Raw genomic sequence first — 57,671 nt, forward strand, 5'->3', positions numbered from 1 at the left:
GACTTTAACGGAACGGATACGTTTAATTACACCGTAACGGTAACCAACCCTGATGGAAGTACAACCACAGAAACAGCAACAGTAACGGTAACGGTGAACCCAAGCGATGATGCAAATGACGACACAGCAACAACGGATGAGGATACAGCAGTTGCTATTGATGTCTTAGATAATGATACGTTCGATCCATCAAGTACAATAGAAGTAACAGATGCAACAGCTCCAGCAAACGGAACTGTAGTTATTAATCCTGACGGCACAGTAACGTACACACCAGACCCTGACTTTAACGGAACGGATACGTTTAATTACACCGTAACGGTAACCAACCCTGATGGAAGTACAACCACAGAAACAGCAACAGTAACGGTAACGGTGAACCCAAGCGATGATGCAAATGACGACACAGCAACAACGGATGAGGATACAGCAGTTGCTATTGATGTCTTAGATAATGATACGTTCGATCCATCAAGTACAATAGAAGTAACAGATGCAACAGCTCCAGCAAACGGAACTGTAGTTATTAATCCTGACGGCACAGTAACGTACACACCAGACCCTGACTTTAACGGAACGGATACGTTTAATTACACCGTAACGGTAACCAACCCTGATGGGAGTACAACCACAGAAACAGCGACGGTAACCGTTATGGTAACGCCAGTTGCGGATATTGTAGCCGATACAGATACCACGCCAGAAGACACGGCAGTGACTACGGATGTGTTAGCAAATGATACGTTTACAGGAGTCTATGGAACAGATTATACCGTTACCAATACAACGACTCCAGCGAATGGAGCTGTAGTAATCAACTCTGACGGAACAATTACATACACTCCAAATGCAGACTTTAATGGTACGGATAGTTACGAGTATACAGTTACAGTAAACAATCCCGATGGAACCACCACCACAGAAACAACTACGGTAACCATTACGGTAGCGCCAGAACCAGACACAGATGGCGACGGGGTACTTGATGGCACAGAAGTAGCAAACGGCACCGATCCAAACGATCCATGTGATTATAACATCGAAGATATTACCTTACCAATCACGGCAACGACGGATTGTGATAATGATGGCTTAATGGATGCTGAAGAAATCAACGGTCCCGATGGCGACCCAAATACACCAGACGGTACAGATCCAACAAATCCAGATACTGATGGTGATGGCGTTCTTGACGGCACAGAGGTAGCCAATGGCACCGATCCAAACGATGAATGTGATTTCAACTTTGAAGATATTACAGAACCTGTGAACTCAAATTACTTAGATGCAGACTGTGATAACGATGGGGTAACTAATGGAACAGAAATAGCGGACGGTACAGATCCTGTAGATCCTTGTGACTTAGTTATCGCAAATCAAGATGCGAATGCAGATTTAACATTTTGGAATAGTCTTGACTGTGATGGAGACGGTGTAATCAACGGTGATGAATTAAATCCTATTAATGGTGGTAACTCAACTAATGTATTTGATCCGTGTGATTTTTATCTTGAAGACGTTACGGTTGCACAATCTCAAGAATGGAGTAACGGCGATTGTGACCAAGATAATGTGCCTAACGGCGAAGAATTACCTAACGGTGATACAGATGGCGACGGCATACCTAACTATTTAGACTCGGACGATGATAATGATGGGGTAGATACGATCAATGAAGATTATACTAATGTAGATGTAACAGACGGTTCTGTAGATCCAAACGGTAATGGAAATCCTATAGATAATGATACAGACGGAGATAGTACACCAGATTATTTAGACCCAGATGATGATGGTGATGGTATCCCTACAATCTTAGAAGGAGCAGATCCTAATGGTGACGGTATTGGATTTGGTGGTGACGCAGTTGATAGTAATGGAAACGGATTACCTGATTATTTAGAAGTTAATAATGGAAATCCGACTGAAGAAGACGGTATCGAAGTATTTAATGTTATAACACCTAATGGAGATGGTGACAATGATGTGCTTGTTATTAGAAATTTAGAGTTATACCCAAACAATACGCTTGAAATATATAACAGATGGGGAGTTATTGTATATGAAACAAGTAGTTATGGTCAAAATGGAAATTATTTTACAGGAGAATCTAACGGAAGAGTAACTATTTCGAAAGAGAATCAACTACCAATTGGAACGTACTTCTACATCCTTAAATATACAAACGATGCCACGGGCGATAACAAGTCTAAAGCGGGATATCTATACATTCAACGATAATAAAAAACTAAAAAGGAGGTGATTTAATAGTGTCTCTTATAATTATAATTTTAGAATAATGAAAAACAGATTATTAATTTTTGTACTTCTTACAAGCCTTAGTTTTTTAACCGAAGCCAATGCACAGCAAGATGCTCAGTTTACACAATATATGTATAATACTATGAGTGTAAATCCAGCCTATGCAGGACAGAGAGAAACGTTAAGTGCTTTACTTTTACACAGATCGCAATGGGTTGGTCTAGATGGAGCTCCAAGCACTCAAACTTTTAATGTTCATTCACCTTTAGATTACGACGGCCGTTTAGGGTTGGGAGCCTCAATTGTAAATGATAAAATAGGACCAACTCAAGAAACGTATTTCGATATTGATTTTTCCTATACCGTTAATACATCATACGATGGTCGCTTATCTTTCGGAATAAAAGCGGGTGGCCATTTTTTAGATGTCGATTATACAAAACTTAATCAATACAACCCTAGTGATGTGCTGTTAAGATCTAATATCGAAAATAAATTTTCTCCTAATGTTGGTGTTGGTTTATATTATCGTGGAGGCGACAAATGGTATTTAGGGCTATCTGCTCCTAATTTATTAGAAACTGAACATTTTGGAAATAACGATGAACAAATTTATTCCACAGCAGCAGAGAGTATTCATTATTATTTAATTAGTGGCTATGTCTTTGATGTGAATCCGGATTTAAAATTAAAACCAGCCATTTTATTTAAAGGTGTAAAAGGTGCGCCATTACAAGCAGACTTATCTGTAAATGCACTATTAAGAGATAAGTTGTCTTTAGGTGTTGCTTACAGGTGGAGCGCCGCTTTTAGTGGTTTATTGGGATATCAATTAACTGAAGATTTAATGTTAGGTATTGCTTACGATAAAGAAGTAACAGATTTAGGTAAAACGAAATACGAAAAAGGATCGTTTGAATTCTTTTTAAGATTTGAATTATTTAAAAACTCTAGAATATTATCGCCAAGATTCTTCTAACAACAGAATTAAAATATTATGATGAAAAATAAAATACAACTACTTATACTAACGGTATTGCTTAGTTTCAACTCTGTAATAGCGCAAGAACAAGATGTCATTAATTCTAAAGTCGATAGAGATTACAATAATCTATCCTATAAAAAGGTCATTCAAAATCTAACTAAATATGTAGAAGACGGAGTAGAAAGTCCGCAAGTATTAGCAAAATTAGGTAATGCATACTATTTTAACGCAGATATGATTGAGGCATCAAAATGGTATGATTTATTACTTAAAACCGATGCTGATAGTGATACAGAGTACTATTATAGATACGCTATGAGCTTAAAGGCTATTGGTAAATACGAAATGGGAAATAAGTATATGAAAAAGTTTGCGGTGTTAAACCCTACTGATTCACGCGCCATTATGTTTTCAAATTCTCCAGATTATTTAACAACAATCGATAAATTATCAGGAAATTTTAGTGTCGAAAATCTGTCAACAAACACAAAGTATTCAGATTTTGGAACATCGTATTATAATAATGGGATTGTATTCGCTTCCTCTAGAGGCGAAGGGAAATTATACAAGTGGAATGAACAACCGTTCTTAGATTTATTTTATAAAGCCGATTCTTCATCTGTTGCAGCACCTTTTTCAAATAAAATAAATACGAAATATCACGAATCATCAACGTCTTTTACAAAAGATGGAAAGACGATATATTTCACGAGAAATAATTATTTCAAAGGAAAAACTAGTAAAAGTGATGATAAGGTTAACGGACTTAAAATTTTTAAAGCTACTTTTAAAGATGGTGAATGGGGAGATATTGTAAGTCTTCCTTTTAATAATGATAATTACAATGTCGCACATCCAGCGTTGAGTCTAGATGAGAACACACTATATTTTGCGTCCGATATGGCCGGGTCCTTGGGGAAATCAGATTTATATATGGTAGATGTTAATACCGATGGTACGTATGGAGAGCCGATAAATTTAGGCGATAGAATTAATACAGAAGGCCGTGAAAACTTTCCCTTTGTGAGTAATAATGGTACATTATATTTTTCATCAGATGGTCATTTAGGTTTAGGGGGGTTAGATCTATTTTATACCAATATTGAAAGTGAAAACCCGCAGGTTTTAAACTTAGGAAAAACCATTAATAGCTCTCGTGACGACTTTGAATTTATTATAGATGAGTTTAAAAACACAGGATATCTAACTTCAAATCGATTAAAAGGAAAAGGAGATGACGATATTTATAAATTCAGAAGAAATGAGTGTAACCAATTAATTTCAGGAATTCTTGTAGATAATAGAATTAATAAAGAAATTTCTGGGGCCAAAATTGTGGTCTATAATTTAGAAACAGATAAAGAGGTTTATAGATTTATAACAGATAAAAACGGAACGTTTAATTACAACTCTAATTGTAGAGAAGATAAGTACAAAGCGGTAGCAAGCAAAGAAGGTTACGCGTCGACGTCGTTAGTTTATATGATAGAACCAAATAATAGTAATGATATAACCTTAGCACTAAATCTAACTCCGAATTTTCCTTTAGTAAAAGAAGACGTTGCTCCAGTGGGAACCGATTTAACCCAATTATTAGATTTAGACCCCATTTATTTCGATTTCGATAAATCTAATATTCGTCCCGATGCCGAAAAAGAACTGCAGAAAGTCATTAGATATTTAAAAGCATTCCCAAATGTAAAATTAGACGTGCGATCGCACACCGATTCTCGAGGAAATAGAACCTATAATATGGCGCTATCTGATAGGAGAAACGAGGCGACAAAACAATGGATTATTAAAAATGGAGATATTTCTAATAAGCGAATTTCAGGAAAAGGTTACGGTGAAAACCAATTGGTCAATGCCTGCACGAGCACAGTTGAATGTGGAGAGGAAGAACATCAAAAAAACCGGAGAAGTATGTTTGTTATTTCGGGGAATTAATAACTGTTTTACCTATTTATATAACAAAAGAGCATCTTCGTAGTGGAGGTGCTTTTTTGTTATAAAGCGCAAAGCTTAAAAATTAATTAAAAAGGGCATTTAATAAAGGCTATTTTGTAAATTTGAAAAAAACCATTTAAAAATTGATATGCTAGAAGAAAAGGTGATTTTAGTTAATGAAAAAGACGAACAAATTGGTTTAATGCCAAAAATGGAAGCCCATGAAAAAGCACTATTACATCGCGCCTTTTCTGTTTTCGTTTTTAATGATAAGAACGAATTAATGATTCAACAACGGGCGCTATCAAAATACCATACACCAGGATTATGGACCAATACGTGTTGCAGTCACCAACGGGAAGGAGAAAGTAATTTAGAAGCAGGAAAACGGCGTTTGCAGGAAGAAATGGGGTTTGTAACAGAGCTCGAAGAACGAACGTCTTTTATTTACAAAGCACCGTTTGAAAATGGATTAACAGAGCACGAATACGATCATATTATGATAGGGCGTTTTAATGGCGAACCACTAATAAATCCAGAGGAAGTAGAGGCTTATAAATGGATGCTTTTAGAAGATGTTAAAATGGATATGAAAAATAATCCTGAGGTGTATACGGCTTGGTTTAAAATTATTTTTGATAAATTTTACGAATTTATAAATATTAATGATGAGAGTAACAGTAAGTAGAAAAGCGCACTTTAATGCGGCGCATAGATTATATAGAAAAGACTGGACAGACGAAAAAAATGACGCTGTTTTTGGTTTGTGTAATAATCCTAATTTCCACGGTCATAACTACGATTTAATAGCTAGCGTTACAGGAGATATTGATACGGAAACCGGCTATGTTATAGACATTAAAACGTTGAAAGATATCATTAAGGCGGAAGTTGAAGACGCTTTCGATCATAAAAATCTTAATTTAGATGTCCCAGAATTTAAAGAATTAATACCTACGGCAGAAAATATTGTGGTCGTAATTTACAATAAAATAAAAAACAAACTTAAAGAAGGCTTAGACTTAGAAGTCACACTTTACGAGACGCCCCGTAACTTTGTTAGTTACGCTGGTCAATAATCCTTATTATGGAGCAGACCCTTTATCCGCTTAAATTCACTCCTATTTTAAAAGAAAAAATTTGGGGTGGTACAAAATTAAAAACACTTCTTAATAGAGAAAGTGATCTTCCGAATATTGGAGAAAGCTGGGAGATTAGTGGTGTAAAAGACGATACTTCTATTGTAAGTAACGGGGCGTTCAAGGGGACTTCTTTAAACAGTCTTCAAGATTTGTTAAAAGAAGATTTAGTAGGAGCTAAGAACTATAAAGATTTTGGAGAGAAATTTCCGCTATTAATTAAGTTTATAGATGCCAAAACGGATTTATCCATTCAGCTTCATCCCAATGATGCTTTAGCTACCAAGCGCCATAATTCTTTCGGTAAAACAGAAATGTGGTATGTTTTACAAGCAAATAAAGGATCTAATCTAATCGTTGGCTTTAATCAACAGGTAGATAAAGCGGTGTATCAAAAACATGTAGAGGAAAAAACACTCACACAAATTCTTAATACTGAAAACGTAGAAGAAGGAGATGCCTACTTTATTGGAGTGGGACGTATTCACGCTATTGGAGCGGGAGTTATGGTCGCAGAAATACAACAAACTAGCGATATCACGTATCGTATTTACGATTGGGACAGAGTAGACGACCAAGGAAACAAAAGAGAATTACATACCCAGTGGGCCTTAGGAGCCATCGATTTTAGTATGAAAAATGATTTTAAATTATCGTATTCCAAAACAAAAAATGAGACACACAAGATTGTAAGTTGTAGCTATTTTACAACTAATTACATTCATTTGGAAGCTGAAACGATAAATAAAATAAATACGTTCGATTCATTTATAGTGTATATGTGTGTAGATGGTGAAGCCACCATTACTTATAACCAGGAAACAACCCAAATAATAAAAGGAGAAACCGTTTTATTACCAGCAGCACTTTTAGAATATGAAATTACCTCGAAAAAAGGTAAACTATTAGAAGTTTATGTGTAATTTTGCACTCAAATTAAATTAAAGAATATTATGGCAAACAAGAGAGACCTTAAAAAAGATATAAACTACGTATTAGGAGATATTATCGAAGCAGTTTATGTATGGCAATATACTAATACAGAAAAAGACCCAAAAGCTAGTGAAGCAGTTATTGATGAGGCAATCATAACTTTCGATGAATTAATTGAAAAAGTTAATGATAGAAAAGTTGAGGACAAAAAAGCTCATTTTAAGGCGATTAACACAGAACTTGAAGAAAAGGGTCGTGCTTTAATAGAAAAGATTAATAATTTAGGGTAAATTTCTACCTAAAAAGTTTGCAGGTATGAAATTCAATACTATATTTGCACTCGCTTTGCCGATGTAGCTCAGCTGGCTAGAGCAGCTGATTTGTAATCAGCAGGTCGTGGGTTCGAGTCCCTCCATCGGCTCAAAGTTAAACCACTCTTTTTTAGAGTGGTTTTTTTGGTTTTATACCTACCGTTAAAAGCCGTGTTAAATACCATTCTTTACCAATCCTCGTGTTAAACAAAGATCAAATGGATCAAATTTCAAGAAATCTGTTGTATCACTTCGTAATTGCTATTTCCAATACTACTAGTTTACACTTTATACATGATCATTCTTAAAAGAGGTGTGTAGAGATGTCCGAGATTTTCAAACATCCGGAATAGAGAATTCAATCTAATTCTTAATGCACGTAAAGCCTGCGAATGCACTCATTATAAAATCAAGCCTACGCTTGGGCATTAGCAACTCTTTTCTATTTAGAACTTTATAAGTAACCTCTGGACTGTGCTCGAGGGGACAATTTTAATACTTTTTAAATCTACTTTTTAGGTACAGTTTTACGCTTTAGGTTAATGTAGCCTGCAGCCAATAGAGTTGCCGAAAGACAATATAAAGTGACGGCCTTTTATATGCGCTATAGCATAGTTAAAATTTGAAATAGATATAGACTATCCAAACAATTTTCGGTTGCGTTAGGACGGTTAATTGTAAGATGATTTATGGTCGCCTATTTTAAAATATTGTAGAACAACACTAAATGCAATCCATAAAAAAAGCTTCACTATAATTAGTGAAGCTTTTTATGTTTTGGAAAGCGTTTAAAGCTATTATTCTTCCGTTTTAATTCTATCTATAAACTGTTGTAAGTTTTTACCATACAACGATGTTTTTACTGCTTTGTTTAATGCGTTATTAATGGTGTCTAGCAATTTAATATTAGCATCGTACAACTCAGTCAGCGCTAAATAAGGCGCTACTTCGCTGTTTTTATGGTTTAAGGCAAAGTTAGTGGTGTATAAATACTTTCGTCGCTTAAGGCTGTTAAAAGCCATCTCTTTTTCTGTAGCTAAAATAGTGTCGTTTACTCTTAGAGCATCAAAATTCTCTTTAATTAATTCTAAACTTTTATTATTAAACTTAGACATCATCACTAAATAATCATTTAAAATATCTTGTTGCTTAGAGCCTTTTATTTCCGCGTCGTAAGCAAAGTTTTTTAAGGTCGTTTGTATTTCAGAAACGCCTTTGTCTGCGAAAAATGAAATTCGGTCTTCCTTTGCATCGTTCTTATCTAGATATAAAAAGTGAATTTGTGGTTCATCAATATAGCTTTTTAATTCAAAAGGAGTTTCTCCGTGCACGGTTACAGAATCTAAGGTCACTAGCGTAGAATCGGTAGCTTTCTTTAAATATATTGTTCCTTTTTTCAAGCCTTTAATCTGGCCTTTTACAACAAGTGAATCGTTAGAGTTTCCGCAGTTAAATAGTAAACTTAAACTTAACAGTGCTATTAGTTTTCGCATTATAGTATAGTGTTTTTTATAGAGCGCAAATATGCTAAAAAATTAATTAATAATTATTGTGTAGCGACGATTCTCATTAATTCGGTACACAATAGTGCGCCATAGGTTCCCACAACGTAACCAAAAACGGCTAAAAGAGCACCAACAGATGCTAGCGAAGGGTGGAAAGCAGCTGCTACAACTGGAGCCGATGCTGCGCCACCAACATTGGCTTGACTACCAACAGCCAAGAAAAAGTAAGGTGCTTTTATTAATTTAGCGACTAAAATTAAAAGGCCGGCGTGTATGGCCATCCAAACGATACCAATAAAGATTAATCCCGGGTTTTCAAATATTTTTCCTAAGTCCATTTTCATTCCAATAGTAGCGACTAGCACATAGATAAAAACACTCCCGATTTTACTGGCACCAGCACCTTCGTATTTTTTTACTTTTGTAAAGGACAGTATTACACCAATAATGGTGGCAATAGAAATTAACCAAAAGAAACCACTTCCAAATGAGGACAAAGCACTTTTAGGATCACTTACCGATTCGAAATTATTATTTAAGTACCCAGAAATTAAATCGGACCCTAAATGCGCAATACCTACGGCTACAAAAGCAATAGATAAAATAACCATAAGATCGGTTAGGGTAGGATTTCGCGTTATCTTGTCCGATAAATTCTGAACTTTTTCCTGTAAAGCATCAATAGCCGAGTTGTCAGCTTTTAACCATTTATCAATTTTTTTACGTTTACCAATTCCTAATAATAAAATGGCCATCCATATATTTGCGACGACGATATCTACCAATACCATTCCCCCATATAATTCTTGATTGTACTCATAAATTTCTAACATTGCGGCTTGGTTTGCACCACCACCTATCCAGCTTCCTGCTAAGGTTGACAATCCACGCCAAACGGCATCGAAACCAGCACCTCCTACTGTTTCTGGGGAAAATGTAGAAATTAATAAAATGGCTAAGGGGCCGCCAATGATAATACCAAAAGTTCCTGTTAAGAACATTATTAAGGCTTTAGGGCCTAAATTAAAGATTGCCTTTAAATCGATACTTATGGTAAATAAAACTAAAGAGGCAGGTAACAAATAACGACTAGCAATAAAGTAGGTCTGCGACGTATCGGCCGATATAATTCCTAAAGAATTGAAAACGGCAGGTAATAAGTAACACATTAAAAGTGCTGGAACGAACTTGTAAAAGGAGGTCCAGAATTTATTCTTTAAGTTTTCGGTATAAAAAACAACACCTAGACATAGCATTAAAATTCCAAAGACTATAGCATCGTTGCTAATTGGTAACGTGTTTTCCATTTTTTAGTTTTAATTTCTCGCAAAATAGCGAATTTCTTCCTTAAAAAAAAGACTCCTTTCTGCTTTAAAAAGCGATAAAAACTAAACGTAACGATTTGTAGTATGTGTACCTGAAAGGCTGTCAAAATTAGTTCTATAACAGACACAATGTAATAAGTACTATTAAAGCTGTCGCCTTTTGTTAAATGTTTCTAAAAAAACAAGCGATAAAAGCACGTTGCTCGCTTTTGGCACGAAGATTGAAATAATGTTTTATGTAATTGCGTATGTCGACTATTTAAGAGTGTGGTTACTTTAAAATACGAGTCGTAATTATCATATTTTTGGTTGGTTAGTATGAAAAAGCATCCTTTTTAGGGTGCTTTTTCTATTTTATAAAACTAATAATAGCTTCAAAAATCTCTGGCGATAAAGTACGTGCAGATTCGTTATACGATTTAGAATTTTCTAAAGTCCCCCCTTCAATAGTGACTAAAACGTGATTCATATTCTCAATAATTTGTAGTTTAGATTGTGGTGCAGATAGGTGTAAAAGTTCTGCTTCCGCTTCTGTAACTTGTAAATCTTTAGTTCCGTTTATAATTAGAATAGGAATGTTTAATTTTTGTATCTCGGTTTGTGGATTATAGCTCATCCAATTCGAAATAAAAGGCTGTAAACCTTTATTAAAAAGGGCTTCTAAGGCCTTCGGGTACTCATCGGTAGTTTTTCCTTCTCTTAATACTACAAAAGTCTTCTCGGCCTCTTCCCTAAACATTGGTGCCGTTTTGGTGATTTGTTCTAGGATAACGCCATCTATACTTTGCCCAGCGCCAGCTAGCGATATAAAACCATCGGCTTTGTCTTTGGCGGCGACTAAACCCACTAAGCTGCCTTGACTATGGCCTGCAACATAAATGTGGTTAAAACGCGCTTCGTTTTTAAAGTAATCTAAAACTGAAATAGCATCAGTTATAAAATCTTTAAAAAGTATATTCTTGTCGATCTTGCCTTTTTTTATTTGGGTTACAACGCGTTTGTCGTAACGAAATGTGGCAATATTTCTATTCGATAAACCAACGGCTAATTTTTTTAAAGCATTATTTTTTAGAAAATTCTGATTCCCATCTCTGTCCGTAGGGCCAGATCCGGCGATAATAATAACCAAATTTGGTTTTTCTATAGCATTGGGCACTAACAAAGTCCCTTCAATAAACTCATTTATAATAATTTCTTCGGAAAGGTTCGTGTTATCTTGTGCCATTACAACATTACTAATAAGTAAGAATAGAAGGATGAATTGAATTTTCATAGCTGAAAAATTAAAGTTTGAAATAGTATAATTTTGTTTTTAAATCGATGCGTTAATACACAAATTTAAGTATAATTAGGTTAGAAATAACGGTGTGAACTTTAATTAGAAACTATTATATAGCGATTAAAAGCGCTTTTAATCGGTTAATGTTAAAATAAAGTGTATTTCATCGAAATTTAAGGGGTTTAATCGTTAATCTTAAGGATTAGTTATATTTTCGAAGTGTACTAATAATACAAAAGTTAGTTCAATGGATTAATTAATTGATGTTTACAATTTTAAATACTATTTAGGCCCTAAATCTATTCAGAATAAAAATTGTAAATAAAGAAAAACTGAGGTTGAGGGATCTCAGTTTTTTTATTTTTAGGCTATTCAACCACTCTGAAAGTCAAGTTTATTCTCGGGTTTATCTTTCGTTTTGTTTTCGCTATTTGATGTAACCAGTGGTGTTGTGTTTCACCTTGCATTAACAACAAACTGCCATTTTCTAACAGTAATTTATGTCGTAACTCTTTATGAGTTCTATGTTTTAAATGAAAAAACCGGGGCTGGCCAAAAGTTACCGATGCAATTACCGGATTTCTACCCAATTGTTTTTCATTATCGGCATGCCAGCCGTTACTATCTTCTCCGTCGCGATATAAATTAGCCAAACACGTAGTAAATTTAATATTGCAAACCCTTTCTATTTTTGATTTAATCTCTTTTAAAGTTGGTGTAAATGTCGAAGGGTGCATCGTAATATTGGAGTATTTTAACGAATTATTGTTCAATGCGAATAGAGCCGTTAGGCGCGGTTGTTTATGTGTTTTACCAAAAACAGTGATGTCATCGTGCTGCCAATGGGTCGTATTTAATATGGAATGGTAATATTGTTGTGCTTCAGTTGCACTAAAAAAGTTAGGAAAATAACTAATTTCAGCATCTGGTAAATTAAGCCGTATTTCTTCTGAAGGAAACAACATCTGTTTTAAAATTGAAGGTACCAATACGCCCAATACATTAATCCGAATTGAAGCGGAAGACGTAAAATTAAAATCCATTTTGGAATTCCTGCCGACGCTTTTTCGCCTGAAAGCATATAAAAATGAACTAATAAAAATAGGGCCAGCATCGCCATAATGCCGTAAATAGAAAGCTTTTTAAGCGCAGGAATGCACAGGCCAACGCCTAGAAGTATTTCGGCAATACCACTTAAACGCACCATTAATTTTGGTTTTGGTATATAGCGTGGCATAATACGTAAATACGCTTTAGGTTTTATAAAATGCATAATTCCAGCAAAAATATATACTGCCGCCATAAGGTAAAGATGCCAAGGAAAAGTCATAAGTTTTTATTTAATTCTCTAAATTAGCCTTTAAAATAGTAATCATGAAAATTAGTGTCACTTTTTTTTTAGTCTTATTTATAACTACTTCATTTGCACAACTGCCAGACGGTTTTGTGTATGTTAAAAACAGTATTCCAGATATTAAAGTAGAACTTAGGTATTGCTACGATAATAATTTTGTAGGCGAAAACGTGGACGGTTATATAGAAAATGTAGCTATTCTAACTAAAGAAGCTGCTATGGCTTTACAGAAAGTACAAGTAGAACTTAGAAAACAAGATTTAAGTTTAAAAATCTACGATTCTTATAGACCACAACGTGCGGTAAACCATTTTGTACGTTGGGCAAAAGCGGTAAATGACACTATAATGAAATCGCAATTTTATCCTAATGTAAACAAGCGCCATTTATTTAGTGCGGGTTATATTGCTTCAAAATCTAGACACAGTAGCGGTAGTACTTTGGACATTACAATTGTAGACAACAAAACTGGCGAAGAGTTAGATATGGGATCGCCTTTCGATTTCTTTGGTAAGGAATCTTGGGTTGCCAATACGGAACTTGCTAAAAAACAATTGGAAAATCGTGGCCTTTTACAAAAACTAATGCTTGCCAATGGATTTAGAAATTACCCTAAAGAATGGTGGCATTTTACCTTACGAAATGAGCCCTACCGTAATCAGTACTTTGATTTTCCGGTGGAATAGTTTAGAGTTGTAGAGTTGAGTCCTAACTACCTTTTCCTCAAATTATTGATGCGTTCCAATAACGTTGGGTGCGAGTAATGCATAAACACATACGCAGGATGCGGTGTTAAATTACTTAAGCTGTTTTTAGATAATTTTTTAAGTCCGCTTATTAAAGGTTCGGCTTTATAAGTGTTTTTCGCAAAATTGTCTGCTTGATATTCAAACACTCTAGAAAACCAATTCATTATTAAACTGGTGAGTTCCGAAATCGGACTGTATAAAATACCAAAAGCGATTAATCCAATATGAAAACTCGGCGTAGCGACTCCTAAAGCGTCAGACAATAACGGATTTGAAATTAGCAAAGACATAATATATAAAGTAATACCTGTAAGCACTATGGAGGCAAATAGATTAAAAATGATATGTTTTTTCTTATAATGCCCGACTTCGTGTGCTAAAACAGCTACGATTTCTTCAGGGTCTAAATCGTTAATTAGTGTATCGTAAAGCGTCACTTGCTTCTGACTTCCAAATCCTGAAAAATAAGCATTGGCTTTAGTGCTTCGTTTAGAGCCGTCGATAACAAATATTTTATCAAGATTGAAACCTACTGTTTTGGCGTAATTAGAAATCTGTGTGCGTAAATCACCGTCTACTAATGGTGATTGCTTATTGAATATTGGCACAATTAAACGCGAATAAAACAAATTAGTAAATAGCATAAAGACCGTGATTAATAGCCAGGCATAAATCCAAAACAACTGTTCTGTTGTTTGATAAAACCACGTAAGAAGTGCTAAAATACCGCCACCCACAATAATGAGCATTAACCAACCTTTTAGCTTATCGACTATAAAGGTAAGCTTAGTTGTTTTGTTAAACCCAAAACATTCTTCAATTACAAAGGTTTTATAATAAGAGAAAGGTGTGGTTAAAATATCGCTACCCAACATAATAATTCCAAAGAAAATAAGGGTGATTATTATGGGGTTACCGGTCCATTGTTTAGCTAAAGAATCTACATACGCAAAGCCATCTAAAAAGAAAAAGGCTAGGGTAAGTACTAGCGAAAATGAAGAGGTTAGAAGCCCTAATCTATAATTGGTTTTCTTATAACGTTGCGATTTATTGTATTCGTCGTCGTCATAAACATCGCTTAATACCGCTGGAATGGCATCATTATAATGTTTGGCGTTTAAAGCGTCCAGCACTTTATCGATTATAAAACTGATAATTAATAAAGAAATAATGATATAAAATAGAAAAGTCGCAGTCATTTAAGAATATTATTGTAATTAATTTATTATTTGCAAAGATAATGAAAGTACATTTTGTTACCTTTAAAATCTTAACTAAACAGCTATGAAAAAAAAGATACTTTTTATTTTCTTAATTATTTGTAATTACTCCTTTTCTCAATTAACCATAGATGATATAAATACGACGCAACAGCTTATACAAGATGAGTTGGTTGGTAATCCAAACTTTCCAATGTCTAACTTAGTTGTTAGTACAGGTGTAGATTTTGGTGAGGTAAATGGGGTCGCAACGTTTACGGCTAATGGAGCGGACATAGCTTTTGCTCAAGGTATAGTTTTAAGTACAGGGAATGTCTTGTCTATTCCTGGAGGAAATACAAGTGTATTAAGCGAAGGAACAAGTAATTGGCTCGGAGATTCAGATTTGGAAATGATAACTGGGGTTTCAACATCTTTTAACGCGTCGGTTATTCAGTTTGATTTTTTAGCACAGGTTGAATCTATTAGTTTCGATTTTTTAATGGTGTCTGAAGAGTATGGTGTGTTTGAATGCTCGTATGCTGATACATTTGCAGTTATTCTAACTAGTCTAAACACTGGGGTTTCAGTGAATCTAGCTTTAGTACCTAATACAACAACCCCAATTTCGATACTCAATGTCCGTGGTGGCGCCAACACCAGTTGTTCACCTGAAAACGAAGCTTATTTTCATCGTTATAATTACGAGGTGACTAATGTTCCTGCTAATCCAGATTATATTCTTCCAGCAGACTCTCCTATAAATTTTAATGGTCAAACGGAAGTGTTCGAACTCACGGGTGATTTAGTTATTGGCGATAATTATAGTTTTAAAATAGTTGTAGCAGATGCATCAGACTCTAGTTATGATAGTGCATTATTTGTGAAGAAGAATTCATTTGGAGCTATTCCTATTATGGAGCAAGAACCAGGGGATGTGGTTGTTGAAGATACCGATAATAACGGTTCTTCTGTTTTTAATTTACGGGATAACGAAACGCTAATGCTGGGAAGTGTTGATACTTCAATTTATACTTTTAATTTTAACTATTATCTTACACTACTTGACGCTGAAACTGGTGTTAATGCAATTTCTAATCCTGAAGCATACACAAACACAGAAGATCCTGAAACAATATATGTTAGTATGGAAAATGCTTTTACAGGAAGACGGATAACCAATAGTTTTCGTATATCTACAGATTCTGCTTTGTTGAGTACGAAAAATTTCGAGTTGGAAGGTCTAGAAATATACCCAAATCCAGTAATCGATAAATTATTCATTACTAATACTAAAGCAATAATTAAAGTAGAAATTTACAATATGCATGGTCAGTTAATAGTGTCACAATTCTCTAATGACGACGCTGATTTAATTGTTGATTTCGAAAATTTGGCTAACGGATTGTATTTTTTAAAATTAGAATCGGATAAAGGAACGATCTATAAACGAATTTTAAAATAACGTATTCTTTATTTGAAATCGCGTTGCCTCTTAGCTTCAAAAATTAGAATCCCTGCAGCCACAGAAACATTCATAGAATCTATTTCGCCTTGCATAGGGATAATAATATTCTGTTTAGAAGCCACACGCCAGGCTTCACTTAAACCAGTAGCTTCGGTGCCTACAACTATAGCTGTCGGAGTAGTGAAATTTTGAGTATGGTAAGCTACGGCATCTTGTAGAATAGCAGCGTAAATAGCTATATTTTCCGATTTTAAAAAAGCTATTATTTCGCTTGTTGTACCCGTAGCAATTTGGTTTGTAAATACACAGCCCACGCTAGAGCGAATAATATTAGGGTTGTATACATCGGTTTTTGGGTTGGCAATAATCACAGCATCGGCGTTGGCAGCATCGGCGGTACGTAAAATAGCACCAATATTACCAGGCTTTTCAGGTGCCTCAGCAACAAGAATGAGTGGGTTTTTGTTATTAAATATTAATTTATCAATCGTATTTTCTTTACCTTTTGCAATGGCAATAATACCTTCAGTAGTTTCTCGATATGCTATTTTTTGATACACGTCTTTCGATATTTCAATGTACTGTGACGCCTTTAAGTCTGATTTCTCAAGTTGTTCTTTCGGAAATATGTCAGCATAATAAAAAATAGTTTCAATCGTATATTTGCCTTTTACAGCCAATTCAATTTCTCGAAGACCTTCAATAATAAATACACCCGATTTTTTACGTTCGCGAGATTTGTCTTTTAAGAGAAGAACCTGTTTTATTAATGCGTTTTGTACGCTGCTGATGTGTTTAATATCCATTGCATTATAATTATAAACGCAAATTTATGTTTTCTGTTTGAAATGGCTTAGTAATAACAATAATAATAACGCGCGCCCCTATTCTTGTCTGTTTTTCTAGTGTAAAGAAGTGTTAAACGACGTGCTAAAAGTAACTTCAAAAAAGGATGCGTCTTTAAAATATAGTAATGGCCTATATGAAAGAGTGTATTCGTATTAACCTTTCAAATTAAAAAATTTTAAGGATGTAGTTGGGAAGTTTTTCTAACAAAGCCGATCTTTTTTTTAGAATAGTTAGAATCAAGTTTTAGTTCTTGGTTCTAAAAATAAAACGGTCTCCTGTCTTTATATTAAACCCTAATGATATAAAAATATAGATAATTTTGTAATGTTAAGTTCGTGCTTTCGACAACCTACATTAATAATTAAGAAAGATTAAAGTATGAAAAACTATTTGGGTATTGTATTATTAATGATGACTTTTATGGGTTGTAAACAAAAAGAAACGGCTCCTGAAAAGGTTCAGCCTACACCGGAAGTTGAAATAAAAGAAGATAAATCATTTCCTGAAGATATAGCGAAAGTATTTGAAGCGCATGGCGGATTGGATCATTGGAAAACAATGCAGTCTGTTGAGTTTACTATGAGAAAACCAGGCGGAGATGAAGTGACGCGTACCAATTTAAACTCTAGAGAATCGTTAATAGAAGCAGAAAATTATGTTATTGGTTTCGATGGTGAAGCGGTTTGGTTTTTAAATAGAACAGAAGAAGAATACAAAGGCTATGCACCTAAATTTTACTACAATTTAATGTTCTATTTTTATGCTATGCCTTTTGTTTTGGCCGACGATGGTATTGTTTTTAGCGCTGCTAAAGCTATAGAATTTGAAGGTGTAACCTATCCAGGTATCAAAATTGCTTACGAAAATGGAGTAGGGGAGTCTCCCGACGATGAATACGTTTTATACTACCACCCAGAAACATTTAAAATGGAATGGTTAGGGTATACGGTAACCTATTTCTCTAAAGAAAAAACCAAAGAGTTTCATTTGAAAAAATATAATAAATGGGAGGAAGTTGAAGGTGTGTTGCTGCCAACAGAAATGGTTAACTACGAGTTTTTTAACAATCAACCTATAAACCCTGTAAGAACGACAGCGATTTTTAACGCAAAATTATCTAAGGAAGCTCTTGATGTTACTAGGTTCTCTAAACCAGAAAATGCAACTTTCGTTGAATAAATTTCGAAAACACACATATTAAAAAGGCGGCCAATTGGCCGCCTTTTTTTTAATTACTGCATAGATTAATCTATTTATTTACTTGTGTTATAACACTAAATATCTAGTTATTGTCCTTGTATTTATTACTGTAACGTTCGTACAATTCGGTTTGGTGAGATTTTAAAATAACATCTCGACCTTGAATGTACGCTTTATCTATTTTGTTGGTTCTCATATCTAGAGCGTCGCCTTCACTTATAAAAAAAGTTGCGTCTTTACCAACTTCTAAAGACCCCACTGTATCGTCAATGCCTAATATTTTAGCCGTGTTTAACGTAATTAAGCTTAGCGCTTTTTCTTTATCTAAACCGTATGCAGCGCAAGTTCCCGCTAGAAAAGGCAAATTTCTTGTGTTCATTCGTTCCATACCTCCAGAGTTTTCTAAGCCCACTAATACACCATCTTTAACCAAGCGATTTGCTAAAGTAAATGGTAAATCGTAATCGTCGTCGTCGTTATTCGGTCGACTATGAACGCGTTGTAAAAGCACCGGGATATTATGTTTCACTAAAAGGTTAGACACTAAATGCGCCTCGTTACCTCCAACAATAACAAGTTTTTTAATGTTGTTGGCAGTTTTAAAATTAATAGCATCTGTAATTCCTTTTTCATTATCTACGTGTACATACAACGTTTTTTTGCCAGTGACCACGCCGTTTAACGCTTCAAAAGGTAAATGTCTTGAGGTGTTTTTTCCAATTTGGTAGACTGCATTTTCGTTGAAGTAAGTAGTAAGCTCATCCACTTGATTATTGTATTCTTTATTTTCTTTTAAAGTGGCTGGCTCACCTAACCACCAACGGCCGCGAGAAAACGGATTTGGCCAGTTTAAATGGATACCATCATCTTCTTTAATTACGGCATCTTCCCAGTTCCAGGCGTCAAATTGTACGACCGATGAAGTTCCTGAAATTCGTCCGCCTCTAGGTGTTATCTGCCCCATTAACACACCGTTAATTCGCATAGATTCTACCACTTTCGATTCTGTGTTATACGCGATTATACTACGAATATGCGGATTCATTTTACCCACTTCGTCCTGGTCTTCAGTCGCTCTTACGGCATCAATTTCTACCAATCCTAAAGTGGAATTTGGGGCAATAAATCCTGGGTAAATGTGTTTCCCTTTAGCGTTAATAATCGTGCCTTGTCTCGCCGTTTCAGTTAGCGCGCTGCCTACAAAAGTTAGTTTTCCTTCGGTAAATATAATTAAGGCATTGTCTATAACTTCACCATTTCCTATATGTGCGGTGCCGCCTTCAATAGAAATGGCCTGTGTCTGCTTTGGTGCGGGGGTTTGTTGAGCGAGTAGTATTGTTGAAAAAAATAGTGCTACACCGAGTAATTTATATTTTAATAATGTCATAACGTGTCTGTTTTAAAAGTATTGAGAATTTGATGTTAGAAATTAGAATCGCAGTGAAAATGTGCTTTCTCTTTCTTCGCGATCGGTTTTGTTTTTAAGCCTTTGTTTTTCGCTTGAAGCATTAAAGTGGTCAATTCATTTTTTTCTTTAGAAATCGTAGCACGCAATTGTTTGTCACGATTAATATCGAAATAGGTTACCCCTTCAATAATTGTTTTTTCCGCTTTCGCATAGATCGATAACGGGTGGTCGCTCCATAAAACCATATCGGCATCTTTTCCTACTTTTATACTCCCCACGCGATCACTAATATGTAGTAATTTTGCAGGGTTTAGGGTTACAAATTTCCAAGCATCTTCTTCGCTAACATCGCCATATTTCACCGCTTTTGCAGCTTCTTGATTTAAACGACGCGACATTTCGCCATCGTCACTATTAATAGCAACGGTAACGCCATTATTATGCATAATTGCGGCGTTGTAAGGTATCGCGTCGTTGACCTCGTATTTGTACGCCCACCAATCGCTAAATGTTGAGCCTCCAACACCGTGTTCTACCATTTTATCGGCTAATTTATAACCCTCTAAAATATGTGTAAATGTGTTAATGTTAAAATTGAATTGCTCAGCCACTTTCATTAACATATTTATCTCACTTTGCACATACGAGTGGCACGTTATAAAACGCTCTTTATTAATAATTTCGACAAGTGTTTCCATTTCAATATCCTTTCGGAATGGTTTTCCTCTAGCTTTTAGAACTTCATATTCTTTAGCACGTTGAAAATAATCGATATACACTTGTTCTACACCCATTCTAGTTTGTGGGAAACGCGTTTTTGCAGCATCGCCCCAGTTACTCTGTTTTACGTTTTCACCTAAAGCAAATTTGATGGATTTTGGTGCGTGAGGGTTGATTAAGTTTTTAGCCGATTCTCCCCATTTTAGTTTAATAATCGCCGAGCGGCCACCAATAGGATTTGCCGAGCCGTGTAATACTTGAATAGACGTAACACCACCGGCCAAATTGCGGTAAATATTTATATCATCAGGGTTTAAAACATCTTCAATACTCACTTCGGCAGTGGAGTTGTGACCCGATTCGTTAACCGATGAGGTGGCAATATGCGAATGTTCGTCTATAATTCCAGCTGTTAAATGTTTTCCAGTACCATCAATAGTTTGAGCATTTCTGTCACTTAAATTAGTGCCAATTTTAGCTATTTTTCCATTTTTAATTAAAACATCGGTGTGTTTTAAAATGCCTTCCTTTTCGTTGGTCCACACCGTTACATTCTTAAAAAGAAGTATTTCTTGTTTTGGTAACGTTTCAAAACCGTACGCTAAGTTTGGATAGGTTACCGGGTGAAAGGGGTTTAATTTTGATGGTGTTTCATCATCATCATCATCATCATCATCATCATCATCATTTTCATCCTCTATTTTTGAATCTTCTTTTGTGTCTGAGATTTGTTTTTCCGCATTAAATGCAAGGGTTTTTCCGTTAGGGAAATAGGCTTTTCCGGATAATATCTTACTATCGGTTAAATTTGAAACCACGCGAATAAATTCCTGTTTCGTGGTATCTATAGTCGAGAACGTGAGTTGTAACCAATCGTTATTCACATTTAATTTTGTGCCTAAAGTCGTACTATCGGTTTTTACTTTAGCTTTTAATTTTTCTAAAGTGCCCGATATTTTAAGCGTATATTTTTCGTTTTCTAAGTTAAACGCATATTCACCACGAACGTCTTTAGGTGCCGTTTCTAATTCGTTTTTAACGCCAGTTATCCAGTTTTCGTAAATCGTGGTTTTCTTATCGAAAATATCGCCCGAAGTCACTAAAAAATTAGCATAAGCTCCGGTTTTAAGAGATCCTAAAGTATTACTTTTTCCAATAATTCCAGCAGGAATTGTAGTTAAAGCTGCCAGTGCTTTGTCTTTTGGTAATCCGGCCTCAATAGCTTTAATTAGGTTCGGTAAAAAAGACGCTTCTTTTTTTAGCTTGTAAGTCGATAAAGCAAATTCAATATTATTCTCCGCTAAAATTCTAGGGTTATGCGGTTGTTGATTCCATTGTCTTAAATCACTCAGCTCTACAGAGCGCGCTAAAAATGGATCTTCCATATCGTAAGCGTCTGTGAAATCTATAGGTATTATAAACTGTGCTTGTGTTGCTTTAATATCTTTTATAGCTTCGTATTCGTCGCCACCACCAACAATGACATATTGCGTGTTGTATTCGTCACCAACATTATCTAAGCGTAGGGCATTAAGTTTGCTGCCGGCTTCAATAATTTGCACCTTATTTTTATTTGCTAATAAGGCTTCGAGAGCGCGATCTTTTTCTGTACTTAAACCTTTTGCATACCAATCGGCATCTAAATGTACCTGACGTAATAAGGCTAAAGCGCCCATTAAAGAGGTTGGATACGCTTGTTTTGAGGTTTTGCTTTTTGAAGTTCCAGAATACTGTACCGATTGTGCTTCGAGAATTCTATTTGAAGCATTGCCTTCGTTGTTAAGCGCTAATAAAATACCAGTACCACGAATAATACCATCGTCGATATGTGAGTTTACCACTCCAAAACCAGCTTTCTGCAACGCTTTTGCTTTTTTAAGGTCGTAATCTAAATAATCTATGGCGTTTTGATCGGGTCTAATATGATCGTTCCAATAATAGCCCTCGCGACTTGCATCGTATTGTGGCGTTCTAGAGTTGCTAGAATTTTTTTCGGGTTGCTTCACTCCGAAAGTGGAGTAAATATCTATAAACGACGGATAGATTGTTTTACCAGTAGCATCGATAACCAAACTGTTTTTAGGAATATTTACCGAAGTGCCTACAGAAACGATTTTTCCATCTTTAAATACCAGAGTACCGTTTTCGATAACTTCTGTTGGAGACAGATGAATAGTCGCATTTTGTAATGCAGTGTAATGTGAAGTAGCGGTTTTTACACCGTCGTTTTTAGGGATGTATTCTTGAGCAAAACTAGTGTAGCCACAAAATAGTACAGCGAGAAACAAAACGTGTTTAATCATAAGTTAGTGAGATAAAGTTTTAAAAGTTTTAAAGATAAGATTCTGTAGTTACTAAACACAAAGCAAACTTAATTTAACGTTTGTCTTTTATATTGTTATAGTGTTTTATTTTTAAAATAGTTAACTATTAAAGCGACGACATAGCTATAGCTGTCCATTCCCCCTTCTTGGTTATTGGCTTCCAAGTAGGTGTTATAGGTTTTTCGAAATACGGGTTCTGTTGGGTTTTTATGCGCCTCCCAAAAATCGCGCACCTCTTGGTAATTTTTTAATACGCCTGTGTTTAAGGTCACTAATAACTCCTTATACAGTGCTGGATCTCGTCTATAGATTTCGTGTAAACAATGGCGTAAACCAAAGGCAAAACCGCAATATCTAAAATACAAATCGCTATGTGAAGTCGTTGCCAAACACGCCATAAAATTAGCTTCGTTTTCTGCGGCATAGCCTAACTGGTGGCCAATTTCGTGCGAAGCCGTTGTAGAGAATTTAAATTCTGGAATTAAACCATCGACTTGCGCTTCGTTGGTTAACGGATTTAAATACCCGCTAAAACCCATATAGGTTAGCGGCAAACTAAATAATGAGGTTTTAATCGATTCGCCTTTATATTCTAAATGTGGATATTTTTCTTTTAAAACAGAATAGCCTTCGGGAACCATCTTAAGAATGGTTGCTTTGGAGTACGGACTTTCAACGCGAATAGAGTCGTTGTTAGTGAGTTCCAAATGCAGTGCATTCGTTTTATTAATCAGTTTTTTTGTAACATCCACTAAAGCTTCAGTGGTGTATTCGGCTTCTAAATTTAAGCTGTTATGAAGCGGTAGTCGGTAGTAATTTAATCCCCAAAACAAATGAAAACTAATATAAATAATGGAAACAGCGGCAAAAATATCTATCAACCAATTTTTAAAATCTGAAACTACCCGCCTACGGTTTATAAGTAACCAACGCATAATAAATAGAATTCCGAAACCGTAAACCAAATCACCAAAAGAAAAAGGAATCCATCCTAAAAAGTAACGAAAAAACCGAGAGATAAAGGGGTACAAACCGGTACTGTAAATGACTTCGATGATACCTGGGAAATAAGCCGCCGCTTTAACGCCAATAATAGCAGGAATGAGTAATAAAGCGACGAGGAGTTTATTGTTTTTAAGCATATTTCAAATTTAAGAAAATGTTTACATAATTGCTATTCTATTAATTACCTTTGTAAAACTAAAAAAAATATAGAAATGAATACTGAAATTAGAGCATTAGAGCCACAAGAACTTTGGAACAAATTTGCAGATTTAAATGCGGTACCTAGACCTTCAAAAAAGGAGGAACGTGTTATTGCATTTATTAAAGACTTTGGCGCTAAATTAGGTTTAGAAACTATAGAAGACGAAGTTGGAAATGTAATTATTAAAAAACCAGCAACTTCAGGAATGGAAGATCATGTGGCTATTGTATTACAGTCGCATTTAGATATGGTGCACCAAAAGAATGCAGATACCGATTTTGATTTCGATACTCAAGGAATCGAAATGCACATTGATGGTGACTGGGTTCGTGCAAAAGGAACCACTTTAGGGGCCGATAACGGACTAGGAGTAGCGACAATAATGGCTATTTTAGAAAGTAAAACGATTGAGCATCCTGCTATTGAAGCGTTATTTACCATAGACGAAGAAACAGGAATGACGGGGGCAAAGGGTTTAAAAGGCGGATTGCTTACTGGCGGTATTTTATTAAACTTAGATACTGAGGAAGATGACGAAATAGGAGTAGGTTGTGCTGGAGGTGTAGATGTTACTGCAACACGAACGTACACCGAAGAGGAAACACCAGAATTTAAAACAGGATATACTGTTACAGTAATAGGATTGCAGGGTGGACACTCTGGAATGGATATTCATAAAGGATTTGGAAACGCAAACAAAATTATGAACCGTTTATTATTTGATGGATTCGAAAATTTCGGCTTAAGAATTTCTGAAATTAATGGCGGTAGTTTACGTAATGCTATTCCTAGAGAAAGCAATGCCACTGTTGTTATAGATGCCATACACGAAGAAGTGTTTGTTGCAGAGATGGAAGAATTAGCAACGACTATTAAAGCGGAGCTAAAAACAATGGAGCCGGATTTACAAATTGTTGTTTCTGCGTGCGAGACACCAGAAAAAATGATGGATTTAGGAGTTCAGGAAGGATTAACACGCGCTATTTATGCGGCAGTAAACGGTGTGTTTAGAATGAGTGCTGATATTCCTGATTTGGTAGAAACGTCCAACAATATCGCTAGAGTAGTAGTGAAGGATGGAAACATTAAAATTGCGTGTTTAACACGTAGCTCGGTAGAAAGTTCTAAAATAGATTTGGCAAACACTTTACGTGCTGCTTTTGAATTAACAGGATGTGAGGTAGAATTTTCTGGAGATTACCCAGGATGGGCTCCAAATATGGAGTCTTCAATTCTTAAAGTTTTAGATGTTTTATACGAAAAAATGAATGGCGAAAAAGCACACGTTGCTGCTTGTCACGCAGGTTTAGAATGTGGAATATTAGGACAGAATTATCCAGAAATGGAAATGATTAGTTTTGGTCCCACTATTAGAGGAGCACACTCTCCAGATGAGCGAGCTAGTATTTCTTCAGCACAAAAATACTGGAAGTTTGTATTAGAGATTTTAAAGAATATTCCTAAAAAATAATTCTGAAACTAACGCGTTGAAGAATCACAATTAAGAATAACACTATAAGTAAAAATGAAAGCCTGCGTAATGCAGGCTTTTTTTATGGACGCCTTTTAAATAGTGAATAAAACCTTAGTTATAGAAACCAAAAAAACCTTCATCTCTGAAGGTTTTTAATAGTATTTAATTGGTTCCGATTATTCTTTAATAGAAACAATTTCTAAATCGAAAACTAAATCTGAGTTAGGAGGAATGATTCTTCCAGCACCACGAGCGCCGTATCCTAAAGTGGCAGGAATAAAAGCTCTTGCTTTATCTCCAACTTTCATATTTAACATCGCTTCTCTAAATCCTGGGATTAAAGTTGCTGTTTCATTATAAATCATTGGGAACGGTTGGTACCCGTTTTGTGCATCTCTTTTCTCGTCGTAAGTACCATATTCTTTAGCCACTTCAGCATCACTTGTATCAAATAATGTTCCATCAGCTAAATAACCTGAATAGGCAATTACTACTTTGTCTGTCATCTGTGGTTCAACCCCGCTACCTTCACTGGTCATAGTCATTCCTAATCCCGAAGGAAATGTTTTCATATCTGCTTTTAACGCTTCATTTTTTTCTATAAAATTAGCTTTAGCTTTTTCTAATTTTTCGGCAGCTTCTTTATTTTCTTTTTCTAAATCAATAAAATAAGTATTAAAGACTTTAGGAGCATCAAATTGTTTCGCGTCGTTACCTTTTCTAATAATATTTAACGCTTCAATTACAACATCCTTTTCTGGCTTATCTCCACGTATGGTTTTTACATTCGAGATACTGTCTTGCACATTTAAACCAAGTACTAATTCGCCAAAAACAGTGTGTTTAGGGTCTAGTTGGGGTGTTGGTTTTTCAGTAATAAAAAACTGAGAACCGTTTGTTGCTGGTCCCGAGTTTGCCATAGATAACATACCAGGCTTATCGTGTTTAGCCGAGTTAATTTCATCTTTGAATTTATAACCTGGATTACCAGATCCACTTGCTGTTGGATCTCCACCTTGAATCATAAAATCGTTTATAACTCTATGGAATGTGGTACCGTTGTAGAATTTTAAACCTGCATAAGTAGAATCTACTTTAGTGTTTGTTCCTTCGGCTAACGATACAAAGTTAGCCACCGTAACAGGAGCTAAATCGTAGTATAATTTACCAACCATAGTTCCTTTATTGGTTACAAATTCTGCGTAAAGGCCATCTTCTAAATCTGGATATTTATTTTCTTGGCAAGAAGACGTTAGCGTTGCTATTAAAGCTAGAATAAAAATTTTCATCGTTTGTTTAAGTGTATTCATCGTTTAAAAATTATTTTTTTATTATTGTGTTAATTGTTACTTCGCAAACTATAGGTAGGTTTCTACCTATTTTATTGTCATCGCCATAATAGCCGTATGCCATTTGGGAAGGGAATATAAATTTTATGGTTTCGGTTGCTTTCATAAGCTTCAGTCCTGTTCTTAAACCTTTAAATAACTCCTCTTGATCCATCGCGTAATTGCGGGTCTTTAAGTTTTCTTTGGAATAAATGGTACTGCCGTCTAAACGCGATACATCATAATTAAAGTTGATAATATCGCCAAAATCTGGTGTTTCTAAACTATCGTTGTCGACCTTATTAATATAGGTGTACCAAAAGCCATTTTCTGAAGATATATACTCTTCATTTGGAAATTCGCTAATAATAGCCTGAATTTGTTCTTTTTCTTGATTGTATAAATTAATGTTTCGTTGCACCGATTCGTTTATGAAAGAGCCTGTTTTAACGCTAATTGGTTTGCGGGCTTCTGGCGATTTACACGAGAAGGCGAGGAGTAATAAAACTGGTAAAAAAAGTTTATTCATTGTTTAAGGCGTTGCTATAGTGGGGTAATATACTAATAAATTTTTCAACTGTTGTTTGTAAATCGGTATCACTTTTACCACCTGCAGCATTGGTGTGGCCACCACCGTTAAAGTGTTGCCTCGATAATTCATTAACCGAAAAATCGCCTTTAGAGCGCAACGAGATTTTAATAATACCCTGCTTTTTGTCTTCAATAAAAATAGCCGCTAATACAATATTGTCTAGAGATAAAGCATAATTAACAAAACCTTCAGTATCTCCTTTTTTATAATCTAAACCTTGTAATTCTTCTTGAGAGAGCGTAATATAGGCCGCTCTATATTCTGGTAAAACGTTTAGATTACTTAAAGCACAACCTAATAATTGTAAACGGTTGTAACTATTAGTGTCGTAAACGTTGTTATGTATTTGTGTGTTATCGGCACCTTTATCGATGAGGTCTGCTATAATTCTGTGCGTTGTACTGGTGGTAGACCTAAATCGAAACGATCCTGTATCGGTCATAATCCCCACGTATAAACACGTAGCAATGTCTTTATCTATAGATTCTAGAGTGTCTAGTTTTTCAAAAAAGTGATATACCATTTCGCAGGTAGAACTCATTGTGACATCGCTAAAAACGTATTTAGCATAATCGTCGGGCTGCTGGTGGTGATCTATCATTATTTTTAGGCCGTCACTAGCTTTTAGAATCGCTTCCATATTACCGGTTCTATGCAATGCATTAAAATCTAACGTAAAAATGATATCGGCATCAGTAATAAACGCATCGCAGTCTGCTTGCTGAGTGTCGTGTTTTAAAATACTACTTTCATTGGGTAGCCATTTTAAAAAATCTGGATAATCGTTGGGCGCAATAACTACAGCGTTATGATTAAGCTTTAAAAGATAATTCAATAGGCCTAAGGTAGAGCCGATAGCGTCTCCGTCTGGATTTTTATGTGGAATAATCGCTATTTGTTTTGGGGACGCTAGCAATGTTTTAATTTCTAAAATGTCTTGTGTGCTCATAGGGCACGAATATACAATTTTTTAATAACTGAATATATTGTTTTTATTTAGAAATAGATTACTTTTGCAAAAAATAAAAATAAAAAATGGTAACAAACAGAACATTTACAATGCTTAAGCCAGATGCAATTGAAAAAGGGCATATTGGCGCAATCTTAGAAAAAATTAATGCTTCAGGTTTTAGAATTGTAGCACTGAAATTAACTGAAATGACCAAGGCTGATGCTGAGACATTTTACGCGGTTCATAACGAAAGACCTTTCTTTGGTGAATTAGTAGAATACATGACTCGTGGTCCTATTGTAGCTGCAGTTTTAGAAAAAGAAAATGCAGTTGAAGACTTTAGAGCATTAATAGGAGCAACAAATCCTGCAGATGCGGCTGATGGTACTATTAGAAAATTATACGCAGCTTCTATTGGAGAAAATGCGGTTCACGGGAGTGATAGCGATGAAAACGTAGCTATTGAAAGTGCTTTTCACTTCTCAGGAAGAGAATTGTTTTAAGTACTTTATCTTATAAAATATACATTTAAGCCTGAATTTAACACCTTTAGGCTTTTTTTATGCCCGATAATCAGGTATTTTAGCGAAATCAAAAAAAACTCAATGAAAAACATAAAATTAATATTGTTTTCTGCTTTTTTAACTACTGCTTTAGGATTTTCTCAAAGCAATGTCAAAGCTATTGCAGAATTTCAAAAAAAAAACGGTGCTAAAATTACTGTAAATGCGAGCTCAGGGATTCCTGATTTTATTGCTTTCAAAAAAGGTAAAGGCCTACAATTAAAAGGCAATTCGCTACAGTCTAAGGCACTTTATTTTTTAGAAGAAAACAAAGCAATCTTTAAAATGGATGCAGTGAATTCTAGTTTTAAAACAAATACTCCTGAAACCGATTCTAACGGTTTAAAGCGAATTGTATTGGTACAGACACATCAAGGGGTTCCTGTTTTTGATGGTAAATTAGTATTTCATTTTAATGCTAAAAACGAATTAACAGCAGTTAATGGTAATTACATTTCAGGAATTAAATTAAACGCAACGGCTACTGTTTCTTCTGCTGAAGCGAATGCCTTAGCGATTCAAGAAATTGAAAATCAAAATTTGAATTTTTCGGGTGCGTCTTTAGAAGCCCTATCGAATACACTATACATATTTAATAAAGGATTGGTGAAAGGGTATATTGACATCAATAATTTAGCCTATAAAATAGAGGTTGCTAATAAAAACGATGTTAGAGAATATGTTTTTATCGATGCACATTCTGGATCTATTGTAGAACAGTACACGGGTATGCCACACGTATTAGATCGCGTGGTATACGAAGAAAATACATCAGATATTGTTTGGCAAGAAGGCGATGCCTTTCCTAATGGATTAACCATTTGGCAACAAAATGAAGTAGAGGCCTCTGGACATACGTACCATTTTTTTAAAAATGCTTTTAATTATGTGTCTTATAATAATACGGATGCACAAATGAAAACCATAAATAATAATCCTAACATTTCGTGCCCTAATGCAAACTGGAACGGGTACACAGCGAATTATTGTGATGGTACAGCAACCGACGATGTTATTGCACACGAATGGGGTCACGCTTATACAGAATATACTAGCGGATTAATTTACGCGTACCAATCTGGTGCTTTAAATGAATCGTTTTCTGATATTTGGGGAGAAACTATCGATTTATTAAATGGCTATGAAGATGCAGACGATAACCAAGCATTGAGAGTTTCTTGTGGAAGTTCAGACCGCTGGAGAATTGGGGAAGATGCAACAGCTTTTGGAGGTGCTATACGAGATATGTGGAATCCTAATTGTAATGGAGATCCTGGTAAAGTAAGCGATTTTCAATACCGTTGTGGTGAAGGAGATGCTGGTGGAGTGCACTCTAATAGTGGGATCCCTAATCGCGCTTATTCTTTAATCGTTGACGGAGGAACCTTTAATAGTTATACTGTAAGCGGTATTGGCTTTACAAAAGCAGCTCACATTTTTTGGAGAGCACAAAGCCAATATTTAACGGCGACAAGTAATTTTACGAGTTTAGCTGATGCTTTAGAAGCTTCTGCTAACGATTTAATAGGGATTAATTTAGAAGGTTTATCTACTGTAAATACACCTGCAGGACTGTCGGGAGAAATAATTACAGCAGCCGATGTAACCCAAGTAATCAATGCTATTTTTGCGGTAGAATTAAGAATAAATCCTGATAGTTGTAATTATTCTCCAATACTTAGTGAAATAGCACCGCTTTGCGACAATGCCACAAATAACCCTATATACTTTCAAGATTGGGAGTCTGGAATGGGGAATTGGAGCGTAGCACAATTACCAGTTAACGCTATGACTTGGGAGGATAGAGATTGGATAGTGGTTAACGCGCTGCCAAGCGAAAGAACAGGAAGTGCTATTTTTGGAGCAGACCCAGTAAATGGAAACTGTTCTACAGATTTTGAAAACGGAATTATGAGATTAGAAAGTCCGGTGATTACTATGCCAGATTTTTCTAATGGTAATTACAACTTATCATTTAATCATTTTGTGTCTACAGAACCTGATTATGATGGTGGAAATATAAAATATAGCTTAGATGGTGCAACGTGGGCTTTATTGCCAGCGAGTGCTTTTGTAGAAAATGCTTACAATAGTAGTTTGGCTACAGTTGCCGAAGGTAATGATAATCCATTAGCTGGTGAAGGGGCATTTACGGGATCAGATGAAGGTTCTTTTACTGGAAGTTGGGGAACTAGTGTTGTCGATTTATCGGTATTAGGTGTAAACGCAAATTCTACAATACAGTTTAGATTTGAAGTTGGAACAGATGGTTGTAACGGTAGAGAAGGCTGGTATGTAGATGAATTTATGGTTTACAATTGCAATTATTCGCTGTCAACAGATGAGGTTTCAAATGTAATGGGCAGTATTAAAATATTCCCGAATCCTTCAAATGGAATTTTTACTATTCAGAAAACAGAATCTGTAACGGTAACTAAAGCTGAGATTTACGATATTAATGGACGTTTTGTAAGAGGAATAGATCTTTCTAATATGACGACTAATACAACAATCGATATGTCGGATGTGGCTTCAGGACTGTATTTTATGTCAATTACAACAGATACCACACAACAAGTTTTGAAAATAGTTAAGCAATAAATTATATAGCTTTAAACTAAAAAGAGTCTCGATTTTATATCGAGACTCTTTTTTTACTCACTATTTAAATTTATAAAAAAATTATCTTCTATATATTATCTCACTTTTATATTTATTAGGAGCCTCCTTTTTTCTTTGGCTGTCAATAGAATGCTATACCGTCACAAATCTCGCTTATAAAACCTGATACGCCAGCATAAGTGTTTTTTTGCGACTTTTTATGTGCTGAAACAAAATCCTTTCGTGTCCTAAAAATTAAATTAATTTCTTATTAGCAAGTCACTATATTAGTTAACCTAAAAGAGGCCTTAGTACATTTAAAAAACACAAATTTGTCGTCTCGAGCGCAGCCCTGAGGTTGCTAATAAACAACATACGCTGTAAAAAAACACCTAAGTCTGGATTTTAGTTTGTAGTGAGCGTAGTGAGAGCACTTAAATGATTTTAAATAAATAAGAATCATCTATTTGGGAATGGGCTAATTTTGGGTGTTTCTAGAGTAACACACAAATTTTAATAGAGAACTATACGGTCGTTTTTCTACTAATAACCGTTAAAACTTAATTGACTTAATACAATAAAAAAAGCCCACCGTTAAGTGAGCTTTGCTTGTAAAGAAATAAAGAATATATATATTATACTACTTTTACATTTACTGCGTTCATACCTTTCTTACCTTCTTGTAAGTCAAATTCTACAACGTCTCCTTCACGAACTTCGTCGATTAAACCAGAGATGTGTACGAAATGGTCTTTGTCAGATCCATCTTCAGTTATAAAACCGAAACCTTTTGAATCATTGAAAAATTTTACTGTGCCTTGAGCCATTTTAAAAAAAAATTAAATTTATAATAATCAAATATAGTCTTTTATATTTAAAAAAACTTTTTACAGATTTTTTTATTTTATTTTTATTAAAAACTACTATTTTACAGCAGTTAGTGTTGGCGTAAAAGTCTTTAAAAAGGAGTAATAAAGTGCTATTTAATAGTTGTAATTAGGTTTCTAGGGTCTGTGATTTTTACTATTTGAAATAGAGAAACAAATCTGGGAACACTCTATTTTAATAGCGTTATTTAACGAAGAACAACTTGTTTTATAACCTCTCTACCTAATTCTTCATTAAGCATCTTTATAATTTTGTTTTTACCGTAACTCAATTCCTCTCGTAATACACTAGAGCTTAATTGTACATAAAGAGTACCGAATTTTAATTCAATATTGGTCGTGTAATTGTTTACACCGTTTCCCATTAAATTTGCCCACGCGTCCCTAACATTTACCTTGTCTAAACCTTTGTCTAATTTATTAGTTTCTACAAAATCCTTTAATGCGTCAGAGAAGCTTAATATATCGTTATTTCGTTTTGCCATAATTTATTCTAATACGTTAATAGGTGTAAATCGTTTGTATATGTAGGTCATATTATCTGCGTTTACCACTTTTAATTGTTCTTTGTTTGCAACTATTACGGTTTCTTTCCATGTTGAAAACGGTGTTCTGTAATATAAATTTAAGCTGTCATTTTCAATTTTAGCCGTTATCATTTCCGCATCTTCAGACGTGTTATACGAACCTGTAAATGTGGGGTTTAATTTTTTTCTAAAGCCTTTTAAACTGTCATTAATACTAATATAATCTACAGTTGTGCTTATGCTATACTCGTGTATTTTTCCCTTAGGAGTTGTTGCACTTTCTATTTCCCAATACCCATTAAGGTGTTTTAAAGAAGTCTGCGGGTCTTTTTTACAACTATAAAATAGAAGGGTTATAACTATTAAAACGCTTATTTTTTTCATTATTTATGGTGATTTGTTGCCCGACTATTTTACAAAGTCTATAAGTTACACATTAATATAAGGTAGTGCCTGTTAATTTCGTTTTAATAGTGTCACGGTTGAAGTTTTAACACTTCATAGTACTTAAATATTAAAAATCTCGTACGATTGATGTACCTGTTTTACTGCGCGCTCGGTGCGTTCGGCGTGAGTATCACTAATAAAAATCTGACCGAAATTTTCATCGTTCACCAATTTTATTATCTGCGACACGCGTTCTTCATCCAATTTATCAAAAATATCATCCAATAGCAAAATAGGGTTTACGCCACTTTGTTTTTTTATAAACTGAAACTGGGCCAATTTTAAAGCAATTAAAAACGATTTTTGCTGACCTTGACTCCCGAATTTTTTAATGGGGTGACCGTCTATATTAAAATATAAATCGTCTTTATGAGCGCCTACACTAGTGTATTGTAGTGCTTTATCTTTGTTTATAACTTGTTGTAGTAGACTGTTTAAATCGGAATCGAATAAATCACTTTTATAGTGTAGATCTACAGATTCATTACCGTTGCTAATGGCGCGATAACGCTCTTTGAATATAGGAATAAAATTATCTAAAAATGCCTTTCGTTTCTCGAAAATAACAGTGCCAAATTCACTTAATTGTAAATTGTAAATCTCTAAAGTATCTTTATTAAAGGCGTTATTGAGTGCGAAATATTTTAAAAGCGAATTTCGTTGCGCTACTATTTTATTGTATTTAATAATTGTAATTAAATAGTTGTTATCACTTTGCGAAATAACGCTGTCTATAAATTTTCTTCGCGTATCGCTACCGCCAATAATTAAGTCGCGATCTGCCGGAGAAATTATAACTAATGGTAAAAACCCAATATGATCGCTAAACTTCTCGTAAGACTTACTATTGCGTTTTATAACCTTTTTTTGACCTTTTTTTAAGCTTATAACAATTTTTTCAGCTTTATTTTCCTTTTCATAGTCTCCGTTTATAACAAAAAATTCTTCATCGTGTTTTATATTTTGAGAAGCGATAGGATTAAAATAACTTTTTCCAAAAGACAAGTGATAAATAGCATCTAAAATATTTGTTTTTCCGACGCCATTGTTACCGACAATGCAGTTTATGGTGTCATTAAAATTAAATGTTTTGGTGTCAAAATTTTTATAATTTAGTAAAGAAAGTGATTTTAATATCATAGTAATTTAGTCTAAAAGCGACCTAAGTTTTGACCTTTTAATTTGGGTCTTGCAAATTATTACAAAATAACAAATAAATAAGCTTTTATATGTGGATAAAAATTTTATTTTTGCGGGGCACTAATATACACTATATGGCAACTTATAAGAAAAGAGGTTACAAACCTAAAACAGAGAAAGAGGTAGTAAATGAAGTTGAAGAAAACTCAACAACGGCAGAAGTATTTAATACTTTAGACGAAACGGCATCTAAGACTGAAGACTTTGTTGCTAAAAACCAAAAGTATATTTTTATCATAATTGGTGTGGTAGCAGTAATCGTGCTTGGTTACTTAGGGTATAAAGAATTTGTACACGAACCAAAGCAAAATGAAGCGATGAACGATATGTATCACGCTCAACAAAATTTTGAAGAAGCGGTGAATGGTGTTTCCTCAGATTCGTTATACAACATTGCTTTGAATGGTAGCGAGGGTAAGTTTGGAATGATCGATATTATTAACGAATATAGTGGTACTCCAGCAGCAAACCTTGCAAACTATTATGCAGGTATGGCTTACTTAAATTTAAAAGATTACAAAAAAGCAATAGAGCACTTAGATAAGTTTTCTAGCGAAGACGAAATTTTAGCGCCTATGGCAAAAGGAGCAATTGGAGATGCTTTTGTACAGTTAAACCAGAACGAAGACGCCTTAAAGTATTACAAAAGTGCTGCTACATTACGCGAAAACGGATATTCGGCACCAACGTATTACTATAAAGCTGGAATTACAGCTTTAGAATTAGGAAATGCTAAGGAAGCTTTAGGCTATTTTAATACAATTAAAGAGAAATACCCATCGTCTTCAGAGTCTACAACAATAGATTTGTTTATAGGAAAAGCGGAAGCAATGTCCAACTAAATTAAAACTTCCGATAGTATCGGAACATATTTATGGCAACAGTAAATAATAATTTATCAGAATATGATAAAGCATCAATCCCAGACGCGAAAGATTTTCGGTTTGGGATTGTTGTTTCAGAATGGAATAGTGATATCACAGAAGGCTTGTTAAAAGGCGCCGTAGAAACGCTTAAAGAACACGGCGCAAAAGATGATAACATAGTAATCTGGTACGTGCCAGGAAGCTATGAGCTTATTTATGGTTGTAAGAAGATGCAAGAGCAAATGATGAACGCCGTTATCGCTATAGGAAGTGTTATACAAGGCGAAACCAAGCATTTCGACTTTGTCTGCGACGCCGTGGCTCACGGTATTAAAGATCTCAATGTAACGCGCGACACACCAGTAATTTTTTGTGTGCTCACCGATAATAATCTACAACAGGCCATAGACCGCTCAGGTGGAAAACATGGTAATAAAGGTACAGAAGCAGCAGTTGCTGCTATTAAAATGGCGCAACTAGGAGAAAACGCATAATACCAATAGTAATTTACAGTGACAGCATCTTTTAGTATCTTTATATACTTTAAGGTGCTTTTTTGTTAACATTTTTTAGCAGTTACAATCCTTTAGTCTATTGTATTTTCTGTACTTTTGAAAGTTATTAACGAGCAGCTAAAGTATCGTGTTTACACAAAAAAAGAATAAACAATTTAATTATAATTCTCGATTTTCGGATAAAGAAAAACGCGATAATAGACGCTCTAAAGAACCAAGTACTGGCGATATATTATCCGAATGGGAAAAAACAAGGCGTACCGTTAAAAAAAACAAAGTATCTACGTTGCCCATATTACTAATTATTTTGGCTTTAATTATAGGGGTAATGTACTACTTAGATATTAAATTACGTTAATCTTTTTACAAACGATGGGATATTTAAAACAGAAAAAGAATAAACGCTATAATTATACACCGCGTTATTATAAAAGCAACGGTGAGGGCAGCCCGTTTGAAATAAAACACAAATTTGACGATTATAGAACCACTTTAGTTGGCAATAAAAATATAAAACAGAAATTCACTTCGGCTTGGGATGAGTTTAAAAATTCCCCAGATAAAGCTGTAAACCGAAGAGTCTTAGTCATTGGTTTGGTACTGGTTTTTCTGTTTTTACTAATAATAGATTTCGATTTGACTCTCTTTTTTTAAATTAAATGGCAGATATCATTCAATTATTACCAGATCACGTTGCTAATCAAATAGCTGCCGGAGAAGTCGTACAACGACCAGCTTCTGTAGTTAAAGAGTTGTTAGAAAACGCGATCGATGCGGGTGCTAGTTCTATAAAATTAATCATTAAAGAAGCAGGTAAAATACTTATACAGGTTATCGATAACGGTGGGGGAATGAGTGTTACCGATGCCCGTTTAAGTTTTGAACGCCACGCAACTTCTAAAATTAAAACAGCCGACGACCTTTTTCTATTAAGCACAAAAGGATTTCGTGGCGAAGCTTTAGCAAGTATTGCTGCTATTGCACACGTAGAATTAAAAACAAAACAAGAAGGTGACGAGGTAGGGACGTGCTTAGTTATTGAAGGAAGCGAAGTGCAATCGCAAGAGGTCGTTGTGACACCAAAAGGATCTTCGATTGCAGTAAAGAACTTATTTTTTAATATTCCAGCGCGACGCAATTTTTTAAAATCGAATGCTGTTGAAACCCGTCATATTATCGATGAGTTTCACCGTGTTGCTTTAGCACATCCTACTATCGAATTCGTAATGTTTCATAACGGTAGCGAATCGTTTAATCTGCCAGAAAGTAATTACCGACAACGTATAGTAAATATTTTCGGGACTAAAACCAATGAGAAATTGGTGCCTGTTAATGAAGATACTGAGGTGTTAGCCATCTCAGGATTTGTCGGTAAACCAGAGTTTGCTAAAAAGTCTCGTGGTGAACAATTCTTTTTTGTAAACGATCGTTTTATTAAAAGTGCGTATTTAAATCACGCTATTTCTTCCGCTTTCGATGGACTTTTAAAAGATGGGGCTCACGCTAGTTATTTTTTAAATCTTAAGGTGAATCCGCAAACGATTGATATTAATATTCATCCTACAAAAACCGAAATAAAATTCGACGACGAGCATACGTTATATGCTATTTTGCGTTCGGCTGTAAAACACAGTTTAGGGCAGTTTAACATTGCGCCAGTATTAGATTTCGATAGAGATTCTAACTTAGATACGCCGTATAGCTACCAGCAAAAAGGAACACCAACGGTCGAGGTGGATAGAACATTTAATCCGTTTCAAGAAGAAAAAATAGCGACTTCTGTACCTCAAAGAACACACAAAACAGTACCAACTAATTCTTCTAGCAATTGGGAGAGTTTGTATGTGGGGCTAGAGTCTAATGAGATGCCGTCGCACAATGATTTTAGTGGAATACATTTTGAAACGGAAGAAAAAAACTCTTCTATTTTTGATGAAACCAATAAAGTGGAGCACAAACACACCACCTATCAAGTTCATAATAAATATATAATAAGTACTATAAAATCTGGAATGTTGATTATCGATCAGCATCGAGCGCACCAACGGGTGTTATACGAAGATTTCTTAAGAAATATGACAATTAAAGAAGCGATGAGTCAGCAATTATTGTTTCCATTACAACTTCATTTTTCACCTCAAGAAATTGAAATTATTCAGCAACTAAAAAGCGATTTGGAACATACAGGTTTTATTTTTCAGACGATAAAAGAAGAATTATTAGAAATTACTGGAGTGCCGGTTAGTGTGCCCGAAAGTGAAGTTTCTATTATTTTAGAACAACTTATTAGTGATGTTGAAAACGAAGTGCCGGACAGTAATTTTAGTGCTACCGATTTGCTAGCTAAATCAATGGCCAAAAGTTTAGCGATTAAAACGGGACAAAGCTTAACAGGAATGGAGCAAGAACATCTTGTAAATTCTCTATTTGCTTGTAAAGAACCCAATGTATCGCCAGCAAATAAAATCACTTTTACAACGACCACCGTCGACGAATTAGATAAAAAGTTTGTTTAGAATTTATTAAATACAACACAGCACAATGATGAGAATTACCGATACTGTAAAACACTTAATAATTATAAATGTCATCTTTTTTGTGGCAACGTTAGCCATTGGTGGCGGTACGTTATTTTATGATTTGTTCGCTTTACATTTTCCCGAAAGCGACGTTTTTGAACCGTGGCAAATAATTACGCATATGTTTATGCATGGTGGTTTTATGCATATATTGTTTAATATGTTTGCCCTTTGGATGTTTGGTACGGCGGTAGAGCAAAAACTCGGGGTTAAAAAATTCTTATTTCTTTATTTTTCTGCAGGCTTAGGCGCTGCTGCGTTTCAGTTAGGATTTTATTATTTTAACTATTTACCAGCTTTCGATGCTTTGATTAATTCGGGTTTATCGAGTAGTCAGATTTTTGATATGTTAGGAAAAAACCAGGCGATGGGAGGCATTAATGCACAGCAATTTGAGAATTTAAAGTCTATTTTCCCTGTGTTTAATGCAACAATGGTAGGTGCCTCAGGTTGTATAATGGGTATTTTAGTAGCGTTTGGGATGTTAAACCCTAATGCTGAATTAATGCTGATTTTTTTACCAATCCCTATAAAAGCGAAGTATTTTATACCAGGTATCATCGCTTTAGATATTATATCGGCACTCACGGGGCAGTCCTTTTTTAGTCCGAGTAATACAGCGTTTATGGCGCACGTTGGTGGTGCTTTAGTAGGATTTATCATTATGCTATTCTGGAAAAATGACACTACTACTTTTAATAATTTTAGAATAGATTAATTTATACAAAACATACAAAAAGGTTTTTATATGAGTTTAAACGAGGATATAAAATATAAACTAGCACGGCTTAATGTGTTAGAAAAAATAATAGCGATTAATGTTATTGTTTTTTTACTGTCATTTCTATTAAAATCGGTTTCTGGTAACATTATATTATGGCTACAATTACCTAGCGAAATAAATAGTTTTTTAGTTAAACCGTGGACCATTTTTACTTATGCGTTTTTACATTTCGACTTTTTTCATATATTATTTAATATGGCTTGGTTGTATTTTATTGGACGCATATTTTTAAGTCTGTTTAGTGCTAAAACAGCCTTAAACATTTATTTTCTAGGAGCCATTTTTGGTGGCTTATTCTTTATTGTAGGCTATACTGTATTACCGTCTTACTTTTCTGGAACCACATATTTGGTAGGAGCATCGGCAGCGGTTAGAGCATTGTTCATATTTATTTGTGCGTATATGCCTGATAAAAAGGTGAGCTTTTTTACCTTCAATGTAAAATTATGGTATTTAGGAGTCGCTTTTGTCTCATTTGATGTCTTAGGGCTATTCGGATTGAATTCTGGCGGTAATTTAGCACATTTAGGTGGTGCCTTTTTAGGGTATCTATATGCTAAGCAATTATTAAAAGGGAATGATATTGGTAGGGGTTTTGAAAGTGTATTGGATGCCATTTCTAGCTGGTTTAAAACGTCAACGAAATCGCCTTTAAAAACGGTTCACAAAGACAAATCTAAAGTTGGTGGTTTTACTAAAGGGGAGTTTGATAAATTTAACAACCAGAAGAAAATAAACGTTATTCTTGATAAAATAAGTAAGAGCGGGTACGACAGTTTAACGGCGGCCGAAAAGGAATTCTTATTTAGAGCGGGAAAATAGATTATGAAAAACCTTCGATTTTTTGAAAAAGTTATGTTCTTCTTCAACTCTGTTGCAGCTTTTCTTCTTTTGCTATCTTACATATTGCCTTTATTGCCGCCTAAAACATTCTCCTCTTTTTCTGTACTGAGTTTGGGCGTGCCTATTTTAATTGTTATCAATACGTTATTTGTATTGTATTGGTTAGTTAAAATTAAGAAGCAAGTCATTCTATCGCTTCTTATGTTGGCTATCGGTTATTTTTCATTGGGGTCGTTATATAAGTTTTCAGAATCTAAGAGTGAAATCAGCCAAAATGCCATTTCGGTAATGAATTATAATGTGCGGTTATTCAATTTATACGATTGGATTTCTGAGAAGGGTGTTGAAACTAAAATTGAACAATTCATTAAAAGAGAGGCGCCAGACGTTTTATTGATGCAGGAATACCATCCACATAAAAACGTAGATTTATCTTTTTTTAAGTATAAATTTGAAGAACTTTCGGGTAACAAAACTAAATACGGACAAGCAATTTTTTCACAATATCCTATCATAAATTCTGGCTCTGTGGAGTTTCCTAATACTTCGAATAATGCTATTTATGCAGACATTGTAAAAGAAAAGGATACTATTCGCTTGTATAATATTCACTTGCAATCGTTGCGTATAGATCCTAATTTAGATAAACTGACCGAAGATGATGCCCAGAAATTATTTAAAGGAGTAGGAAACACGTTTAAAACGCAGCAGTTACAAGCGGAATTGTTTTTGCTTCATAAAAACAAATCACCTTACAAAACGATTGTAGGAACAGATTTAAATAATACAGCCTTTTCTTATGCGTATAAGCGCGTAAAAGGTGATTTAATAGACAACTTTAACGCGGCTGGAAATGGTTTCGGTAGAACGTACGATTTTAAGTTTTTCCCGATTAGAATAGACTTTATATTAACCGATCCGGAATTTACAATAAATAGCTTTAAAACATACGATGTCTTATATTCCGATCATTATCCAATTATGTCTCGCGTGAGTCTCCCGCGATAATTACAGCATTAAACAATTCGCGCTATCTGCAATTATATGAATGACTAAACCTAAACCAATAAGTCTGGTTTTCTTCGGTAGCAATAGAAAGAGATACACTGCAATTGCGTAATAGGAGTGCAGTGGATGAAAATTGATGCTACACCGATTAGGATCGAACAGTGGCGTTGCCAATAAATGATCTAAGTCAATAAGCATTCCTAAAAGGAGTATACCAAAAGCCTTAAGCCATATTTTTTTGTAAAATAACACGGCAACTAATAAAGGGCCACCAAAATGAATGCCGTAATGTATAAAATCTGTAAGCATTATTTATAATGTTGTGCCTCTAAATAAGCTAAAGCACTTGGACCTTCGTTAAATAATAAGTCTAATATACTAAGATTATTAATGTAGCCGTACTTTGCGTTAAATACTTGCATATAATTATCAAATGGTAGAGCAGTTTCGTTTTTAGCATTTACTAAATCTCTACCGTCTGTATTCTCTTTATATTCTTTTTTAAAATCTTCAGTTTTGGTAATTGTAATATCCAATTGTAAAGCGTCACAAATAACATCAAAACACGCCATATTAAATTCCAAAATAGAATCGAAAGGTGTGGTGTATAAGGGTTTAATGTCATCTATGTAAAACTCGTAGAAAGGAGAAGTTCTGTAAGCCGATTCCAACGATTTAAAATGAATGTCTTGCCAATTGTACGTGTTGGCTATTTTTACTTCTTGATATAACTGACGGTTTTTTTGCGTATAAATAACCGGAATACTTAACTGCAATTTACCATTTGCAGCATAAATGTAACAGCGGTTTCTATAGGTTTGTTTCTGGTAGTTATCGTATACTTCAAACGTAACGCTATCCGTATTTACTAACGCTACAAACGTTTCAATAGTCGGGAAATAGGTAGGATGTAGTATAATGGATGTCATTCGTAACGAGTTTTCAATTGCTGAGCTATCATAATCTTAAGCACCTAAACGCGGTGCTCTATATTAAACTGAGAGTAAAGCGTTTATAGTTTATAAGAATATAAAGTTGTTATTTCTTCTTGCGTTTTTTATATTTTGAAAAACCATAACCGAGAGCGATTAAAATAAGTACCGGAATTAAATACGACACCGGTTTTCCGCTACCGTGAACCGTTGTAAATAATCTATTCCAACGTATTTTATTAAACCCAGAAGCATTGGTATCCCAACTCATCCAAATTAAAACAGGTTTACCCACTACGTGATCGAATGGCACGTAACCCCAAGCTCTCGCATCTTGAGAATTATGGCGGTTATCTCCCATCATCCAGTAATAATCTTGCTTAAATGTGTAAGAGGTGGCGACGTTACCATTAATAAAAATTTGATTGCCTTTTACTGTAATTGTATTGTTTTCGTATTCCGAAATAATGCGCTCATAAAACGGCAACACTTCAAGGTTTAAGTCGACCGTTTTCCCCGCTTCAGGAATATAAATGGGACCAAAATTATCGAAACTCCAGTTGTAATCTGGAGAATGTGGGAACACATCTTCTTTGGGTTGATAATCAAATTTTTCAACAGACGCTACTTTAGGATTTTCGCGTAATGTTTGGGCCTCTTCTTCGGTTAAATTAACATTAATTTTATTTAAAAGCGGTTCCATTTTAAATTTTTGCATATCGTCGTTTCTTACAAAACCAACTACTTCAACATTTAAGGAGTCTCTACTGCCTTCATTTAAATAGGCGCGATTGTCGGTGTTAAAATACTCTTGAAGTCGCGTATCGTCCCAATATTTTGAGCTAATATTATAAAATCTCCAAAATTGAGAATGAATATTTTGGTCTACGAAACCTTGATCTAAATCGTCTTTAGTAGTTACCGAATAGTAAAATTGAATTCGCGCACGATCCGGGAGTTCATTTTTCTTTCCGTTAGTATAAATGTATCCATTTTTAATAGCCATCGAATCGCCAGGAACTCCAACGGCACGCTTAACGTAGTTCGATTTTTTATCTACAGGCTTAATAAATCCACGTTTTGGGACTTTAAAGAAATCCTGAACTGTATCTACAGGCCAATTAAAAACCACGATATCGTTTCGTTTTATTTTCTGAAAACCTGGTAATCTCAAATACGGTAGAAACGTTTTATTTGCCCACGACTCGTCGCGTGTTGCTCTGTCATCGTCGGCGATGTAAGATTTGGTATGTACGACAGGAATAGAGTCGTGCACCATTGGTAACGCTAAAGAGGTTTGTGGTAATCTTGCGCCGTAGTGAAATTTACTTACAAAAAGAAAATCGCCCACCAGTAATGTTTTTTCTAAAGAAGAGGTTGGTATTACAAACGGCTGAATAAAATAAGTATGTACGATAGTTGCGGCAACAATAGCAAATAGTATCGAGCTTACCCAATCTCCAACCTCCGAACGGGGTTGTAGCGAACGGTCTTCGATATAAGTAACATCGGCGGCATAGTTTAAATAGAAGTTATAAAATCCTAAAGATATTATGGCTAAGAAGGTGTCTAAATTGGAGTTTTTACCAAAACTTCTCGCTGTTTCTACCCAAATTACTGGAAACATAATAAGGTTAACGATAGGTAAAAATAAAAGGATGGTCCACCACCACGGCCTGTTAATAATTTTCATTAAAATAACGGCGTTGTACACAGGGATAAATGCTTCCCAAGCATGTTTTCCTGCTTTTAAATATAATTTCCAAGTAGCTAAGCCGTGAACGGCCTGAATGATTAAGAGAAAAATTAACAACTGTGTAAAACTCATATTATATTTTTAAAGACGTTTGTCTATTAGATTATTACTAATTCTATTTGTAGTTTTATAAAAACCAATGTTACATTTTTGTTGGTAATTAACGAATATTTAACACGTCTTTCATTGTAAAAACGCCCGTTTTATCTACTAGCCACTCGGCAGCAACAATAGCACCTAATGCAAAGCCTTCGCGACTGTGTGCGGTGTGTTTTATTTCTAAAGTGTCCACAGCACTCACATATTTAATACGATGTGTTCCCGGAACATTATCAAGACGTTTAGCCGAGATTGAGACCGTGTTTTCGGCGTTAGAATCGAGTTTCCACTGCGTGTATTTTTGGTGATTGTCGATTATAGATTCTGCGAGTGTAATGGCAGTTCCGCTAGGTGCGTCTAGTTTTTGAGTGTGATGTATTTCTTCTAAATCTATCGTGTACTCTTTTAAATTAGACATCATTTTGGCTAAAGTTTTATTCAGTTCGAAAAAAATAGTAACACCCAAACTAAAGTTAGACGCATAAATAAAAGCTCCATCTTTATCCTTACATAAAGCAACTGCATCATTATATTTATCGAGCCACCCTGTAGTACCAGAAACGATAGGGGTATTGTTATTAAGACACTTAGAAATATTATTAAAAGCGGCTTCAGGAATGCTGAAATCTATAGCGATATCGGCGTTTTTAAGGTCATTTTCGCTGGTATCATCGCACCTTAAAACAATTGTGTGACCGCGTTTAATGGCAAGAGCTTCAATAGTTTTTCCCATTTTTCCGTATCCGAGTAAAGCTATTTTCATTTAAAATAAATGGATTTAAAAAGGTATTAAATATGTTAATCTAATTTCAGATTAAACGTAAGACCTAAACGACCAGTATTATCAAACTGGTCTATTTCATAATGTGGTTTAAGCGATAAATTATCGTCTATATTATATTGTAGTAAATGTGCGTCTACATTGGCATCGATAATGTTTAAAGCATATAAACCTACGGTTACTAATAAGGAAAGTTCCTTATTTCGGCGTAGTGTTTTTTGTGCTTCTCGCAAGCCGTCGTCGGTTATTCGGCCTTGAAATTCATCGTCACTAAAGCCGGCTAATCTGCGTTTATAAGCGTTTCTTACTTTTTTATACTCGGTATTATTATCGATATAGAAATAAATACCGGTCCCAATTGCGGCATATACAATGGGTATTTTCCAGTATTTTTTATTGTAAGCTTGTCCTAAACCTGGTAAAATAGCCGAGTAAAAGGCTGCGCGAGAAGGTGCTAATGGATCGATCGGTTTTCGTAATTGAGTAGAGTCTAAAGACACCGATACGGGCTCGGAAAGATGCTTTGCGTCTATTGTGTTCCCTTTTATTGTTTGCGCCAAAGCGGAAAAACTAAAAGTTAGACACAATACACACGCTATCGTAATTTTATTTAGCACTCTCAACTAGCTTTTTGATACGGTTAAAATCTTCTTCAGAATGAAACGGTATTGATATTTTACCTTTTCCATTATTAGAAACCTTAACGTCTATTTTATGACCAAAGTATTCCGAGAAATCTTTAATTCCTTTTTTAACGTAAACAGGCAATTCTTTATCGGTTTTCTTTTTAGGAACAACGACTTGACGCGTTTCATTATAGCTTTTAACTAAGGTTTCGGTTTCTCTAACAGATAATTTATTAGCTATGATTTTTTCATAAATATCTAACTGTATGCTTTGATCTTCGATAGTAATAATCGCACGACCGTGTCCCATAGATAAAAAGCCATCGCGCATTCCGGTTTGTATAATCGGGTCTAGTTTTAACAATCGCATATAGTTGGCAATTGTAGAGCGTTTTTTACCAACGCGATCACTCATCTGTTCTTGTGTTAATTGGATTTCGTCAATTAAACGTTGGTAAGATAATGCGATTTCTATTGGGTCTAAATCTTGGCGTTGAATGTTCTCCACCAAAGCCATTTCAAGACTTTCCTGGTCGTTCGCAATACGTATGTAAGCGGGTATCGTTTCTAATCCAATTAATTTAGAGGCTCTAAAACGGCGCTCTCCAGAAACCAATTGGTATTTTTCAAAACCTGCTTTTCTAACGGTTATAGGCTGTATTACACCAAGCTCTTTAATGGAAGATGCTAATTCTCGTAAAGATTCTTCGTTAAAATTTGTACGAGGCTGAAAAGGATTCTCTTCAATTGAAGCTAATTCTAAATCTACAATATTACCAATAACTTTATCTGCATTTTTATCTTGTACAGATTTGATGTCATTACTCGGGTCTTTTAAAAGTGCCGATAAGCCTCTTCCTAAGGCTTGTTTCTTTGTTGCCTTCGCCATTTTTTAGGAGTTTTTGTTAATAATTTCCTTAGCTAAACTTAAATAATTAATGGCTCCTTTACTGCTAGCATCATAATTAATAATGCTTTCGCCATAACTAGGCGCTTCACTTAAACGGACATTTCGCTGTATAATAGTTTGAAACACCATATCGTTAAAATGTTTTTGCACTTCTTCAACTACTTGGTTCGATAAACGCAAACGCGAATCGTACATAGTTAATAACAAGCCTTCAATATCTAAATCTGCATTGTGTATTTTTTGAACACCTTTTATGGTATTTAATAATTTCCCTAAACCTTCGAGTGCAAAATATTCACACTGAATAGGAATAATTACCGAATGTGCTGCTGTTAAAGCATTTAAGGTGAGTAACCCTAAAGAGGGGGCACAATCAATTAAAATATAATCGTAATCATCTACTATATCTTCAAGCGCCTTTTTTAACATATACTCCCTATTTTCTTTATCTACGAGTTCTATCTCAATAGCAACAAGGTCTATGTGTGCAGGAATAATATCTAAATTAGGTGTGTTTGTTTTTATAATTGCGTCGCGAGCACTATTGGTATGCTCCAAAAGTTGATAGGTACCAATCTCGACAGTTTCAACATCAATTCCTAAACCAGAAGTGGAGTTTGCCTGTGGATCGGCATCTATTAAAAGTACTTTTTTTTCTAGCACACCTAAAGAGGCCGCTAAATTTACAGAAGTTGTTGTTTTACCAACCCCTCCTTTTTGATTGGCAATTGCAATGATTTTACCCATTAAAATATTTAGATTTTAGTACGCGTAAAAATACAATTATTTATTAGTAATAAAAACTGAACTTGTTAACAGTTGCCTAAAATGAAATGCTTTGTTTAGCTATTAATTTTGTAAAGCACCGATTCACTGACTCTTAGCTCTTATTTTTCCGCTTTTTTTATGCTGAAATTTTTAATTCCCCATCTCTTAGTTTTAAAAAGGGTAACTTCAAAATAAAAGTGCGGGTTTAAAATTATAAAATTTTGTTAAAAAAACTTCAATAAGCTGATAAATGTCATCAAATCAAAGGGTGAATTCAAGTAATTTCGCAGTGTTTATTAATTCTAACTACAAATCAACTCCATTATATTATGAAAGCAACCCAATTAAAATTAAATCGAAAAACAGCCTTAAAAGGCGCTATTTTATTTATAGCATCTTTAGTTATGGTTTCTTGTTTTGACGACACAAAAACAACCTATGACGATACGGTAGATATACCTGTAAATCAAGAAATGATAGCCGAACTTACTTCACCACCACATGTACCAACACCTGTTGGACGAAGAAAAGCAAAAAAGTTAGTCGTAAAAATGGAAATTCTTGAAAAAGAAGGCACAATGACAGATGGTGTTACCTATATGTATTGGACTTTTGGTGGTACGGTGCCTGGGAGTTTTATAAGAACACGAGTAGGAGATGAAGTAGAGTTTCACTTACAAAATCACCCAGACAATAAGCTGCCGCATAATATAGATTTACATGCTGTTAATGGCCCTGGAGGAGGTGCAGAGTCATCATTTGTTGTGCCAGGACACTCTAAAGTGTTTTCTTTTAAAACATTAAACCCTGGTTTATATGTGTACCATTGCGCTACGGCTCCAGTAGGAATGCATATTGCTAATGGAATGTACGGTTTAATTTTGGTAGAACCAGCAGGTGGTTTACCAGAAGTAGACAAAGAGTACTACATTATGCAGGGAGATTTTTATACTAAAGGGGCAAATGGAGAGCGCGGATTACAACCTTTCGATATGCAAAAAGCAGTAAATGAACAAGCAGACTATGTTGTGTTTAATGGTAAAGTTGGCGCTTTAACAGGCGACAATGCATTAACGGCTAAAGTTGGCGAAACCGTACGTTTATATGTAGGAAATGGTGGGCCAGGTTTGGTATCGTCTTTCCACGTTATTGGAGAAATATTCGATAGAGTCAACGTAGAAGGAGGGAGTTTAGTAAACGAAAATGTGCAAACAACTTTAATCCCTGCCGGTGGTGCCGCAATGATTGAGTTTAAAGTTGATGTTCCTGGAACGTTTATTATAGTAGATCACTCTATTTTTAGAGCCTTTAATAAAGGTGCTTTAGGAATGCTTAAGGTTGAAGGAGAAGAAGACAAAAAAATATACTCCGGTGAAATTCGTGATGATATTTATTTGCCAGAAGGACCAGGAATTCAAAGTATGCCAACAACCGACGAAATTATAGCCTCTGAAGTTCCTGCAAAATCATTCGAAGAACAAATGGAATTTGGTAAACAAACCTATATGCAAACGTGTTTTGCTTGTCATCAATCGGAAGGGCAAGGCATACCTAATGCATTTCCTCCTTTAGCTAAATCAGATTATTTAAATGCAAATGTAGATCGTGCCATTGGCACTGTACTACATGGATTAACAGGGGAAATAACTGTAAACGGTGAAAAATATAATAGTGTAATGACACGACAAATGTTATCTCCAGATGAAATTGCCAACGTATTAACTTACGTTTATAATAGCTGGGGGAATTCTGGTAAAATTATTACTAGCGAAATGGTTGAAAAAGTGAAAAATCAAAAATAATAAGTCTTTTAATATAATGAAAAACGGAGCCTTTAAATTCCTGATAGTAAGTATTGCTTTTTTTATGCATTGTGAATTATTTGCGCAATCTGAAGGTATGGTTTACATTGAGGGTAGTCGCTATATTCCACTTTACGGACGAGACTCTACGGTTGTAGAAGTTAAAGATTTCGAAATGGATATCTACCCAGTTTCTAATTTAGAATATGGCGATTTTCTTAAGAAAAACACCAACTGGCAAAAATCGAAAGCACTTAAATTGTTTACCGATAAAATGTATTTAACCAATTGGAAAAATGACTTACAACTAGAAGCTTCGGCACTCTCTAATAGCCCCGTAACTTACGTGTCTTGGTTTGCTGCAAAAGCGTATTGCGAATGCCAGGGTAAACGTTTGCCTACGATTGATGAATGGGAGTATGCCGCTATGGCCGATGAAACTACTAAAGATGCACGTGTAAAACCAGAATACAATAAGAAAATTTTAGATTGGTATGAAGCACCACGATCTAACGAAAACACTATTGGCATGAATGCTAAAAATGCTTGGGGTGTTTACGATTTACACGGTTTGGTGTGGGAGTGGACTCTCGATTTTAATTCGGTCTTAATTACTGGAGAGTCGCGAAAAGATGTCGATACAGACAACAATTTGTTTTGTGGTAGTGCCGCAATTAATGCCACCGATTTAATGAATTATGCAGCGTTTATGCGATATGCTATTCGCGGAAGTTTAGAGGCAAAGTATTCTATGAAAAACTTAGGGTTTAGATGTGTTAAACCTGTAACTAAATAAATTATTTATGAAATTATTAAAATATAGCATACTGTTAATCATTACGGTTATCGCTTTTCAGAGTTGTAAGTCTGAAAAGAAAGAAGCCATCGTAATGGTCACCGATTACCAATGCCCTATGTTGTGTGAGGGGGAAAAAACCTATGATACCGAAGGATCTTGTCCTGTCTGTAAAATGGATTTAAAGATGATAAATGATGGTTCAGAAAAAGTATTAAGTCAAAATAATGAAATTTCCGAAGCGTCTATTTTTAATTTGTCGTCAACCTGGCATAATGAAGAAGGCGAAGCACTTCAGCTTAGATCCTTAAAAGGAAAAACTTTAGTAATGGTAATGATCTATACGTCTTGTAAGGCGGCTTGCCCGAGATTAGTTGCCGATATGCGTAATATTGAAGCAGAAATCCCCAAAGATAAGTTGAAGAACATTGAATTCGTTTTAATAAGTATCGATCCCAAAATAGATACCCCCCAACGTTTGAAGAGTTTCGCGATAGAAAACGAAATGGACGACCGACAATGGACGTTTTTACAAGGTACAGTAAGTGGTGTGCGGGAGTTCGCTAATGTGCTGTCTGTAAAATATAAAGAGATTTCTCCTATAGATTTTTCGCATTCTAATATTATTTCAGTGTTTAATGCCGAAGGGGAATTAATTCACCAGCAAGAAGGGTTGGGGGTTAATAATAAGGAAACAATTTCATCTATTTTAAAGGTTACACCATAAGGGTTGTAACGCCGTAATACATTTAAAAACACATTATGAAAAATTATTGTTTATTAATGCTATTCTTAGCATTGAGTCAGGTGTTTTATGCTCAAAATTTTGAGGTATCCGCCGAAGTAAGACCGCGATTTGAGTACCGCAATGGGTATAAAACATTACCTGTAGATTCACTGGATGCTGCGGCTTTTGTATCACAACGTACCCGATTAAATTTCGATTACGAACAGACATATTTTAAGACGTATTTAAGTATTCAAGATGTTCGTGTTTGGGGTGATGTTCCGACGTTAAATACCACCGATAATAACGGATTAAGTGTGCACGAAGCTTGGGCGGAATTATTTTTAGCACCCCAATTTACGCTAAAATTAGGGCGACAAGAAATCGTGTACGACGATCAGCGTATATTTGGAAGTGTGGGTTGGGCGCAACAAGGAAGAAGTCACGATGCAGTTTTGGCAATTTATAAGCCCAATGCTAAGCATCATTTTGAATTGGGTTTGGCGCTAAATGCAACTTCCGAATCGTTAACAAAAACCGATTATACGCTTAATAATTACAAAGCGTTCCAATATTTTTGGTACCATACTGCTGTCAATAACGTCAGCCTTAGTTTCTTGGTTTTGAATAACGGATTAACATATTATGCAGCGCCTCAAGAAGAAAAAGTAGATTACAACCAAACTATTGGAACGTATTTAACGTTTTCTGAAAATAATGTGTCAGCCGAAGCGTCGTTATACTACCAAACAGGTAAAATTGCGAATAGAAATTTAAGTGCATACAACGCCGCAGCTCAATTAAATTATAGTTTGACCGATAATTTTATAACGGGCGTTGGCGCCGAGTACCTATCGGGAACCGATATGAACACTACCAGCACAGACTTAAAATCATTTACGCCTTGGTTTGGTACCAACCACAAATTTAATGGTGCAATGGATTACTTTTATGTGGGAAGTCATTCAAACTCTGTTGGGTTAATCGATGCGTTTATTAATTTAAAGTATCAGAAAAACAAATTAAAAGTGGGCGTGACACCGCACGCATTTTGGTCGGCTGCCACCGTTGTAGATGCCAGCAACAAAACGGTAGACGATTATTTAGGAACGGAAATAGATTTAAAAGTAACGTACAACTGGCAAAAAGAGGTGAGTTTTCAAGTGGGGTATTCCCAATTATTTGGAACAGAAACGCTTGAAGTTTTAAAAGGAGGAAACCATAAGGCAACAACCAATTGGGGTTGGGCAATGGTAACGGTAAAACCTAGCTTATTTAAATCATCAGGAAATAATAATTAGAGACGTTAAGTAGAAATATAGACTTAGATTATCTCCAAAATTCATCATCCAATTTGTCTTGAAAGACTTCTGGTTGATGGATTTTTTCTATATGTATCATTTGTGTTTCGGTTGCTACTTTTTGAATTTCAGGAAATAAAACCCGCTCTTCAAACCGGATATGTTGTTCCAATTCTCTTTCAATAGCTATTAATGCTGTTTCTATATCAGGTTCTTCAGTAAATAGATAATGAAGTCTTTTATGGTCTTCTAACACCTTCTTTATACCCTCGTGATCAGGATTTAAAATCGTGAAGATTTCAGCTTCTTCTAATTCAAAATGCGGAATTAATTGTGTTTTATAAAACCAATCGGCATAAATTTTTATACGCTCGGCAGAAATATTCTTGCTAAAGCCAGTCCTAATTTTCCACGATAATAGTAATCCATAATGGTGCTCACGGCTTAACGGTTTTAAAGCGTCGTGTCGTTTTAATGGTTTTTGTGCCATAATAGTGTTGTGTTTTATAACTTATAAGTAAGATTAGAATTCCTAAAGGTAAGAGAATACTTGCAATAAATAAAATACTAAAATAATGCGGCAGCATACCTTGCTCTAAATACCAAAGAGCGCCTTGTGAAAATAGTATGAGTTCTGTGCTTATAATCCCTAAAAGAAAAAGGGAAACGCCTAGTTTAGAAAGAACATTGATGGAAATTATTTTAGATTGAAATAGGAACGCAAATAAAAACCCGCTAACAACACCGAGCATTGTGAGATGAATAAAACCAATCACAAAATTGTGATGCTCGTATACTGTGGAAGAAAACGCCGGAATAATGGAGAGTGTTTGCAGTACTATTTTTATAAGCAAACACATCAAGGAAAATCGGTACAATATGTTTAGGCTATTTGATGGTTGAGATATTTTTACTTTTAAAGGTGATTTAACAATTTGAATAAAATAATATAACGCTATTAATTGAAGTAAAATACCCAAGCCATTAAACCAATAGAGCAGTGGGTGATTTGCAAACCATTGAATAGGCAGGGCAAAAGTGACTACTGTTGAAAAAATAAGAAACCTAAGAAATAGGTGTGTGTCTTTTGAAGGTTTAATCTTAAGTTTATGAAATAGAATAGCGATAACCGCAATTAAAAACCAACCGTTAAACTGAAAATGTAAAAAAAACTGAATAGCAATTTGATAAAAAGCAGACGCTTGTCCCAAAAGCCCCACTGCAGGACCTAAGCACCAAACCCCAATTGTAGAAACCAACATAAAAATTAAAGAGGCCCGGACTAACGTTTTTATTATGGGGTTGTTAATGTACATATCTTTCCAAATCCGGTACACAAAAACATAACTACAAAAAATATGCAGTGTAGAAAAGCTAATGGATACAGCGGCATAACCTTGCAATGGAAAGCTTAACATCATCCCAATGACAGCCGCTTGAGTAGTCCAAAATAATGAGGAATAGCGCTGTGACTTTTCAGGTACAAAATAATGAACGTAAAAAGTAAATAACATTAAATACACCCAGCCTAGCATCGCAACGTGAGAGTGCGCATGCATTAAGTATTTATAATTAATAATACTGCCGCTTATAAAAGCATACCTTAAAAGTAAGCCCATTATAGCGGCAATAAAGAAATTAACTAAACACGTTGTAACACGATGTTTTAACATAAATATTAAATAGTAAATAAACGTTTTTCTAATGCTGCAGCTTTAGGAAATAAAATATTATTTTCTAAATGAATGTGTAAATGTAAGTCTTTTTCAAATTCATCTAGCATTGCAAAAGTCACTTTATACGTATTACATGCATCGGCTGGCGGTGTGTAATTATTGGTGAGTTCTTCAATTTGTCTAAAACGTTCACCTTCATTATCATGATCGGCCATCATACTGGCAATAGGATTTTTTACTGTTCCAAAATGCGCGGGATCTATACGTTCGTCTGTCTGCGTGGCTTTTACCATCTTTTTAATGAAAGGGAATAACATCAATTCTTCTTTTTTCATATGAGAAGCAAGCTCTTTACTAGACGCCGTAAATAACGCTGTGATAGTAAATAATTCTGGGTGTGCCGTACCATGCACTTTACAGAGTTTATTTAAAAACGGAATAAGTACGGTTGTCTTTTCTTCCACGTATCGGTGGTGCTTATTTTCTATATGAAGAGCTAAAACATCCAGTGGCCATGTGTTATAATCTATATTTTTTGAAGTGTTTTTGCTTATCGCTTCTAATTTATCTAATAGTTCTTGTGCGTCGATATTATTTTTTTCGCAGACCTCTTCTACACTACGATTACCTTTGCAGCAAAAATCTATACCATAAGAATAAAATACTGCTGCCGTTCTAAAGTCGTCTGCTACAAATTGACCTATTGGTTTTTGTGCGTTTTTAATTTGTGTTTCCATATGTCCTTGTTTATTATCGGATAAAATTGTCCTTTATATTGACGCTATTTTAGCCGTATTTAATTGAAATTATTAATAGTAAATTGACTATTACAAATATAACGATAAATTCCATAAAAGACACTATTGTCCTTTATGGAATTTATAAATAAAATAGACAACTCACTAAAACCGAATTAGTCTATTAAAATATCTAATATGGTAATGGCAGCATCGCTAATTCTTGTTCCGGGTCCAAAAACGGCAACGGCACCAGCATCGAATAAATACTGGTAATCTTGTTTTGGGATAACGCCACCAACAATAACCATAATATCTTCGCGACCATACTTTTTAAGAGCTTCAATAACTTGTGGGACCAGCGTTTTATGTCCCGCTGCTAAAGAAGAAACACCCAAAATGTGAACGTCGTTTTCCACGGCTTGTTTAGCAGCTTCTTTAGGCGTTTGAAACAAAGGTCCGATATCGACATCAAAGCCAACATCGGCATAACCTGTAGCGACTACTTTGGCGCCACGATCGTGACCGTCTTGTCCCATTTTAGCAATCATTATACGCGGACGCCTCCCGTCTTGCTCGGCAAAGGTGTCGGCTAATTCTTTTGCTTTTTTAAAGCTTTCGTCGTTTTTAATTTCTTTACTATACACGCCAGAAAATGATTTTATTTGTGCTTTATAACGGCCGTAAACAACTTCTAAAGCATCACTTATTTCGCCTAAAGTTGCGCGTTCGCGAGCCGCTGTAACGGCTAAAGCTAATAAATTTCCTTCACCTGTTTTAGCAGCTTCTGTTAAATCTACTAACGCTTTGGTTACTTTATCAGTATTTCTTTCGGCTTTAAGTGTCGTCAATTGTTCCAATTGTTGCTTGCGCACCGTTTGGTTATCTACTTCTAAAATATGAAGCGGATCTTCAGCGTCTAGCTTGTATTTATTAATTCCAATGATGAGGTCTTGGTTAGAATCTATACGCGCTTGTTTTCTTGCTGCTGCTTCTTCAATTCTTAATTTTGGTACACCAGATTCTATGGCTTTTGTCATTCCGCCAAGCTCTTCTACTTCTTCTATAAGCTCCCAAGCTTTTTGCGCAATATCGTGTGTTAATTTTTCTACATAATAACTACCTGCCCAAGGATCTACGGTTTTAGTGATTTGGGTTTCGTCTTGTAAAAAGAGTTGTGTGTTTCTTGCTATTCTAGCTGAAAAATCGGTTGGTAAAGCAATGGCTTCATCTAGCGCATTGGTGTGTAAACTTTGCGTGCCTCCAAATGCGGCAGCAGCAGCTTCAATAGTGGTTCGTGCTACATTATTAAAAGGGTCTTGTTCTGTTAAACTCCACCCAGAGGTTTGGCAATGCGTACGCAGTGATAGCGATTTTTCGTTCTTCGGATTAAATTGCTTTACCAATTTTGCCCACAACATTCTTGCGGCTCTCATTTTGGCAATTTCCATAAAATGATTCATTCCAATCGCCCAAAAGAATGATAGGCGAGGAGCAAACGTATCGATATCCATTCCGGCATCTAAGCCTTTTCTTATATATTCTAAACCATCCGCAAGCGTGTAAGCCAATTCAATATCGCCAGTGGCACCAGCTTCTTGCATATGATAACCAGAAATACTAATGCTGTTAAATTTGGGCATATTCTTGCTGGTATATTCAAAAATATCAGAGATAATTTTCATTGAAGGCGCAGGTGGGTAAATGTAAGTGTTACGCACCATAAACTCTTTTAGAATATCATTTTGAATGGTTCCTGCCAAGAGCTCCGGTTTAACACCTTGTTCTTCCGCGGCAACAATATAAAAAGCCATAATAGGTAAAACAGCTCCGTTCATTGTCATTGAAACCGACATTTTATCTAGCGGAATTTGGTTGAATAATATTTTCATATCTTCAACGCTATCAATGGCTACACCGGCTTTACCAACATCTCCAACAACGCGTTCGTGATCGCTATCGTAACCACGGTGTGTTGCTAAATCGAAAGCAACCGATAATCCTTTTTGTCCGGCCTTTAAGTTTCGTCTGTAAAACGCATTACTCTCTTCGGCAGTAGAAAACCCGGCATATTGGCGAATCGTCCACGGTCGTCTTACATACATTGTGCTGTAGGGACCACGCAAATTAGGCGCAATTCCAGCCACAAAGTTTAAGTGTTCTACATTTTTTAAATCGGTTTTACTGTAGTTTGATTTTACAGTAATGTCTTCGGCCGTTAGTGTCGTTGTAACGACTTTTTCTAACGGTTTAGTTTCCGATTGTAATTCGATATGTTGAAGATTTTTTCTTTGCATTAGTCGTGATTATGTCCTTCGTGATTATCTATTTTATTGCGTGCTGGTGTGCGCTCTAGCCTTGGCGTTTTATTAAAATCTACAGCCGTATTTACTTTTATAGGCGCAACTTTAATAGTAAGTTGCGCTGACTTTTTATCCATTAAAACCGCGTAATAATATTCGAAAGCTACAAAGGCTTTTAAACTTTTATCGGTAAGCAGTTGCCGTGCATTATTTCTAATGGGCGTTAAAATGGTGTTACGACGCATACTATTGGTCGATAATAAGGCATTAAACGTTGTTTTTAAATCGTCGTTTTTTATTTTATTTACAAGGCAATCCATTAACAAACTTGAATAATTTAGTGTTCTTATTCCTGCTGTTGTTTGCCATAACTGGTTGTCGTTCTTTAGTGCTTTAGCTAATTTTAAGCTGTGCTCACTCGCAATGTCTTCCACTTTAAGTCGTCCGTTTAAAGCGAGTGCTGTAAACTGCGTGTATCCTTTTAAGGGCGACTGATCTATAGCGTCGTAAAACGCAAAAATATCGTTCTCAAACGAATGGATTGCTTCATTATATAAGTCTTCATTCTTTACGTCGCAAATAATGAGGTCTGGTTGCTCTGTGTATTTATAAACAATACGTTCTTCCTTTTGGCATCCAGATAAAGAAAATAAGATTAGTAGCACGACGCTTTTTATAAAAGTAATTTTCATTATTCTTGATTTAATCTGTTTTGTTCTGCAGCTTCAGCAATACGTTTTTCTAAAATAGGTTCTATAAGTGTTTTGCGTGTATTCATTTTTAAAAACGGATATAATTCTAAATCGTTTTTCATCTTATCCTCAGGGTTTGGGTGTTTATTTGTTCCTAATAAAATAAGTGATTTGTTGTTGAATTGTTCTACTTCTTTTTGGGCATTTTCTTTTATTTTCTTCTGAATAGTGCCTGACTTCAACAAGTGTAAAAAGCCGTCTTTGTTTTCAATAGATTTGAAAAGAGTTAATGCTTTTTCGGCAAGTTGCGTGGTTAAATTTTCGATATAGTAACTTCCATCTGAAGCATTCTCTACAGCATCAAAATAACTTTCGTGCTTTAAAATAAGCAACTGGTTTCTAGCAATTCGCTCTCCAAACTCGTTGTCTTTGTGG

General features: G+C 35.2%; 55 protein-coding genes and 1 tRNA gene (1 of these 56 running past the window's edge). 26 read left to right on the forward strand and 30 right to left on the reverse strand.

Annotated elements, in window-relative coordinates; all coding sequences use genetic code 11:
- From ES676_RS13120 to ES676_RS13155, 8 genes are all read left to right on the forward strand, one after another.
- A partial coding sequence (locus tag ES676_RS13120) for an Ig-like domain-containing protein (protein WP_148370786.1) occupies positions 1-2,241 on the forward strand: 2,241 nt, incomplete at its 5' end.
- A 58-nt stretch (positions 2,242-2,299) separates the two neighbouring features.
- Entirely contained in the window at positions 2,300-3,241 is a 942-nt protein-coding gene (locus ES676_RS13125) for a PorP/SprF family type IX secretion system membrane protein (protein ID WP_148370787.1), read from the forward strand.
- An 18-nt stretch (positions 3,242-3,259) separates the two neighbouring features.
- Entirely contained in the window at positions 3,260-5,194 is a 1,935-nt protein-coding gene (locus ES676_RS13130) for an OmpA family protein (protein WP_246124504.1), read from the forward strand.
- Between the two features lie 148 nt (positions 5,195-5,342).
- Positions 5,343-5,882: an isopentenyl-diphosphate Delta-isomerase gene (gene idi, locus ES676_RS13135; RefSeq protein WP_148370788.1), complete on the forward strand. Its 540-nt coding sequence runs from the start codon at positions 5,343-5,345 to the stop codon at positions 5,880-5,882.
- A complete protein-coding gene (locus ES676_RS13140; RefSeq protein WP_148370840.1) occupies positions 5,863-6,273 on the forward strand; it encodes a 6-pyruvoyl trahydropterin synthase family protein in 411 nt (136 codons plus the stop codon). The genes idi and ES676_RS13140 overlap by 20 nt, the downstream gene beginning before the upstream one ends.
- A gap of 8 nt (positions 6,274-6,281) precedes the next feature.
- Entirely contained in the window at positions 6,282-7,256 is a 975-nt protein-coding gene (locus ES676_RS13145) for a type I phosphomannose isomerase catalytic subunit (protein WP_148370789.1), read from the forward strand.
- A gap of 30 nt (positions 7,257-7,286) precedes the next feature.
- On the forward strand, positions 7,287-7,556 hold the full coding sequence (locus ES676_RS13150) for a hypothetical protein (protein ID WP_148370790.1): 270 nt from the start codon (positions 7,287-7,289) through the stop codon (positions 7,554-7,556).
- A gap of 57 nt (positions 7,557-7,613) precedes the next feature.
- A tRNA-Thr gene (locus tag ES676_RS13155) sits at positions 7,614-7,687 on the forward strand.
- Between the two features lie 687 nt (positions 7,688-8,374).
- Here the strand turns inward: ES676_RS13155 and ES676_RS13160 are convergent.
- The 5 genes from ES676_RS13160 to ES676_RS13180 all read right to left on the reverse strand — a co-directional run bounded on the left by ES676_RS13160 (position 8,375) and on the right by ES676_RS13180 (position 13,016).
- Positions 8,375-9,070, reverse strand: coding sequence for a DUF4369 domain-containing protein (locus ES676_RS13160; protein WP_148370791.1), 696 nt, complete (start codon positions 9,068-9,070; stop codon positions 8,375-8,377).
- Between the two features lie 53 nt (positions 9,071-9,123).
- Positions 9,124-10,389 (reverse strand): DUF819 family protein, encoded by a 1,266-nt coding sequence (locus ES676_RS13165; RefSeq protein WP_148370792.1) that lies wholly within the window; start codon positions 10,387-10,389, stop codon positions 9,124-9,126.
- Between the two features lie 367 nt (positions 10,390-10,756).
- A complete protein-coding gene (locus ES676_RS13170) occupies positions 10,757-11,680 on the reverse strand; it encodes an alpha/beta hydrolase (protein WP_148370793.1) in 924 nt (307 codons plus the stop codon).
- A gap of 374 nt (positions 11,681-12,054) precedes the next feature.
- Positions 12,055-12,651, reverse strand: a complete 597-nt coding sequence (locus ES676_RS13175; RefSeq protein ID WP_148370794.1) for an alpha-ketoglutarate-dependent dioxygenase AlkB family protein — start codon at positions 12,649-12,651, stop codon at positions 12,055-12,057.
- A gap of 5 nt (positions 12,652-12,656) precedes the next feature.
- Entirely contained in the window at positions 12,657-13,016 is a 360-nt protein-coding gene (locus ES676_RS13180; RefSeq protein WP_148370795.1) for a DoxX family protein, read from the reverse strand.
- A 44-nt stretch (positions 13,017-13,060) separates the two neighbouring features.
- Between ES676_RS13180 and ES676_RS13185 the strand changes: the two genes are divergently transcribed.
- A complete protein-coding gene (locus ES676_RS13185; RefSeq protein WP_148370796.1) occupies positions 13,061-13,726 on the forward strand; it encodes a M15 family metallopeptidase in 666 nt (221 codons plus the stop codon).
- A gap of 26 nt (positions 13,727-13,752) precedes the next feature.
- On the opposite strand, the gene ES676_RS13190 is transcribed toward ES676_RS13185, so the two are convergent.
- A complete protein-coding gene (locus ES676_RS13190) occupies positions 13,753-14,988 on the reverse strand; it encodes a M48 family metallopeptidase (RefSeq protein WP_148370797.1) in 1,236 nt (411 codons plus the stop codon).
- 85 nt (positions 14,989-15,073) lie between these two features.
- On the opposite strand from ES676_RS13190, the gene ES676_RS13195 reads away from it, so the two are divergent.
- Positions 15,074-16,453 (forward strand): choice-of-anchor L domain-containing protein, encoded by a 1,380-nt coding sequence (locus ES676_RS13195; protein WP_148370798.1) that lies wholly within the window; start codon positions 15,074-15,076, stop codon positions 16,451-16,453.
- 8 nt (positions 16,454-16,461) lie between these two features.
- Here the strand turns inward: ES676_RS13195 and ES676_RS13200 are convergent, their stop codons facing one another.
- The gene (locus ES676_RS13200; protein ID WP_215731652.1) at positions 16,462-17,262 is read right to left on the reverse strand and encodes a TrmH family RNA methyltransferase; all 801 of its coding nucleotides are present in this window, start codon (positions 17,260-17,262) and stop codon (positions 16,462-16,464) included.
- Between the two features lie 421 nt (positions 17,263-17,683).
- Between ES676_RS13200 and ES676_RS13205 the strand changes: the two genes are divergently transcribed.
- Positions 17,684-18,484, forward strand: coding sequence for a DUF6503 family protein (locus tag ES676_RS13205; protein ID WP_148370799.1), 801 nt, complete (start codon positions 17,684-17,686; stop codon positions 18,482-18,484).
- A 103-nt stretch (positions 18,485-18,587) separates the two neighbouring features.
- On the opposite strand, the gene ES676_RS13210 is transcribed toward ES676_RS13205, so the two are convergent.
- From ES676_RS13210 to ES676_RS13220, 3 genes are all read right to left on the reverse strand, one after another.
- The gene (locus ES676_RS13210; protein WP_148370800.1) at positions 18,588-19,892 is read right to left on the reverse strand and encodes an amidohydrolase family protein; all 1,305 of its coding nucleotides are present in this window, start codon (positions 19,890-19,892) and stop codon (positions 18,588-18,590) included.
- A gap of 35 nt (positions 19,893-19,927) precedes the next feature.
- Positions 19,928-22,936, reverse strand: a complete 3,009-nt coding sequence (locus tag ES676_RS13215; protein WP_148370801.1) for an amidohydrolase family protein — start codon at positions 22,934-22,936, stop codon at positions 19,928-19,930.
- A 95-nt stretch (positions 22,937-23,031) separates the two neighbouring features.
- Positions 23,032-24,099, reverse strand: coding sequence for a DUF3810 domain-containing protein (locus ES676_RS13220; protein WP_148370802.1), 1,068 nt, complete (start codon positions 24,097-24,099; stop codon positions 23,032-23,034).
- Between the two features lie 75 nt (positions 24,100-24,174).
- Between ES676_RS13220 and ES676_RS13225 the strand changes: the two genes are divergently transcribed.
- A complete protein-coding gene (locus tag ES676_RS13225; RefSeq protein WP_148370803.1) occupies positions 24,175-25,635 on the forward strand; it encodes an aminoacyl-histidine dipeptidase in 1,461 nt (486 codons plus the stop codon).
- A 179-nt stretch (positions 25,636-25,814) separates the two neighbouring features.
- Here ES676_RS13225 and ES676_RS13230 read toward each other — a convergent pair whose 3' ends face one another.
- From ES676_RS13230 to ES676_RS13240, 3 genes are read right to left on the reverse strand one after another with little or no spacing between them, the layout of a single operon-like run.
- Positions 25,815-26,948: a peptidylprolyl isomerase gene (locus tag ES676_RS13230; protein ID WP_246130367.1), complete on the reverse strand. Its 1,134-nt coding sequence runs from the start codon at positions 26,946-26,948 to the stop codon at positions 25,815-25,817.
- A 10-nt stretch (positions 26,949-26,958) separates the two neighbouring features.
- Positions 26,959-27,495 carry a gliding motility-associated peptidyl-prolyl isomerase GldI gene (gldI, locus tag ES676_RS13235; RefSeq protein WP_148370804.1) on the reverse strand — a complete coding sequence of 179 codons (537 nt, stop codon included), beginning with the start codon at positions 27,493-27,495 and terminating at the stop codon, positions 26,959-26,961.
- Entirely contained in the window at positions 27,488-28,507 is a 1,020-nt protein-coding gene (locus ES676_RS13240; protein ID WP_148370805.1) for a DHH family phosphoesterase, read from the reverse strand. The genes gldI and ES676_RS13240 overlap by 8 nt, the downstream gene beginning before the upstream one ends.
- Before the next feature lie 86 nt (positions 28,508-28,593).
- Between ES676_RS13240 and ES676_RS13245 the strand changes: the two genes are divergently transcribed.
- Together ES676_RS13245 and ES676_RS13250 are read left to right on the forward strand one after the other, a co-directional pair.
- Positions 28,594-29,013: a nucleoside-diphosphate kinase gene (locus tag ES676_RS13245; protein ID WP_148370806.1), complete on the forward strand. Its 420-nt coding sequence runs from the start codon at positions 28,594-28,596 to the stop codon at positions 29,011-29,013.
- A gap of 102 nt (positions 29,014-29,115) precedes the next feature.
- Complete coding sequence (locus ES676_RS13250; RefSeq protein ID WP_148370807.1) at positions 29,116-31,674, forward strand: M4 family metallopeptidase; 2,559 nt, start codon at positions 29,116-29,118, stop codon at positions 31,672-31,674.
- A 635-nt stretch (positions 31,675-32,309) separates the two neighbouring features.
- Here ES676_RS13250 and ES676_RS13255 read toward each other — a convergent pair.
- From ES676_RS13255 to recF, 4 genes are all read right to left on the reverse strand, one after another.
- Entirely contained in the window at positions 32,310-32,501 is a 192-nt protein-coding gene (locus ES676_RS13255; protein WP_148370808.1) for a cold-shock protein, read from the reverse strand.
- Between the two features lie 248 nt (positions 32,502-32,749).
- Positions 32,750-33,046, reverse strand: coding sequence for a DUF721 domain-containing protein (locus tag ES676_RS13260; protein ID WP_148370809.1), 297 nt, complete (start codon positions 33,044-33,046; stop codon positions 32,750-32,752).
- A gap of 3 nt (positions 33,047-33,049) precedes the next feature.
- On the reverse strand, positions 33,050-33,472 hold the full coding sequence (locus tag ES676_RS13265) for a hypothetical protein (protein ID WP_148370810.1): 423 nt from the start codon (positions 33,470-33,472) through the stop codon (positions 33,050-33,052).
- Positions 33,473-33,595: 123 nt separating this feature from the next.
- Positions 33,596-34,675, reverse strand: coding sequence for a DNA replication/repair protein RecF (gene recF / locus ES676_RS13270; protein ID WP_148370811.1), 1,080 nt, complete (start codon positions 34,673-34,675; stop codon positions 33,596-33,598).
- A 134-nt stretch (positions 34,676-34,809) separates the two neighbouring features.
- Here recF and ES676_RS13275 point away from each other — a divergent pair, with 134 nt between their 5' ends.
- From ES676_RS13275 to ES676_RS13305, 8 genes are all read left to right on the forward strand, one after another.
- Positions 34,810-35,577 (forward strand): tetratricopeptide repeat protein, encoded by a 768-nt coding sequence (locus ES676_RS13275; RefSeq protein ID WP_148370812.1) that lies wholly within the window; start codon positions 34,810-34,812, stop codon positions 35,575-35,577.
- Between the two features lie 32 nt (positions 35,578-35,609).
- Complete coding sequence (gene ribH, locus ES676_RS13280) at positions 35,610-36,095, forward strand: 6,7-dimethyl-8-ribityllumazine synthase (protein ID WP_148370813.1); 486 nt, start codon at positions 35,610-35,612, stop codon at positions 36,093-36,095.
- A 148-nt stretch (positions 36,096-36,243) separates the two neighbouring features.
- Positions 36,244-36,474, forward strand: a complete 231-nt coding sequence (locus ES676_RS14775) for a hypothetical protein (protein WP_170234462.1) — start codon at positions 36,244-36,246, stop codon at positions 36,472-36,474.
- Between the two features lie 14 nt (positions 36,475-36,488).
- Entirely contained in the window at positions 36,489-36,770 is a 282-nt protein-coding gene (locus ES676_RS13285) for a riboflavin synthase subunit beta (RefSeq protein ID WP_148370814.1), read from the forward strand.
- Between the two features lie 5 nt (positions 36,771-36,775).
- The gene (mutL, locus tag ES676_RS13290) at positions 36,776-38,632 is read left to right on the forward strand and encodes a DNA mismatch repair endonuclease MutL (RefSeq protein WP_148370815.1); all 1,857 of its coding nucleotides are present in this window, start codon (positions 36,776-36,778) and stop codon (positions 38,630-38,632) included.
- Positions 38,633-38,657: 25 nt separating this feature from the next.
- On the forward strand, positions 38,658-39,413 hold the full coding sequence (locus tag ES676_RS13295; protein WP_148370816.1) for a rhomboid family intramembrane serine protease: 756 nt from the start codon (positions 38,658-38,660) through the stop codon (positions 39,411-39,413).
- A gap of 30 nt (positions 39,414-39,443) precedes the next feature.
- Positions 39,444-40,301 carry a rhomboid family protein gene (locus ES676_RS13300; RefSeq protein WP_148370817.1) on the forward strand — a complete coding sequence of 286 codons (858 nt, stop codon included), beginning with the start codon at positions 39,444-39,446 and terminating at the stop codon, positions 40,299-40,301.
- 3 nt (positions 40,302-40,304) lie between these two features.
- Complete coding sequence (locus ES676_RS13305) at positions 40,305-41,330, forward strand: endonuclease/exonuclease/phosphatase family protein (RefSeq protein WP_148370818.1); 1,026 nt, start codon at positions 40,305-40,307, stop codon at positions 41,328-41,330.
- Here the strand turns inward: ES676_RS13305 and ES676_RS13310 are convergent, their stop codons facing one another.
- The 7 genes from ES676_RS13310 to ES676_RS13340 all read right to left on the reverse strand — a co-directional run bounded on the left by ES676_RS13310 (position 41,331) and on the right by ES676_RS13340 (position 47,181).
- On the reverse strand, positions 41,331-41,639 hold the full coding sequence (locus tag ES676_RS13310; protein ID WP_148370819.1) for a DUF6122 family protein: 309 nt from the start codon (positions 41,637-41,639) through the stop codon (positions 41,331-41,333). It abuts the gene before it with no gap.
- Complete coding sequence (locus tag ES676_RS13315; protein WP_148370820.1) at positions 41,639-42,259, reverse strand: WbqC family protein; 621 nt, start codon at positions 42,257-42,259, stop codon at positions 41,639-41,641. The genes ES676_RS13310 and ES676_RS13315 overlap by 1 nt, the downstream gene beginning before the upstream one ends.
- Before the next feature lie 109 nt (positions 42,260-42,368).
- Positions 42,369-44,090: a signal peptidase I gene (lepB, locus tag ES676_RS13320; RefSeq protein WP_148370821.1), complete on the reverse strand. Its 1,722-nt coding sequence runs from the start codon at positions 44,088-44,090 to the stop codon at positions 42,369-42,371.
- Between the two features lie 88 nt (positions 44,091-44,178).
- Positions 44,179-44,880 carry a 4-hydroxy-tetrahydrodipicolinate reductase gene (gene dapB / locus ES676_RS13325; RefSeq protein ID WP_148370822.1) on the reverse strand — a complete coding sequence of 234 codons (702 nt, stop codon included), beginning with the start codon at positions 44,878-44,880 and terminating at the stop codon, positions 44,179-44,181.
- A gap of 35 nt (positions 44,881-44,915) precedes the next feature.
- Positions 44,916-45,458 carry a DUF5683 domain-containing protein gene (locus ES676_RS13330; RefSeq protein ID WP_394348794.1) on the reverse strand — a complete coding sequence of 181 codons (543 nt, stop codon included), beginning with the start codon at positions 45,456-45,458 and terminating at the stop codon, positions 44,916-44,918.
- A gap of 46 nt (positions 45,459-45,504) precedes the next feature.
- On the reverse strand, positions 45,505-46,413 hold the full coding sequence (locus ES676_RS13335; RefSeq protein WP_148370824.1) for a ParB/RepB/Spo0J family partition protein: 909 nt from the start codon (positions 46,411-46,413) through the stop codon (positions 45,505-45,507).
- A gap of 3 nt (positions 46,414-46,416) precedes the next feature.
- Positions 46,417-47,181 carry a ParA family protein gene (locus ES676_RS13340; RefSeq protein WP_148370825.1) on the reverse strand — a complete coding sequence of 255 codons (765 nt, stop codon included), beginning with the start codon at positions 47,179-47,181 and terminating at the stop codon, positions 46,417-46,419.
- A gap of 350 nt (positions 47,182-47,531) precedes the next feature.
- On the opposite strand from ES676_RS13340, the gene nirK reads away from it, so the two are divergent.
- The 4 genes from nirK to ES676_RS13360 are packed head-to-tail and all read left to right on the forward strand — an operon-like array spanning position 47,532 to position 51,828.
- A complete protein-coding gene (gene nirK, locus ES676_RS13345; protein WP_148370826.1) occupies positions 47,532-49,004 on the forward strand; it encodes a copper-containing nitrite reductase in 1,473 nt (490 codons plus the stop codon).
- 16 nt (positions 49,005-49,020) lie between these two features.
- Positions 49,021-49,800: a formylglycine-generating enzyme family protein gene (locus ES676_RS13350; RefSeq protein ID WP_246124508.1), complete on the forward strand. Its 780-nt coding sequence runs from the start codon at positions 49,021-49,023 to the stop codon at positions 49,798-49,800.
- Positions 49,801-49,807: 7 nt separating this feature from the next.
- Entirely contained in the window at positions 49,808-50,527 is a 720-nt protein-coding gene (locus ES676_RS13355) for an SCO family protein (protein ID WP_148370827.1), read from the forward strand.
- Positions 50,528-50,562: 35 nt separating this feature from the next.
- On the forward strand, positions 50,563-51,828 hold the full coding sequence (locus ES676_RS13360; protein WP_148370828.1) for an alginate export family protein: 1,266 nt from the start codon (positions 50,563-50,565) through the stop codon (positions 51,826-51,828).
- Positions 51,829-51,856: 28 nt separating this feature from the next.
- Here ES676_RS13360 and ES676_RS13365 read toward each other — a convergent pair whose 3' ends face one another.
- From ES676_RS13365 to ES676_RS13390, 6 genes are all read right to left on the reverse strand, one after another.
- Positions 51,857-52,318, reverse strand: coding sequence for a hemerythrin domain-containing protein (locus tag ES676_RS13365; RefSeq protein ID WP_148370829.1), 462 nt, complete (start codon positions 52,316-52,318; stop codon positions 51,857-51,859).
- Positions 52,266-53,501, reverse strand: coding sequence for a hypothetical protein (locus ES676_RS13370; RefSeq protein ID WP_148370830.1), 1,236 nt, complete (start codon positions 53,499-53,501; stop codon positions 52,266-52,268). Before ES676_RS13370 ends, ES676_RS13365 begins: the two co-directional genes overlap by 53 nt.
- A gap of 5 nt (positions 53,502-53,506) precedes the next feature.
- Positions 53,507-54,241, reverse strand: a complete 735-nt coding sequence (ric, locus tag ES676_RS13375; protein WP_148370831.1) for an iron-sulfur cluster repair di-iron protein — start codon at positions 54,239-54,241, stop codon at positions 53,507-53,509.
- Positions 54,242-54,417: 176 nt separating this feature from the next.
- Positions 54,418-56,538, reverse strand: coding sequence for a methylmalonyl-CoA mutase (scpA, locus tag ES676_RS13380; protein WP_148370832.1), 2,121 nt, complete (start codon positions 56,536-56,538; stop codon positions 54,418-54,420).
- On the reverse strand, positions 56,538-57,236 hold the full coding sequence (locus tag ES676_RS13385) for a hypothetical protein (protein ID WP_148370833.1): 699 nt from the start codon (positions 57,234-57,236) through the stop codon (positions 56,538-56,540). The genes scpA and ES676_RS13385 overlap by 1 nt, the downstream gene beginning before the upstream one ends.
- Positions 57,236-57,671, reverse strand: partial view of a methylmalonyl-CoA mutase subunit beta gene (locus ES676_RS13390; RefSeq protein WP_148370834.1) — the end only. 914 nt of this gene lie beyond the right edge of the window; only the last 436 of its 1,350 coding nucleotides appear in the window; the start codon falls outside the window, past its right edge; its stop codon occupies positions 57,236-57,238. Before ES676_RS13390 ends, ES676_RS13385 begins: the two co-directional genes overlap by 1 nt.

The organism is Bizionia saleffrena, from assembly GCF_008086175.1.
Classification (GTDB): domain Bacteria; phylum Bacteroidota; class Bacteroidia; order Flavobacteriales; family Flavobacteriaceae; genus Bizionia; species Bizionia saleffrena.

Bases quoted from the DNA above. Each gene is read 5' to 3' on its own strand.
- ES676_RS13185 (WP_148370796.1), top strand. From the start codon at position 13,061: ATGAAAATTAGTGTCACTTTTTTTTTAGTCTTATTTATAACTACTTCA.
- ribH (WP_148370813.1), top strand. From the start codon at position 35,610: ATGGCAACAGTAAATAATAATTTATCAGAATATGATAAAGCATCAATC.
- ES676_RS13170 (WP_148370793.1), bottom strand. From the start codon at position 11,680: ATGAAAATTCAATTCATCCTTCTATTCTTACTTATTAGTAATGTTGTA.
- ES676_RS13195 (WP_148370798.1), top strand. From the start codon at position 15,074: ATGAAAAAAAAGATACTTTTTATTTTCTTAATTATTTGTAATTACTCC.
- ES676_RS13180 (WP_148370795.1), bottom strand. From the start codon at position 13,016: ATGACTTTTCCTTGGCATCTTTACCTTATGGCGGCAGTATATATTTTT.
- ES676_RS13230 (WP_246130367.1), bottom strand. From the start codon at position 26,948: ATGAATACACTTAAACAAACGATGAAAATTTTTATTCTAGCTTTAATA.
- ES676_RS13355 (WP_148370827.1), top strand. From the start codon at position 49,808: ATGAAATTATTAAAATATAGCATACTGTTAATCATTACGGTTATCGCT.
- mutL (WP_148370815.1), top strand. From the start codon at position 36,776: ATGGCAGATATCATTCAATTATTACCAGATCACGTTGCTAATCAAATA.
- ES676_RS13275 (WP_148370812.1), top strand. From the start codon at position 34,810: ATGGCAACTTATAAGAAAAGAGGTTACAAACCTAAAACAGAGAAAGAG.
- scpA (WP_148370832.1), bottom strand. From the start codon at position 56,538: ATGCAAAGAAAAAATCTTCAACATATCGAATTACAATCGGAAACTAAA.
- ES676_RS13285 (WP_148370814.1), top strand. From the start codon at position 36,489: ATGGGATATTTAAAACAGAAAAAGAATAAACGCTATAATTATACACCG.
- ES676_RS13250 (WP_148370807.1), top strand. From the start codon at position 29,116: ATGAAAAACATAAAATTAATATTGTTTTCTGCTTTTTTAACTACTGCT.
- ES676_RS13200 (WP_215731652.1), bottom strand. From the start codon at position 17,262: ATGGATATTAAACACATCAGCAGCGTACAAAACGCATTAATAAAACAG.
- gldI (WP_148370804.1), bottom strand. From the start codon at position 27,495: ATGAATAAACTTTTTTTACCAGTTTTATTACTCCTCGCCTTCTCGTGT.
- ES676_RS13125 (WP_148370787.1), top strand. From the start codon at position 2,300: ATGAAAAACAGATTATTAATTTTTGTACTTCTTACAAGCCTTAGTTTT.
- ES676_RS13370 (WP_148370830.1), bottom strand. From the start codon at position 53,501: ATGTTAAAACATCGTGTTACAACGTGTTTAGTTAATTTCTTTATTGCC.
- idi (WP_148370788.1), top strand. From the start codon at position 5,343: ATGCTAGAAGAAAAGGTGATTTTAGTTAATGAAAAAGACGAACAAATT.
- dapB (WP_148370822.1), bottom strand. From the start codon at position 44,880: ATGAAAATAGCTTTACTCGGATACGGAAAAATGGGAAAAACTATTGAA.
- ES676_RS13150 (WP_148370790.1), top strand. From the start codon at position 7,287: ATGGCAAACAAGAGAGACCTTAAAAAAGATATAAACTACGTATTAGGA.
- ES676_RS13190 (WP_148370797.1), bottom strand. From the start codon at position 14,988: ATGACTGCGACTTTTCTATTTTATATCATTATTTCTTTATTAATTATC.
- ES676_RS13350 (WP_246124508.1), top strand. From the start codon at position 49,021: ATGAAAAACGGAGCCTTTAAATTCCTGATAGTAAGTATTGCTTTTTTT.
- ES676_RS13265 (WP_148370810.1), bottom strand. From the start codon at position 33,472: ATGAAAAAAATAAGCGTTTTAATAGTTATAACCCTTCTATTTTATAGT.
- ES676_RS13130 (WP_246124504.1), top strand. From the start codon at position 3,260: ATGATGAAAAATAAAATACAACTACTTATACTAACGGTATTGCTTAGT.
- ES676_RS13215 (WP_148370801.1), bottom strand. From the start codon at position 22,936: ATGATTAAACACGTTTTGTTTCTCGCTGTACTATTTTGTGGCTACACT.
- recF (WP_148370811.1), bottom strand. From the start codon at position 34,675: ATGATATTAAAATCACTTTCTTTACTAAATTATAAAAATTTTGACACC.
- ES676_RS13310 (WP_148370819.1), bottom strand. From the start codon at position 41,639: ATGCTTACAGATTTTATACATTACGGCATTCATTTTGGTGGCCCTTTA.
- ES676_RS13300 (WP_148370817.1), top strand. From the start codon at position 39,444: ATGAGTTTAAACGAGGATATAAAATATAAACTAGCACGGCTTAATGTG.
- ES676_RS13260 (WP_148370809.1), bottom strand. From the start codon at position 33,046: ATGGCAAAACGAAATAACGATATATTAAGCTTCTCTGACGCATTAAAG.
- ES676_RS13210 (WP_148370800.1), bottom strand. From the start codon at position 19,892: ATGACATTATTAAAATATAAATTACTCGGTGTAGCACTATTTTTTTCA.
- ES676_RS13360 (WP_148370828.1), top strand. From the start codon at position 50,563: ATGAAAAATTATTGTTTATTAATGCTATTCTTAGCATTGAGTCAGGTG.
- ES676_RS13335 (WP_148370824.1), bottom strand. From the start codon at position 46,413: ATGGCGAAGGCAACAAAGAAACAAGCCTTAGGAAGAGGCTTATCGGCA.
- ES676_RS13160 (WP_148370791.1), bottom strand. From the start codon at position 9,070: ATGCGAAAACTAATAGCACTGTTAAGTTTAAGTTTACTATTTAACTGC.
- ES676_RS13385 (WP_148370833.1), bottom strand. From the start codon at position 57,236: ATGAAAATTACTTTTATAAAAAGCGTCGTGCTACTAATCTTATTTTCT.
- ES676_RS13365 (WP_148370829.1), bottom strand. From the start codon at position 52,318: ATGGCACAAAAACCATTAAAACGACACGACGCTTTAAAACCGTTAAGC.
- ES676_RS13165 (WP_148370792.1), bottom strand. From the start codon at position 10,389: ATGGAAAACACGTTACCAATTAGCAACGATGCTATAGTCTTTGGAATT.
- ES676_RS13140 (WP_148370840.1), top strand. From the start codon at position 5,863: ATGAGAGTAACAGTAAGTAGAAAAGCGCACTTTAATGCGGCGCATAGA.
- lepB (WP_148370821.1), bottom strand. From the start codon at position 44,090: ATGAGTTTTACACAGTTGTTAATTTTTCTCTTAATCATTCAGGCCGTT.
- ES676_RS13145 (WP_148370789.1), top strand. From the start codon at position 6,282: ATGGAGCAGACCCTTTATCCGCTTAAATTCACTCCTATTTTAAAAGAA.
- ES676_RS13305 (WP_148370818.1), top strand. From the start codon at position 40,305: ATGAAAAACCTTCGATTTTTTGAAAAAGTTATGTTCTTCTTCAACTCT.
- ES676_RS13295 (WP_148370816.1), top strand. From the start codon at position 38,658: ATGATGAGAATTACCGATACTGTAAAACACTTAATAATTATAAATGTC.
- ES676_RS13255 (WP_148370808.1), bottom strand. From the start codon at position 32,501: ATGGCTCAAGGCACAGTAAAATTTTTCAATGATTCAAAAGGTTTCGGT.
- ES676_RS13240 (WP_148370805.1), bottom strand. From the start codon at position 28,507: ATGAGCACACAAGACATTTTAGAAATTAAAACATTGCTAGCGTCCCCA.
- ES676_RS13225 (WP_148370803.1), top strand. From the start codon at position 24,175: ATGAATACTGAAATTAGAGCATTAGAGCCACAAGAACTTTGGAACAAA.
- nirK (WP_148370826.1), top strand. From the start codon at position 47,532: ATGAAAGCAACCCAATTAAAATTAAATCGAAAAACAGCCTTAAAAGGC.
- ES676_RS13220 (WP_148370802.1), bottom strand. From the start codon at position 24,099: ATGCTTAAAAACAATAAACTCCTCGTCGCTTTATTACTCATTCCTGCT.
- ES676_RS13315 (WP_148370820.1), bottom strand. From the start codon at position 42,259: ATGACATCCATTATACTACATCCTACCTATTTCCCGACTATTGAAACG.
- ric (WP_148370831.1), bottom strand. From the start codon at position 54,241: ATGGAAACACAAATTAAAAACGCACAAAAACCAATAGGTCAATTTGTA.
- ES676_RS13245 (WP_148370806.1), top strand. From the start codon at position 28,594: ATGGTAACAAACAGAACATTTACAATGCTTAAGCCAGATGCAATTGAA.
- ES676_RS13205 (WP_148370799.1), top strand. From the start codon at position 17,684: ATGAAAAACTATTTGGGTATTGTATTATTAATGATGACTTTTATGGGT.
- ES676_RS13175 (WP_148370794.1), bottom strand. From the start codon at position 12,651: ATGTTGTTTCCTTCAGAAGAAATACGGCTTAATTTACCAGATGCTGAA.
- ES676_RS13340 (WP_148370825.1), bottom strand. From the start codon at position 47,181: ATGGGTAAAATCATTGCAATTGCCAATCAAAAAGGAGGGGTTGGTAAA.